The sequence below is a fragment of the Actinomadura flavalba DSM 45200 genome (genome assembly GCF_000374305.1).
Taxonomy (GTDB): Bacteria; Actinomycetota; Actinomycetes; order Streptosporangiales; family Streptosporangiaceae; genus Spirillospora; species Spirillospora flavalba.
On the sequence record NZ_KB894104.1, the window covers coordinates 1 to 57671 of the forward strand.

Sequence of the window (57671 nt, forward strand, 5' to 3'; positions counted from 1 at the left end):
TCGGGGGTACGGCCCGGAACAATCCGGACCGCTATAAAGGCACTGGCTTTTAACACGCTGTTGAGTTCTCAAGAAACGGACACCCACCGCGCTCCACCCGCTCACGCGAGCCTCGCTCCGGGGCAACCCTTCAACCTTACCCGGCCTCACCCCCGTGTCAAACCGATCCAACCGGACCGACTTCGACAACGGAGCCTCGACCAGCTCCCGCACAACAGCACGACAACCGATCTGAAGACCGACCATCACACGTAGCAGGAGGTTCGCCCTCCGGGCCGGCCACCTCGCGGTGTCCTGCATCCCGTCGCGGGCTGTTCACCCAAGAGTACCCGGTCCGAAGAGGACTTCGTTCCGTTTCTCTCACGTGGTCCCTTGGGGCCGTCCACCTCGCGGCATCCCGCATCCCCTCGGGTGAGATGAACATTAGGTTCACCGTGCGGAGTCGTCAAATCGGGGTACCGGTCGGGCGATCACCGAGCGCGTCGGTGCTGGTCATGCCCTGATCATCAGCGAAATGACCTATTCGCCGGGGCACTCCGCGCATGGCGGGCCGACATGGTGTGCTTGCCTTCGGGTGAGGGAGAACACGCTGACGCGAACGCGAGCGAGAGGGTGAACATGCCGACCACACCGCCGCATCGGCTCGTCTGGGTGCTGGACTGCGCCGACCCCGAACGTCTCGCCGCGTTCTGGGCCCCGCTGCTCGGATTCGAGGCACTTCCGCACAGTGCGCCCTATTCGGGCCTGGCCGACCCCGAGGACGGGAGCACGCGCATGCTCCTCCAGCGCGTGCCCGAGCCGAAGTCCGGCAAGAACCGCATGCATCTCGATCTCCGCGTTCCCGATATGGCGGCGGAGGTGGACCGGGCGATCGGACTCGGAGCACGGGTGCTGCGCGGGCCGTTCGACGACGAGGGGTGGGCCACGACCATCCTCGCCGACCCGGAGGGCAACGAGTTCTGCGTCATCGTGCCACCGCGAGACGACGCCTGACCGGGTACGGCGGGCGTATAGATCCGACCCCTTCCAATCCGCCGAAGACGGCCAACGCCACGGGACTGCGTTGGGGCGCGGAGCTGGCCCGGCAAGACGGCCCCGAAGCCGCACCGCCCCTGGGGAACGAGGTCGTTCGCGACGAGCCGACCGACCGGCGGCGGGTTGGTCCTGCGCCGAAGACGAGACAAGCACAAGGGCCGCGCTCCGAGGTAGGTGCGCGCACGGGCGTCCCCGCTCCCTTACGTCCTGCGGGCCTCCCGGGGTGAGCGGCATACGCCCAGTTGGCGTGCGGGGGCCTGGTGCTACTGCCCGTGGACGGCCCCGACGCCGAACCGGGCGCGGGGCCGTGCTGCGGGTCGCGAGCTGACGACGAGTAGGGGTCGCGGTCCCTCATTCTCCGGTCAGCGTTCCGGTCTTCCGGTGCGGGCGCGGTGAATGACCTCCTCGTCGGTGAGGGGGCCGCCGGGGTGGTGCGTCAGGCAGAGGGGGGCGCGGGCCAGTGTCGGCGGGAGGGCTTCGGTGGAGACGTAGAACTCGCCCACGTCCAGGCGCGCGACGCGGTCGGCGTTGCCGCCGCGCATGCGGGCCAGTTCCTTGACGACGCCGATGTGGTTGGGGCTGTTGAGCTTGCCGAAGAACTGGGTCGTCGCGTTGCCCGCGATCTGGTTGTGCAGGCCCTTCGGGGCCTGCGTCGCGAAGACGAGTCCAAGGCCGTACTTGCGGGCCTGGGAGGCGAGCATCAGCGTGCTGGCCGTCGCCGCCGTGCGCCCGATGGCCGGGACGAGGGTCTGCGCCTCGTCCATCACGTACAGCGCTCGCAGGGGGCGGTCGCGGGCGGGGTTGCGTTTGATCTCCGCGAACAGCGCCATCTGGAGGCGGTTGACGAATCCGCGCACGTCGTTGAGGCCGGCGAGGCTGATGATCGACACGCGGGCGCGTTTGCCGTCGGCGGGGGTGAGGAGGGCCGCCGGGTCGGCGGACTCCCCGCTGCCGCCGAACAGCGGATCGTTGATCATCGCGGCGGTGAGGGCCTGGCCCATGTCGGCGGCGAGCCGGTCGGCGCCGTCGATGCGGCTGGCGTCCGGCGGCAGGTCGGCCAGCAGGCCGATATAGGCGGAGAGGTCGCCGCCGCCGCGGTGGGCGAAGTGGCGCAGGGCCTCGCGCAGGACGGCCTGGCCGAGCGGGAGGCGCCGGACCGAGCCGAGGATCGCGGCGCGGGGCGTCAGCGCCTCGACGGCGATGTCGAGGGCGGAGTTGAACTCGTCGGGGTCGTCGCGGACGGCGACGAGGTCGGGCAGGGGCTGGAAGCTGAGCGGGCGTCCGCCCGCGCGGCCGGGGGTCCAGACGACGACGTCGGTGTGGCGGAAGTAGGCGTCGGCGCGGGCGGCGTCGTCGTCGGACCAGCCGCCGGGTGGCGCGGGCCAGGGGTCACCGAGGCGGGCGAGGTCGTTGTTGGGGTCGAGGACGATCGCGGAGACGCCGCGCAGCGCGCATTCCTCGACCAGCCGCCGGATGAGGACCGTCTTACCGGAGCCGGACCCGGCGAAGACGACGGTGTGCCGCGTGAGCAGCGCGGGGTCGATCTCGACGGGCTTCCCCGTGCGCAGGCCGACGCCGACGCGAATGCGGTCGTCCGGCGCGGGAAGCCCGGTCACGCCACCGGCTGGACGAGCCGCACCGAACTGCTTCGGCGGCCCGACCCCACCGGACGGCGCGGCCCGCCCAACGGCCACCCCGGAGAATCCACCCAAAGAGGCCCCGCCTTTCGCGCCCGGACCAACTTCCGGAGGCGCCCCACTCCCAGCGAACGCACCACCCACAGACACGTCCCGCGCGACAGCGTCTGCCTCGCCCTCCGGGAATACGCCTCCCACGAACCTCCCCGCGCCACCACCCGCAGACCCGCCGATGGGCACACCACCCGCAGCCGCGCCCGCATCGCCCGGCGACCCGCCGCCCATGTGCGCGCGACCCGCGAAGCCCTCCGCTTCCCCAGCCGTGCCCGCGGCGGCCGAAGGCCCGTCGCCCATGAAGCCTTCCGCCCCACCACCCGCCGCCGCGCCAGGCTCGCCCGCCGCGGCCGGAGACCCGCCGGACGTGGGCGCACCACCCGCAGCCGCATCCGCCGCGCCCGCGCCGCCCGAAGACCCTCCGCCCGCAAGCTCGCCGCCAGCGGGGCCTTGCACACTGCCCGCAGCCGCGCCGGCCACACTCCCGGCGACAGGCGCGCCGCCCGTGGGCGCGCCGCCCGTGGAGCCTTCCGCGCTGCCCGCAGCCACACCGCCCGCAGACCCGCCCGACGTGGGCGCGTCACCCGCAGCCGCATCGGCCACGCTCGCGCCGCCTGTGGGCGCGCCGCCCGTGAAGCCTTGCGCGCTGCCCATAGCCGCATCGCTCGCGCCCCCGGCGACCGCAGGCACGCCGCCCGTGGCCGCGCCACCTGCGAAGCGTTCCGGGCTGCCCGCAGCCACACCGCTCGCACCCTCGGCGCTCGCGGGGTTGCCGTCCGTGGGCGCGCCACCGGCGAAGCCTTGCGCGCTGCCCGCAGCCGCACCGCCCGCAGACTCGCCGGACGTGGGCGCACCAGCCGTGCCGCCGTTCGCAGCCGTGCCGGGCGTGCCCGCGTCGCCCGGAGACCCGCCGCCCGTGGGCGCGTCGGCGGCGAAGCCCTGTGTGTTGCCCGCAGCCGCGCCGTCCGGCGGCCCGCCGCCCGTGGGCGTGCCAGCCGTGCCTCCGTTCGCAGTCGCGTCGGGCGTGCCCGCGTCGCTTGGTGGCTCGTCGCCTGTGGGCGTGCCGCCTGCGAGGTCTTGTGTGCTGGCCGTAGCCGCACCGGTCGTATCCCCGGCGGGCGCAGGTGTGCTGCTTGCGATGCTTTGCGCGTTGCCGGTCGCAGCCGTGCCGGTCGCGTTCGCGTTGTTCGGAGGCTCGGTGTCGGAGGTCGCGGTGTCTGGGGTGTTGTCCGTTGCGCTGCGGGCGAGGGCACCGGTTGGGTGCGGATCGCCCGCAGTGTGCGGAGGTGCGCCGTTCGCGTTCGCTTTGTTCGGAGGCCCGGCGTATGTGGGCGCGTTGCCTGGGGGTGTTTTCGTTGTGTCGGTTGGGAGGGCGTCGGTGAGGGTTGTGGAGAGGAGTTCGGTGCGGCTTGCTGGGCGGCGGGTGCGGAGCCAGTCGTCCAGGTCGGTGGGGCGTTCGGCGAGCAGGACGGCGAGGGCGGCGAAGGTGCGCAGGTCGTCGGCGGTGACGGCGAGGGAGCGGCCCCCGCTGTCGTACAGGTACCGGACCAGGTCGCGGGTCTTCTCGCCGCTGGACCACTCGATGTTGCGCAGCACGACGAGGGTGCGGTCCGGAATGTCGGTTCCCACCCCGGCGGCGACGCAGGCGGTCCTCAGCCGGGCGTGGGCGGCGCGGTGGTGGGTGGCGCCGATGGCGCGGAACGTCCAGTGCCGCTGGGCGTCGGTGACGGGGTCCAGCAGGAGGCGGAGACGGGCGTGCAGGTCGGGGCGGCGGCCCGGCGGCGGGTCGATGGAGAACGCGCGTCCGGCCTCGCCCGCCTCGCGGATCCAGGCGGCGAGCCCGGCGGCCAGCAGCGGCGGGACGGCCTCGTCCTCGGTGTCGGCGGTGAGGGCGGCGGCGGTCTCGGCGCCGCGCCGCAGGCCGGCGAAGCGGGCGTCGAGGGCGGCCAGGGCGGACGCGGAGACGGGCGCCGGGCGCGGCGCGGGCGTGGGCGCGGGCGTGGGCGCGGTCTCGTCGGTGTCCCCGAACCGGTCGAGGAGGCGGATCTCGTCGGCGCTGCGGCAGCGGCCGACGTGGTCGTAGACCTGCTTGAGCAGTGCCCGGGGCGTGTAGCCGGTCACGGTGGCGAACGCGTCCGGGTGGACGGGCCAGGTCGGATGCGGCGGCGTGAAGCCGGTGCCGTCGAGGGACGCGGCGACGCGCCGTTCGACCAGGGCGCGGGCCGTCGCGGCGTCACCGACGGTGCCGAGCCGGAGCGCGGTGCGGAACCGGTCCTTGACGGTGTTCACGGCGCGGTTCTCGACCAGGCGCCAGGACGAGCCCAGGCACGCCACGACGCACAGCGTGCGCCGGGTGGAGTGCCGCAGCGCCATGAGGCCGCCCGCGACCTCCTCGATGACGTCGTCCTGCGGGTCCTCGGGCGTCCCGGCGTCGCCCGTGGTCTTGGCCGAGTGGGCGAGCAGCGAGTCGATCTGGTCGACGGCGATGACGCTGGGGCCGGTGAGGGCGAGGATCGCGGACAGGTCGCGGACGACGTCCTGCGGGGTGCGGGCGCGGCGGTTGAGCCCGTAGGCGGCGCGGTCGCCCTCGGCCGTCTCCTCGGCGGAGGTGAGGTAGGCGTGCCCGATCTGGGAGGCGCGCAGGTCGGGCGCCATGTAGAGGACGAGGGCGCGCAGCGTGTCGGCGAAGTCCAGGACGAGGCGCCGGTCGAGCGGCAGCAGGCCGCCGACGAGGGCGTCGAGGTCGGCGGCGGTGCAGCGCGCGACGCCGGTGACGGCGGCGGTGGCCGGTTCGTTCAGTTTCGCGAGGTCGGAGAGGCGGCGCAGCAGCGTGACGGCCTGCGGGTCGCCGGTCGTCTCGGTGGTGCGGCCGAGGTCGGCCACCATGGCGCGCGCGGTCGGCTCCCAGAAGCCGCCGCCGGCGCTGAAGTCGACGAGGAAGAAGTAGCCGCCGTCCCGTTCGACGCGGTGGCGGACCCAGCCGAGCAGGTGGGTCTTGCCGCTGCCGCCCTCGCCCTGGACGACGACGCCGAGCGGTCCGGCGTCGCGGGACGCGGCGGCGTCGGCGATGCCGTCGAGGATGAGGTTCTCGGCGGACCGGTGCAGTCCTTCGACGTGGAAGGGCGGGGGCCGCCAGGCGTGCTCGGCGGTCGCGGCCCAGTCGAGGCCGGAGGCGATGTGGCGCAGGGCGCGCCGTTCGGCGTCGTTCACCGGGCCTCGATCGCGAGCAGGTGTTTGCTGGTGCCGCCGAGGCGGACGGCGGCGTCGCGGTCGGCGGCGGTGAGGGTCTTCTGGTCGGCCTCGGGGGCGATGAAGACGTCGGGGAGGCGTTCCATGCGGCGCAGTTCGGCGTCGACGTCGTCGCGGTGGGCGTCACCGAGCAGGGGCCGGACGGCGGTGAGCAGCACCCAGGCGCCGGGGGCGTCGGCGGCCTTGGCGTAGGCGTCGCGGATTTGCGTCTCCAGGTCGGCGGGCTCGGGGGCGGCGGGCGGGACGACGAAGTCGGCCAGGCCGAGGTCGGCGCGGTCGAGGTGGTCGGCGATCATCGGCAGGATCGCGTACAGGGCGCGCCCGAGCGATCCGGCGCGGGGCGGCGGCGCGGCGCGCAGCTCCCCGACGCACCAGCCCCAGCCCTTCTCGGTCAGCTCGTGCCTGAAGGAGCGGCCGACCTTGGTGCACTCGATGAGGCCGAGGTCCTCGGCCTTGCGGCGGGGGGCGCCGTCCAGCGTCAGCCCGGCCGCGTCGCGCAGCTCGGCGTTGGACGCGGTGCCGCCCAGGCGCATCAGGACCAGGAGCGCCGCTCTTTCCGGTGCTCCGAGTGCGATGTGTGCCACGGTCTGTCTCCTCGCTGGGGTTTTCAGATGATGCGGAAGTCGCCGGGAGCGGTGATCAGTTCGAGGCGGCCGTCGACGGTCGCAAGCGTTCCGCGCGCGTGCACGGTCCGGGCGGTGCGGTGCGCGGCGATGGCCAGGTCGTATCCGGCGGCGTCGGCGAGGCGGACCCACAGCGCGCGGCGGGGCGGCCCGTGCGGCATCGTCACCTCGCCGTGCACGCGGACGCGGTAGCGGTCGTGGGCGCCGTCGTCGTGCAGGATGCCGATCGCGCCGGTCACCCGGGCGGCGCCCGCGAAGCGGAGCCGCCGCAGCCGGTGCGACGCGCGGCGCAGCAGGGCGCCGGTGCCCGCGTCGAACGCGACGGCGCGGGCGGGGACCGCCGCCGGACGGCCGCGCGCCCAGCGGAAGCCGATCTCGAACGGCAGGCCGTCGCCGGGTCCGGCGAAGCGGGCCAGCGCCGCGCACAGGTCCGCGGACACGCCCGCCGGGACGGCCCGGTCGAACGCGGCGGCGTCCCGGGTCCGCGCGGCGTCGTGGACGTGCAGGAGGGCGTCGTGCAGACGGAGCAGGACGGTGCGGGCGATCGGCTCGGCGTCGCCGGTGAGCGGGAGGCGGAGGGCGAGCGTGCCCCCGGCCGCGGGGGCCAGCCGGACCTGGTCGAGCAGGTCGCGGACGGCGCGGGGCGCGGCACCGTCGTAGGCGGCGCGCGGGCCGGTGACGGTGGCGCGGGCGGCGGCGCCGAGGACGTCGCGGGCGCCTTCGAGCGCGGTCAGCGCGGCGCCGAGGGCGGGCTGCCCGGCGGCGTCGCCCGCCGTCCGGTACCAGTGCAGGTCGGCCATCGGGGAGGCGATGTCGGCGGCGATCGCGTCGCGCGTCCGTCCTTCGACGGCGGTGAGGACGCCGAGGATCTCACGGACGCGGCGGGGTCCGTCGCCCATGCCGTCGCGGGCGGGGACGAGGACCTCGGCGTCGGCGGCGTGCGTCCAGGTGGCGGCGCCGCGCCACTCCCCCGGCGCGCGGACCCAGCCGGACGCGGCGAGGTAGCTGGTGATGTCGGCGACCGACGGCTCGGCCGTCATGCCACCGGCACGGCCGGTGCGGCGGCGGGGTGCGGCTGGGGCACCTGGTGGGTGACGAGCCGGGCCAGGGTGCGGGCGGTGAGCACGTTGCCGAGCGGCACGCGGACGCGGCGGCGCGCGCGGCCGGGCGCGGCGACGGGCCGCTCGTCCTCGAACGGGAGGAAGTAGGCGAGCTGGCGCAGCAGCATGCCGTCGGTCTCGAAGCGGGTGTAGTCGTGCGGATCGGACGGGACGATCACGACGAACAGGTACCGGGGGACGGTGAAGGGCCCGTCGGCGAGCTTGTTGAACTGGACCTCGGTCAGGCCGTCGAACAGCAGCTCACCGGCCGCGACGCGCGGTGCCGAGCACGACTTGACCTGCGCCTCCAGCGCCGGGGACGAGACGCGCCCGGCGCGGCCCGGATAGCGGAAGCCGAGGTCGATCCCGTCGTGGTCGAGGTCGTCGCGGTAGACGAGCAGCCCGGCGGCCGAGGCGAGCACGCGGACGTAGTCCTCGGCGAACTTGCCCTGGTGATTGCGTGAATCGAGCACTCATCCGCTCCCGGCTCCGGCGTTGCGCTGCGGCGTAGCCTACGGCGCGGGCCACCGGCCGTGAGCGGCCGGAACCGGAAGGACCGGAAGCGGGGATGCGGGCGTCGACGGCGTCCTGAACGTGCTAAAGGCGACGGATGTCCGGTGTTCAGGTGAGGCGGGTCAGGCGTTCGGCGGTGGCGTCGTCGTCGGGGGTCATCACCGTCATGCGGTGGCCGGTCTCGGTGACGCTCGTCGAGACGAACGTGAGGTTCAGGACGCCGGCGAGGGGGCTGTGCAGGCGCTTGGCCTCGTGGTGCTGGGGCAGGACGTCGTGGCGGCTCCACAGCTCGGCGAACTCCGCGGAACGCTCGCGCAGCTCCCCGACCGTGTGCGCGGCCGCGTCGCCAACGGCGGCGCGCAACTGCGCCACCATGCGCGGCGCCACGATCTCGGCGTCGAGGTAGCGGCCGCGCCAGTCGGGGTCGGTGAAGAAACGCACCGCGCAGTTGCGTTCGCCGGGCGGGATCTCGTCCAGGTCGGTGAACAGGAACCGGTAGGCGCGGTTGTAGGCGACGACATCGAACAGCGGGGTCCGCAGGCAGGCGGGATAGGGGTCGAGCTTGTCCAGCACGGGCTGGAACGCCGCCGCCAGCGCGGGGTCGCACGCGACGGGCCGCGCCCGGGGCGGCGGCGCACCGGCCAGGCGGTGCAGGTGCCGCCGCTCGGCGTCGTCCAGGCGCAGGGCCTGCGCGACGGCGGCGAGGACCTGCACGCTGACGTTGATGTTCCGGCCCTGTTCGAGCCAGGTGTACCAGGTGACGCCGACACCGGCGAGCACGGCGACCTCTTCGCGGCGCAGGCCCGGGGTGCGGCGGCGTCCGGCGGAGGGGAGGCCGACCTGCTCCGGGGTGAGCCGCTCGCGGCGGGTGCGCAGGAAGCCGCCCAGTTCGCGCCGGGTCGCGGATCGCCTGGTCGTCATGGGTTCCATCGTGCAGTACGCGCGGACCGGTAGCCAGGTTCGTCCGGTACCAGGATGAGGGGGCTCCTGGCAGCGCGGGACGCGTCTTTCCACGATGGGCCCGTGACTACGACATCGCTCGCACCGAGCACGTCGGCCCCGCCGACGCTGGGAACGGCCGGGCTGCTCACCGCGCTCTCGGCCCTGCTGCTGTCCGTGGTGAGCTTCGCCGCCGCCGGGATCGCCGTGCCCGCCATCGGGGCGTCGCTGCACGCCTCGGCGGCCGAGCAGTCGCTGGTGGTCTCCGTGTACGCGCTGGGCTTCGCCGTGCCCATGGTCGTCGGCGGACGCCTCGGCGACCTGCACGGACGACGCCGCCTCTTCCTCTCCGGAATGGCGGGGTTCACGCTGTTCTCGCTGGTGGCGGCACTCGCCCCGGACATCGGGACGCTGATCGCCGCGCGCGCCCTGACCGGCGTCTCCGCCGCCGCGATGGTGCCGCAGGTGCTCGCGACGATCACCGCGTCGACGCGGGGACGCGAGCGGGCCCGCGCCGTCGCCCTGTTCGGCGCGACGGCCGGCGGGGCCACGGCGATCGGGCAGGTCGTCGGCGGGGTCCTGCTGTCGGTCCCGCTCGTGGACGCCCCCTGGCGGCTGGTCTTCGCGATGAGCGTGGGCATGGGCGTCCTGGCGTTCCTCGCCGCCCTGCGGTGGATGCCGGCCACGCACGCGCCCGGCCACCGCTCCCTCGACCTGCTCGGCACGGCGCTGCTGGGGGCGGCGCTGCTCGCCCTGCTGGTCCCGCTGTCCCAGGGCGCCGCGCTGGGGTGGCCCGCGTGGTGCTGGGCGCTGCTGGTCGCGTCCCCGGTGCTGCTCGCGGTCTTCTGGCTCGGGCAGCTCCGGCTGCACCGGGGCGAGCGCGTCCCGCTGGTGCCGCCGCCGCTGTTCCGGCTGCGGTCGTACCGGATCGGCCTGATCATGGCGCTGCTGCTCCAGTCGGCGTTCGGCGCGTTCACGTTCGTGTACGCGCTCGCCGCGCAGACGGGCCTGGGCTGGTCGCCGCTGCACGCGGCGCTGGTGCTGCTGCCGTTCGCGCTGTGCTTCCTCGCCGTGTCGATCGCGTCGGGACGGCTGGCGCCCCGGTTCGGCTTCCGGCGGCTGCTGACGATCGGCGGCGCGGTGCAGGCGGCGATGCTGGCGGCGACGGCGGCGTCCCTGCTCGCGCGGGACGACGGGGTGAACTCGTGGACGCTCGCCGCCCTGCTGGTCGGCGTAGGCGTCGGGCAGGCCCTGATGTTCGGCCCGCTGGTCGGCGCGTTGATCGCGGACGTCCCCGCGGCCTCGGCGGGCGCGGCGTCGGGCGTCCTCCAGACGACCCAGCAGGCCGCGATGGGCCTGGGCGTAGCGGTGGCGGGCGGCCTGCTCGGCGCGGCCACGACCCCGGCGGGCCCCGCCCCCACGACGGCCCTGGCGATCTGCATGATCGTCCAGGCCGCGTTCGCGGTGACCTTCGCCCTCTGCGCCCTCGCCCTCCCCCGCCGCTGAGACGGCCGGGGACGCCGTCTAGGTATTGATGGCGATGAGCAGGGAGACGAGCAGCGCGATCAGGACGGTGTTGTAGACGAACGCGACGAGCGCGTGGGCGGTGAGCGCCCTGCGCAGCTCGCGTTTTGTCACGGTCACGTCGGCGCCGTTGAAGGCGGTGCTGACCTGGACCGCGAGGTAGCAGTAGTCGCTGAACCGGGGCAGGTCGTGCTCGTCGGTTCCCGGGAACGTGAAGCCGCGCACCCGGGCGTCCTCGCGGGCGTAATGCACCGCGAAGACGACGACGATGAGGAGCCAGGACGTCACCACCACCACGATCGCCAGGATCATCACGGTGACGTTGTCGCGCAGCGCCGGGACGACCGCCGCGGCGACCACGGCGCCGATGGCCACCGCGCAGAAGGACACGGCGCCGAAGGGGCCACCGCTCGCGGCGACCCGCTCGGCCGCCCGGCGGCGGCGCCGGCGGGCCTTGTCCTCGGTGAGCCACGTCCGGAGGGTGGCTCCGTCGGCGGGCCGCAGCACCCACACCGTGAGAGCGATGTAGGCGATCGAGTAGACGGCCCACGCGCCGAAATACCTGGTGGCGACGGAGGTCAAGGAGTCGACCTGCCCGGGGCTGACGGCATTCACGACGACGCCGTGGCCGACGCCGAAGACGGCGGTGATCGCCATCGCCAGCCCGTACCGGGCACCGTCGCCGGCCAGCCGCGGCCGACGCGGGGCGCGCTCGGCACCAGTGCGCACCTGGCCCTCCAGCCCCCGGGGTCAACATGAACGAGACCCCTGTCCGCGCCTTCTGCGGACAGGGGTCTGCTGTTCGAGTGGAGCTATGGGGATTCGAACCCCAGACCTCCTCCATGCCATGGAGGCGCGCTACCAACTGCGCCATAGCCCCTTGCTGTTCACCTCGGGAGGTGGACGTCTAGAAGCTTAGTGCACCGTGGAGGATGGTCGGTACTTCGTCAGGTCAGGTGGACGAGCATCTTCCCGGTGTTGGCGCCGCGCAGGAGGCCGAGGAAGGCGTCGGCGGCGTTGTCGATGCCGTCCACGACGGTCTCGTCGGTGCGGAGCGTGCCGTCGCGGAGCCAGCCCGCGGCGCGGGTGACGTAGTCCTTCATGAGGCGGGAGTGGTCGCCGACGATGAAGCCGCGCAGCGTCAGGCGCTTGCCGACCGCGAGGAACAGGTTGTCGGGGCCGGGCGCGGGTTCGGTGTCGTTGTAGCGGGAGATCGCCCCGCACAGCGCGACGCGGCCGTGGGTGTTGAGGGCGCCGAGGGCGGCTTGCAGGTGGTCGCCGCCGACGTTGTCGAAGTAGACGTCGATGCCGTCGGGCGCGGCCCGCGCGAGCTGCCCGGGAAGGTCGCCCTCGCGGTAGTCGATGGCGGCGTCGAAGCCGTAGTCGGACGTCAGTTTGCGGCCCTTGTCCGGCCCGCCCGCCGAGCCGACGACGCGGGACGCGCCCAGGTGCCGGGCGATCTGCCCGGCGACGCTGCCGACGGCGCCCGCCGCGCCCGACACGAACACCACGTCGCCCACCTGGACCGGCGCCACCTCGACCAGCCCGGCGTACGCGGTGAGGCCGGTCATGCCGAGGACGCCCAGGTAGCTCTGCGGCGGCGCGGCGTCGGCGTCCACCGCGCGCGCCGACCGGGCGGACACCACGGCGTACTCGCGCCAGCCGAGCCCGTGCACGACGGTCGCGCCGACGGGCACGTCCGCGCTGGCCGACGCGACGACGGTGCCGACGGCGCCGCCGTCCATCGGCTCGTTCAGCGCGTACGGCGGCACGTAGGACTTGACGTCGTTCATCCGGCCGCGCATGTACGGGTCGACGGAGATCCAATCGTTGCGGACGAGGATCTCGCCCTCGTCCGGCTCGCGGACCTCGGTCTCGACCAGCGCGAAGTCCGACGCCTTCGGCTCGCCGTGCGGCCTGGTCACCAGGTGCCATTCCCGTGCCCGTGTCATGTGCCCCTCCAAGATCGTCGTTACCCGGCGGCCCTCGCCGCGTTACGCTGCGGTGATGAGCGACGCGCTGCGCGCACGTCTGGTGGACGGCATCCGCGCCGCGGGCGGGGTGACCTCCGCGCGGGTGGAGGCCGCGCTGCGCAGGGTGCCCCGGCATCTGTTCCTGCCCGGTGCGGCGCTGCCTGACGCCTACGCCGACGAGCCGTTCGTCACGCGGCGTGACGCGGCGGGACGGGCGCTCAGCTCGGCGTCGCAGCCGACGATCGTGGCGATGATGCTGGAGCAGCTCGCCGTCGAGCCCGGCGACCGCGTGCTGGAGATCGGCGCGGGCACCGGCTACAACGCGGCGCTGCTGCGGGAGCTGACGGGTCCGGCGGGCACGGTGACGACGATCGACATCGACCCGGACGTGACGGCGGAGGCCCGGTCGCATCTGGCCGCGTCGGGGCACCGGGCGCGGATCGTGACGGGCGACGGCGGCGCGGGCGTGCCGTCCGGCGCCCCCTATGACCGGATCATCGTGACGGCGGGCGCGTGGGACCTGCCGCCCGCCTGGTGGGACCAGCTCGCCCCGCACGGCCGTCTCGTGGTGCCGTTCCGCTGGCGGGGCATGACGCGCTCACTGGCCCTCGACCGGGCCGCGCCGGACGTCCTGGCCGCCCGTTCCGCCCGGGTCTGCGGCTTCATCCCGATGCGGGGCGCGGACGGCGAGGTGGTGCGGGAACCGGCGCCGGGCGTGCGGGTCGTCCACGACGCCGACCAGCCCGCCGGTGACCTGGCGGGCGTCCTGGACGCGCCCGCCGACGAGACGTGGACGGGCCTGCGCGTCCCCGACTGGGACGCGGTGCTCACCGGCGGCTGGCTGCGCCTCTGCGCGTCCCGCCCGGACGCCTGCCGCATCACCGCCGACGCGACGGCGACGAAGGCGTCCCCGGCGATCCCGCCGATGACGCCCGCGCTGGCCGACGCCGCCGGGCTCGCCTACGTCGTCGCGCGCCGCACCGGCGACGGCACGGCCGAACTCGGCGTGCGCGGCCACCGCGCCCCGCACCTGGTGGCCGCCCTCACCGAGACGCTGCGCGACCCTCGTCCGGCCCCGTCCCTCACGATCCTGCGCAACGCGGAGGGCGCCACGCCTCCGGCGGGCGCGGGGCACATCGTCAAACACCACACGATCCTGCGCCTCGCGGGCTGAGCGCGCGGACGCCACCGCGCCGGGCCGTCACTCGTCCGCGAGGGCGGCGGCGCGGGCGGCGCGGCAGGCGGCGTCGGCGTCGGCCGCGGCGGTGAGGGCGCGGGTCAGCAGGGCGGCGGTGGCGGCGAGCCCGGCGAGCCGTTCGGGGCCGAGCGTGTCCAGGACGAGCGTCCGCACCGCCTCCTCGCGGACGTGCCGCGCCCGCCGGGCGGCCTCCCGGCCCGGTTCGGTGAGCGCGATGTCCCAGCCGCGCCCGTCCTCCGGGCACGACTCGCGGACGAGCAGGCCGCGCTTGGCCATCCGGGCGACCTGGTGGGAGAGGCGGCTCTTCTCCCACTGCAACGCCCACCGGAGCCGCAGCGCCCGCATGCGCCCGTCCGGCTCGTCCAGCAGCGCGTCCAGGACGACGTGGTCGGCCTCCGAGAGGCCCGTGCGCGCGGCGAGGTCGCGCGCCAGGTGCGCGGCCAGGTGGGCGTGGGCCGTCGTGTGCGCGTGCCACGCGGCCATCTCCGCCGCGCGGGTGGTCGGGTCGGACACGGTCATGGCACGCAGCTTACGTCCCGGTCGATGGTCTAAGGTTGACACATCCACCTTCCCCCCGGAGGAACGCGATGCGGCCTGACGCGACTGTCCCGGCGTCACTGGCGCCCACGGCCGTCCACCCCGGCGACCCCGCCTACCGGAACGTCCGCTCCACCTACGTCTGGCCCGGTGAGCCGGGTCTCGTGCTGCGCCCGCGGACGCCGGAGCAGGTGGCCGAGGCTGTCACGTTCGCCGCCGCGCGCGGCGGCCCGTTCAGCGTGCGCAGCGGCGGCCACGGCATCAACGGCCGCTCCACCAACGACGGCGGCACCGTCGTCGACCTCGGCGCCCTCGACACCGTCGAGGTCCTGGACCGCGACCGCCGCCTGGTCCGGCTGGGCGCCGGGGCCCGCTGGGGCGACGTCGCGGCCACACTCACCCCGCTCGGACTCGCCATCAGCTCCGGCGACCACGGCGGCGTGGGCGTCGGCGGCCTGGCGACCTCCGGCGGCCACGGCTTCCTGGCCCGCTCCTACGGCCTCACCGTCGACCGCGTCGTCGGCGCCGACGTCGTCCTGGCCGACGGCACCCTCGTGCGCGCCGACGCCGGGCACCACCCCGACCTCTTCTGGGCCGTGCGCGGGGCGGGCGGCGCGATGGGCGTCGTGACGTCCTTCGACATCGAGGCGGCAGAGGTCGGCAACGTCGTGATCGCCGTCCTGGTGCACCACGTCACCGACACGCCGCGCTTCCTGGCCGAGTGGGGCGCCCTGGTGGAGGGCGCCCCGCGCGCGCTGACACCCTGGCTCATCCTGACGCCCGGCAGGCCCACGGCCGCCCAGAGCATCCTGGTCTGGGCGGGCGACGGCACCGACGCCGCCGTCGAGGCGATCCAGCCGTTCGCGGACCTGACGCCGCTCCGGGGACAACAGGCCCAGCTCGCCCCGTATCCGGCGCTGCTCATCCCGCACGGCGGCCCCCACACGTCGTCGGCCCCCATGCGCAGCCACTCGGCCCTGCTCGACCACCTCGACGGACCGGCCCCCGCCGGCCTCGCCGCGATGCTCGACGACGGCGACGTCGGCATCATCGCGGTCCGGTCGGTCGGCGGCGCGGTCAACGACCTCGCCGCCGACGCGACCGCCTACGCGCACCGCACGCAGAACTTCTCGGTGGCGGCGATCGTCCGCGAGCAGCGCCGCGAACGCGCCGCCGCCCGCTGGACGGCGCTCGGCGCCACGGCCCTGTACGCCGCCTTCGAGAGCCACCCGGACGACGCCGCGCTCACCCGCGCCTTCCCACCGGCGACTCTGGCCCGCCTCCGGTCCGTGAAGGCGGCCTACGATCCCGGCGGGCTCTTCCGCACCACCTTCCCCCTCTAGGTCCCCTCGGCCGTCACGAGACCGGGGCGCCCCAGCCGTTGGGGCAGGACGACGGCGTCGGGCCGAAGGCGTACCGCAGGAAGTCCTTCAGGTCCTCGCGCCAGTAGGACCAGGTGTGGGTTCCGCCGCCCCGGCAGTACCGGTGCGCCGAGCCCTGCTGCCGGAGCCTGGTGTGGAGCTTGTTGTTCTGTCCCAGCGCCAGCGATTCGAGCACGTCGAGGCCGCCGGTGCCCGTGTAGAGCGCGAACGTCGGCCGCTCGGCGGCGTAGACGCCGGTGAGGTCCCAGGGGTTGCGCTGCCGCCACGTGCCGTAGGGGCCGAAGACGTCCACGATGTCGCGGGCGAGGTGGCCGTCCTGACCCGCGCGGGCCCGCTGCGCCTCGGTGATCGCGGAGCCGGTGAGCAGGGTGAGGTTGTTGGCGATGACGGTCTGCTGCACGAGCATGTCGTCCACGATGTCGGTGATGCCGGAGAACGCGGCGACGGCCGAGAACAGGCCGGGGTGGCGCCCGGCGTAGCTGAGCGCGCCGAACCCGCCCATGGAGTACCCCGCGATGGAGCGTCCGCCCCGGTTGGCGACGGTGCGGAAGTTGGCGTCGATCCACGGCAGGAGCTGCTGGATGTGGAACGTCTCCCACTGCGGGCGGCGCCCGGCCGCGTCGCCGGTCGCCCAGTCGGTGTAGAAGCCGGACTTGCCGCCGTCGGGCATGACCACGATGCCGTTGAAGGGGGTCGCGGCGACGGTCTCGGCGATCCGTCCCGACACGGCGGGCGCCGGGGCGGCCCAGGGCTTGGCGTCGTCGAGCGGATCGTTGGCGCCGTGCAGGAGGTAGAGCGACGGGTAGCGGGACGCGTTGCCGGACCTGTTGTAGCCCGCCGGAAGGTGGATGCGGACGTGCACCGGCTGGAAGATCGCGGCGGTGCCGACGACGGCGTCCAGCATGCGCGGGTCGCCGTCGACCTGTTGCAGGCTGTGCAGGGTGATGCCGTGGGAGTTCGGCCGGGGCAGGACGTGCGGCGCGGCGGCGTTCGCGACGGCGGGGGGCGCCGTCAGGAGGCCGAGCGCCAGTGCGCCGGCGGCGGACAGCGCGGCGGGCAGGCGGAGACGACGAAGGACGCGCACGAGACTCCTATTTCGGGGGACGGTCAGGCGGGGCAGGTGGTGGCGAGGGGGCCGCCGCGCAGCGCGGAGACGATGAGCTGCTGCATGGCGCGGTCCACCGGCTCGTCGGCGTGCTGGACGACGCGTCCCGCGCAGTACGCCTGGACGCTCGCGTTGGCGGCGCCGGGCAGCGGCTCCTTCTCGCCGGTGCCCTGCTCGCTGTACAGGTGGTAGGCGGGCAGTCCCGGCGGGACGGCCGGGGCCGCGTTGAGCTGGTTGAGGAACGCCGAGCCGGGCACGAGGTCACGGCACCCCTGGTAGACGTAGCAGGCCCAGCCGAGCGCGTCGCCCTTCTCGGCGGTGCCGACGCTGACGTAGGTGCCGGTCTGCGCGAGCCCGCCGAGGAACTTGATGTAATGGCGTTGCGCGAGCCCGCCCATGGAGTGCCCGACGACGTCGACGCGCGCCGCCCCGGTCGCGGCGCGGATCGCGGCGACCCGGTCGGCCACGACCTGCGCCGACTGCGCGATCCCGGCCGTCCCGGCCGGATTACCGGCGAGCTGTGTGGAGTACGCCGGATGGCCCTGGCTCGACAGGTAGGCCACCAGGTCGTCGAGTTTGGCCTGGTCGGCCTGGTAGCCCCCGACGACGAGGACCGGATTCCCGGCGACGGCGTGGGCCGCCCCCGCGGGGACCACGCCGAGCAGGGCACCGAGCGACACGACCGTCAGGACCCACCGGCGCGCGATGGAAGGTACAGGGAGCATGGGAGACGCCCTTCGATGAATTCCGAACGTCCCTCGACCCTAAGCGCTCAATTTCACTTTCCCCGCATCCGGCGCCGGATTTAGCAGAAAAACAGCAACGGTCCATCGAATGAATGAGACCGGCTAATATCCACTTTAGCGAGACTTATTGAACAGGCGGGGCCGCGACCTGAGAGGCCGCCCGGACCATCCAGAAAGGCGTCCATGGAACTGCGCCACGTCGAGGCGTTCCTCACCCTGGCCGAAGAACTGCATTTCCGCCGCACGGCCACCCGGATGCACGTCAGCCAGGGCCGGGTCAGCCAGCTCATCCGCGAACTGGAACACGAGATCGGCGCCCCCCTCTTCGAGCGGACGAGCAGGAGCGTCCGCCTCACCCCGCTCGGCGACCGCTTCCGGCGCCGCGCCGCCCCCGGCTACCGAACCCTCGGCGAGGCCCTGCGGACCACGCGGCAGGAGGCCCGGGAGGTGGGCGGCGAACTGAAGATCGGCTATCTCCCCGGCATGGGCGGCTCCATGACCCGCACGATCACGGCCTTCGAGAACCTGCACCCCGGCTGCGAGGTCAGGGCCACCGCCCTGAGCCTCCCCGAGGCCCTGCTCCCCTACGAGTCCCTGACGACCGGTGCCTGCGACGTAGCCCTCACCTGGTCCCCCGACGCCGACCCGGCCCAGGTGAGGGCCTGCGGCCTCACCCTGGGCCCACCCCTGGCAAAGATCCCAAGAGCGGTCATCGCCCCGGCCACCCACCCCCTGAGCGCCCGGACATCGGTCTCAATGAACGACCTGACCCACTACGAACTGCTCAACCTCAGCAACACAGTCCCCCAGCAGATCCGTGACCTATGGACCCCGAGCAGAACCCCGTCGGGGCTCCCCCTCCGCTACACCACCGAAGACGTCACCACGATGACGGGCAGACAGGACCTCACCGCAGAAGACCTGATGATCCTCATAGCAAGAGGCCGCGGCCTCTACATCACCGTGACCGTCCTCCTGGACCGCTTCCCCTTCCCCGGCCTGACCCTGACCCCCATCAGAGACACACCCCCAAAACAAATAACCCCGATCTGGCTAACAAAAACCGAAACCCCAGCCATCCAAGCCCTGGCAACCCTCAACGAGAAAACAAGCCAACCCACATAAAAGAAGACCAACCCACGAAAGATGAACCGAGGAGACGAAGACCCCGGCCACGCACGACGGGGCAAGGAGACGAAGACCCCGGCCACGCACGATGGGGGCGTGGGGGCGGGGAGCCCCCACCTCGGGGGTTCCAGGGGGTCGTCCCCCTGGGTCAACATGAGCGAGACCCTCTAGTCCGCGCTTTTTGCGGACAAGAGGGTCCCTATTCGAGTGGAGCTATGGGGATTCGAACCCCAGACCTCCTCCATGCCATGGAGGCGCGCTACCAACTGCGCCATAGCCCCGCCGCTGCGTGGACGTGCATCCCGCAGCGTTCGGTCAGTCTAGCGGAGTTCGGGGGTGGGCTCGAACGGGTTAGGCGCCGTTCTCGGTGCGGTCGTCGCCGAGGACGGGTTCGGGGAGGGTGCCGGCGTTGTGCTCGACGAGGCGCCAGCCGCCGTCGCGCATCTCGGCGAGGACGGACCAGCAGCAGTTGGACAGGCCGCCGAAGCGTTCCCAGATGTTCTCGGGGATGCCGAGGAGGTGGGACATGCCGAGCCGGAGGGCGGCGCCGTGGGACGCGACGACGAGGAGGCCGGTGGGCGGCAGGTCGTCGACGGCTCGGTCGAGGGCGGCGCCGACGCGTTTGGCGACCTGGGCGCTGGTCTCGCCGCCGGGCGGCTGCCAGATGGCGTGCTCGGCGGGGTAGCGGGCGCGGATCTCGGGGCCGGTGAGCCCTTCCCATGCGCCGCCGTCGCGTTCGATGAGGTCGGCGTCGTGGGTGACGGTGAGGCCGGTGCGGGCGGCGAGGGCGTCGGCGGTGTCGGCGGCGCGCTGGAGCGGGGAGGCCAGGATCGCGGTGGGGCGCAGCGCGGCGAGCAGCGACGCGGCGCGTTCGGCCTGTTCGACGCCGACCTCGTCCAGCGGGATGTCGGTCTTGCCCTGGAAGCGGTTCTCGACGTTCCAGGCGGTGCGGCCGTGCCGCCACAGGACGAGGCGGCGCTTGCCGGGTTCGCGGGCGGGCCGCTCGTTGACCGCGTCACTCACCGGAGCTCCCCACGGGCGCGTTGTGGATGTTGACGTGCTCGGGCAGCTCGATGAGCGGGCAGTCCTTCCAGAGCCGTTCGAGCGCGTAGTAGACGCGGTCGTCCTGGTGCTGGACGTGCACGATGATGTCGGCGTAGTCGAGCAGGACCCAGCGTCCCTCGCGTTCGCCCTCGCGGCGGACGGGTTTGGCGTCGGCCTCTTCGCGGAGCCGCTTCTCGATCTCGTCGACGATGCCGCGGACCTGGCGGTCGTTGGAGGCGGAGCAGAGGACGAACGCGTCGGTGATGACGAGCTGGTCGCTCACGTCGTAGGCAAGGATGTCGTCGGCCAGCTTGTCGCCCGCCGCCTCGGCGGCGATCTGGACGAGCTGCGCCGCCCTGTCGGATGCGGTCACGGTGCTCTCGCGGTCCTCCCGGTCGGGGTCGTGTCCCGGGTCAAGCTTCTCACGGACACCCGCCGCCCGACCGGTTCGCCGGAGATGAGGTGCGCCGCCGGGAAGCCGCTCCGGGCGCTGTACCCCTCCAGGGTAGGCGGCGGGCGGCGGTGCGGCGTCAGGCGCTGTAGAGGGCGCGTTTGCCGATGTACTGCACGATGCCGTCGGGGACGAGATACCAGATGGGCTCGTCGGCGCGGACGCGGTCGCGGCACTCGGTGGACGAGATCGCCAGCGCGGGAACTTCCATGAGGCTGACGCGGCCGCTGGGCAGGCCGGGGTCGGCGAGGCGGTGGCCGGGCCGGGTGACGCCGACGAAGTGGGCGAGCCCGAACAGTTCGTCGGTGTCGTGCCAGCCGAGCATCTTCTCCAGCGCGTCGGCGCCGGTGATGAAGAACAGGTCGGTGCCGGGGCCGTGGAGTTCGCGCATGTCGCGCAGGGTGTCGCGGGTGTAGGTGGGGCCGGGCCGGTCGATGTCGATGCGGCTGACGGAGAAGCGCGGGTTGGACGCGGTGGCGATGACGGCCATGAGGTAGCGGTCCTCGGCGGAGGTGGTCCGCCGGTCCTTGTGGGACGAGACCCCGGTCGGCACGAACACGACCTCGTCGAGGTCGAAGACGTGCGCGACCTCGCTGGCCGCGACCAGGTGCCCGTGGTGGATGGGGTCGAACGTCCCGCCCATGATCCCGAGCCGCCGCTTTTGCGTCATGCCGACGAGAATAGTCAGCGCGCCGATCATCGGGGTCACCCGGGCTCCGGCCGGAACCTCCGGGCGTCCGCGTTCGTCACAACTAACATGTCTGATATGACGACGAACACTCCGGATCGAGCGCGCACCCGCTTTCCCGGGATCAGTTCCCGGGCCTACGAACACCCCGCGGACCGCTCGGCGCTGGTCGCGCTGCGCTCGCTGTCCGGCTTCGACGTCGTCCTGCGGCGGCTCTCCGGGCTGTTCAACGAGCGGGCGTTCCGCCTGATGTTCCTGGGCGGGTCGGTGCGGGCGGGCGAGAGCCAGTTCCGCAACCTGCACGACATGGTGCGCGACGCGTCCTACATCCTGGACATGCCGGACGTCCCCGAGCTGTACGTGAAGCAGAGCCCGGTCGCGAACGCGATGGCGATCGGGTCGGACAAGCCGTTCATCGTGGTCACGACGGGTCTGCTCGACCTGCACGACGACGAGGAGCTGCGGTTCATCATCGGGCACGAGGTGGGGCACATCCTGTCCGGCCACGTCGTCTACCAGACGATGATGCAGATCCTGGTGCAGCTCGGGTCGCGGCTGGCGTGGCTGCCGCTGGGCAACATCGGCATCGCGGCGATCATCATGGGCTTGCAGGAGTGGTTCCGCAAGGCCGAGCTCTCCTCGGACCGCGCGGGCCTGCTGGCCGGTCAGGACCTCGCGGCGGCCAAGCGCGTCATGATGAAGATGGCGGGCGGCACGCGGCTGTCGGAGATGAACGCCGAGGCGTTCCACGCGCAGGCCCGCGAGTACGACGCGGCGGGCGACGTCCGCGACGGCCTGCTGAAGTTCATGAACCTGCTGGGCCAGTCGCACCCGTTCGCGGTGATCCGGTTCGCCGAGATCGACAAGTGGGCGGCGAGCGGCGAGTACGCCCGCATCATGGCCGGGGACTACCCGCGCCGCGACGACGACTCGCGCGCGAAGGTCACCGACGAGGTCCGCAACGCGGCCCGCTCCTACAAGGACTCGTGGGAGCGCAGCGCCGACCCGTTCATCGGCAAGGTCCGCGACGTGGCCGACGCGGCGGCGGGCGCGGCGGGCGGCCTGTTCGACCGCTTCAACCGCCGGGGCGGCGACGGCGGCACGACGACGCGTCCGTCCGACAACTAGCACCGCACGACGAGAGGGCCGCCCCGGCGCCGGGGCGGCCCTCTCGTGCTCGTGCCGGGGTCAGAACGGCGCGGGCAGGATCAGCTCGACGTTGCGGTCCTCAAGTGTGCCGGGACGGTCCTCGCTGCGGTCCTGCCAGTCGTTGGCGGACAGTTCGCGGGACAGGGACGCCAGGTGGACGGGGTCTCCGAGACGTCCGCCGAAGGCGTCGGGGGCGGCGGAGTCCAGGACGGTCGCGAAGATCGAGAGGGTGCCGTCGGTGTTGTCGGCGATCTCGACGATGCGGCTCTGCTGCGGGAAGTCGATGTGGGCGGCGGTGTTGACCTCCCAGAACCCGCCCGGCCCGCCCTCCCGGCGGTGCGGGATGACCTCGTTGCGGTGGGTGTGGCCGTTGACCCACAGGACGACGTTCGGGAAGCGCAGCAGCAGCGCCTTGATCTCGTCGCCGAGGACGCGGTTCCCGCCGAGCGGGTTGCCGAGCGACCCGATGGGGTGGTGGCTGAACAGGACGAACAGCCGGTCCCGGACGTCGTGCCCGGCCGCCCCGCCGTTCGCGTCGAGGTAGCGGCGGCTGCCGGCCTTCAGTTCGGCCTCCAGCCACGCGAGCTGCCTCTTGTCCAGCGAGCCGTCGGAGTACCCGGCGGGGTTGACGGTGTCGAGGACGAGGCCGCGCATGACGCCCCGGTCGAACGCGTAGTAGGCGGTGCCGTCGCGCAGGTTGGCCTGGGTGAAGCCGTGGCCGCGCAGTTTCGCCGTCGTGGTGAAGTGCTCGCGGACGACCTCGGCGCGCGACAGGGTGCGGCGCCGCAGGTCCGGGGTGACCTGCCGGAACAGCCCGGCCGACCCGTTCTGTTCGCGGGCGAGCCGCACCAGCGCGCCGGGGTCCTTGCCGGTCAGGAGGTTCGCGACCTCCTTGGCCTGCCGGTCGCTGCCCGGTGCGCCGATCTTGATGCCGCCGGTGGCGAGGCCGCTGACGAGGGGGTTCGGCGGGATGAGGCCCTGCACGAGGCCGTCGTGGTTGCCGAACACGGCCAGCCACGGCGACTCCAGACCCGTCGCGGCGAAGGGCTTGCGGGCGGCGTCCAGAAGACCCTTGACGACGGGGAACCCGTGCTCGGTGAGCGCGACGTCGCGCTTGCCGCCGGGCGGCGGGCCGTCGGGGTGCCAGTAGCGGTCGTCGTAGACGGTGTGGTCCTGGACGCCCTCGAACCGGCGCGGGTCGCCGGAGTCGGGGGTGACGCGCTCGCCGTCGAGCAGGTCGATCACCCAGCGGACCTCGTTGTACTGGGCGTTGTCGGTGGTGTCGCCGGTGTTGATGGTGAAGGCGAGCGGCAGCCCGGTCGCGGGCCCGGCCCCGACGCGGTTCATGGCGCGGACCATGGCGTCGCCGACGTGGGTGCTCAGCGTCTCCTGCGGGCGCCACGCGCTGGAGAACGGCAGGAACGCGAGCACGTCGGTGAACCGGTCGGCCCACTCCAGCCGGGCGGGCGACTGGGCGTCGAGGACGTGCACGTCCGTCAGGTGCCCGAACGCGACCACGCCGCGGCGGCGCGCGGCGCGGGCGGGCGCGGCGACGCCGCCGAGGTCGTTCCGGACGATGTGGGGTTCGCCGGGCCCGCCGGTGATCAGGCGGTAGCCGCCCGCGCCGGGCGTGCCGAGGCGCAGCGTGCGGTCGAGGGTGGTCCCGGCGACGGGACCCTGGAGCGGGGGCGGCGCCGCCGTCGCGGGCCGCGTCGGCAGGAGGAGGCCGGTGGAGACGACCCCGGCGCCGAGCGCGGCTCCGCGCAGCACGCCGCGGCGGCTGATCTCTGCTGTCACAACGGTGAATCAGATCACAGCCACCTACGTGACAACAAGAGCCGGAATGTCACTTATTTGAGGTGTCCCTCTCCGGTCACCACGTATTTGGTGGACGTCAACTCCGGGAGGCCCATCGGGCCGCGCGCGTGGAGCTTCTGGGTCGAGATGCCGATCTCGGCGCCGAAGCCGAACTCCTCGCCGTCGGTGAAGCGCGTCGAGGCGTTGACCATGACGGCGGCGGAGTCGACCAGGGCGACGAACCGCTTGGCGGCGGGCTGCGACGTCGTCACGATCGCCTCGGTGTGCCCGGACCCGTACTCGCGGATGTGCGCCACGGCCTCGTCCAGCGAGCCGACGACGCGGGCGGCGATGTCCAGCGACAGGTACTCGGCGGCCCAGTCGTCGGCGGTCGCCGGAACGACGTCGTCGGCGGCGGCCGCGACGCGCTCGTCGCCGTGCACGGTGACGCCCTCGGCGCGCAGCGCGTCCAGCACGCGCGGCAGGAACGCGTCGGCCGCGTCGGCGTGCACGAGCAGCGTCTCGGCCGCGTTGCACACCGACGGACGCTGCGTCTTGGCGTTCACGACGATGTCGACGGCCATGTCCAGGTCGGCGGCGGCGTCCACGTAGACGGCGCAGTTCCCGACGCCGGTCTCGATGACCGGGACGGTCGACTCCTCCACCACCGAGGTGATCAGCGACGCGCCGCCGCGCGGGATCAGCACGTCCACCAGGCCGCGCGCCCGCATCAGGTGCCGGACCGACGCACGGCTCGTGCCGGGCACGAGCTGGATCGCGTCCGGCGGGACCGGCGTGCCGAGCAGCGCGCCCTGCATGACGCCGACGAGCACCGTGTTGGAGTCGATCGCCGACGACGAGCCGCGCAGCAGCGCCACGTTGCCGCTCTTGAGGCACAGCGCGGCGGCGTCCACGGTGACGTTGGGGCGGCCCTCGTAGATGATGCCGACGACGCCGAGCGGCACCCGGATCTGCCGCAGGTCCAGGCCGTTGGGCAGCACGTTGCCGCGCACCGTCTCCCCCACCGGGTCGGGCAGCGCGGCGACCTTGCGGACGGCGTCGGCGATGGCCGCGATCCGCTCCGGCGTCAGGCTCAGCCGGTCGATCATGTACTCGGACGTGCCGGCCTCGCGGGCGCGGGCGACGTCGCCCTCGTTGGCCTTGACGATCTCGGGCGTCGCGGCGACCAGCGCGTCCGCGATCGCGTGCAGCGCGGCGTCCTTCACCGCGCGCGGCTGCGGCGCCAGCCCCGCCGCCGCCGCCCGGCCCCGCCGGGCCACCCGGAGGAAGTCGTCGCGCTCCTGCTCGTCCGTCATGACAGCTCCTATGTGAGGATCACCAGTTGGTCGCGGTGGATGATCTCGCGTTCGTACTCGGGGCCGAGTTCGCGGGCCAGCCAGCGGGTCGAGCGGCCCATGAGGTCGGGGATCTCGGCGGCGTCGTAGTTGACGAGGCCGCGCGCGACGACGCGTCCGTCCGCGCCGCACAGGTCGACGGGGTCGCCCGCGGCGAAGTCGCCCTGGACGCCCGTCACCCCGGCGGGCAGCAGCGACTTGCCGCGCTGCACGACCGCCTCGACGGCGCCCGCGTCGAGCAGGACGCGGCCGTGGCCGGTGGTGGCGTGCGCCAGCCACAGGTGGCGGCCGGACCGCAGCCGCGCCGTCTGCGGGTGGAACAGCGTGCCGACGGGCTCGCCCGCGAGGGCGCGGGCGGCGGACGCGGCGTCGGTCAGCACGACCGGCAGGCCCGCGATGCGCGCCGCCTCGACCTTGGTGACCATGCCGCCGGTGCCGACCCGCCCGGACCGGCCCAGCTCGATCCCGGCCAGGTCGGCGGGGGTGCGGACCTCGTCCACGCGCCGGGCGCCCGGCTTGCGGGGATCGCCGGTGTAGAGGGCGTCCACGTCGGACAGCAGGACGACGGCGTCGGCGCGGGTCAGGTGCGCGACGAGCGCGGCCAGCCGGTCGTTGTCACCGAAGCGGATCTCGTCGGTGGCGACCGTGTCGTTCTCGTTGACGATCGGAACGACGCCGAGCGCGAGGAGCTGCGCCAGCGTGCGCTGCGCGTTGCGGTGGTGCGACCGGCGCATCATGTCGTCGGCCGTCAGCAGCACCTGCCCGACCGTCAGCCCGTACCGGGCGAACGACGCGGTGTACCGGGCGAACAGCAGGCCCTGCCCGACGCTCGCGGCGGCCTGCTGCGTGGCCAGGTCGGACGGGCGCCGGGCCAGCCCGAGCGGGCCGAGCCCCGCCGCGATGGCGCCGGACGAGACGAAGACGATCTCCGTCCCGGCGGCGCGGCGCGCGGCGAGCACGTCGACGAGCGCGTCGATGCGGTCCCCGTCGATGGTGCCCTGCGGGGTCGTCAGCGACGACGAGCCCGCCTTCACCACCAGGCGCCGCGCCTTCTCGATCTCGGTACGGGTCTCGCTCACGAGGATTCCTCTAGGGGGAGGTGCGGACGCGGGTCAGCGGTGCCGGTCCAGCCGGCGGTCGGTGCCGCGCGGTCCGGTGCCGCCCTCGGCGTCGTCCTCGCCGTCGGGCTGCCAGTCGAAGACGACGGCGTCGTCGGGGGTGCCGATGAGGACGGTGGCGCCCGCGCTGGCGCCCGCCTTGGCCAGGGCGTCCTCGACGCCGATCCGGGCGAGCCGGTCGGCGAGGAACCCGACGGCCTCCTCGTTGGCGAAGTCGGTCTGGCGCAGCCAGCGGACCGGCTTGACGCCGGTGATGAGGTAGGTGTTCTCCCCCATCGTCTTGATCTCGAAGTCGGCGTCGCCGCCGACCGGCGCCGGGCGCAGCACGATGCGGGTGGGCTCGGCGGGCGGCAGCGACGCGCGGTACTCGGTGACCATCTCGGCCATCGCGAACGACAGCTCGCGCAGGCCCTCGTGGCTGGCGGCCGACACCTCGAACACCTTCAGCCCGCGCTGCTCGAACTCGCCGCGGACCATGTCGGCCAGCTCGCGTCCGTCCGGGACGTCCACCTTGTTCAGGACGACGATGCGGGGCCGGTCCGACAGGGGCCGGTCACCGAGGACGCGGTCGTAGGCGCGCAGCTCCTTCTCGATGACCTCGAAGTCGCTGACGGGGTCGCGGCCGGGCTCCATCGTCGCGCAGTCCAGGACGTGCGCGAGCGTGGAGGACCGCTCGATGTGCCGCAGGAACTCCAGGCCGAGGCCGCGGCCCTCGCTGGCGCCCTCGATGAGGCCGGGGACGTCCGCGACGGTGAACGTGGTGTCGCCCGCGCTGACGACGCCGAGGTTGGGGACCAGCGTCGTGAACGGGTAGGCGGCGATCTTCGGCTTGGCGGCCGACAGCGCCGCGATCAGCGACGACTTGCCCGCGCTGGGGAACCCGACGAGTGCCACGTCGGCGACGCTCTTCAGCTCCAGCACGACGTCGAGTTCGAGGCCGGGCTCACCGAGCAGCGCGAAACCGGGCGCCTTGCGCTTGGCCGAGGCCAGCGCGGCGTTCCCGAGCCCGCCCTTGCCGCCCTCCGCGACGACGTAGCGGGTGCCCTCACCGACGAGGTCGGCCAGGACCTCGCCGTGGGCGTCCTTGACGACGGTGCCGTCCGGCACGGGCAGCACGACGTCGGCGCCGTCGGCGCCGGTGCGGTGCCCGCCCTGGCCGGGCTTGCCGTTGCCGCCGCGCCGGTGCGGGCGCCGGTGGTACTCCAGCAGGCTCGCCGCGTTGGAGTCGACCTCCAGGACGACGTTCCCGCCGCGCCCGCCGTTGGCGCCGTCCGGCCCGCCGAGCGGCTTGAACTTCTCCCGGTGGACCGAGGCGCACCCGTTGCCGCCGTTGCCCGCCGCGACGTGCAGCACCACGCGGTCCACGAACTGCGCGCCCGATCCGGCTCCTGCGGCCACGATCCCGTCCTCTCGATTGACTGCCCCGCCGAAACAGAGCAAAGGGGGCGGACCAGGTGGTCCGCCCCCTTGTACAAGTACTGCTACGGCGGAATTACTCCGCCGGCGGGATGATGCTCACGGCGTTGCGGCCGCGGTAGCGGCCGAACTGCACGGTGCCCGCGATCAGCGCGAACAGGGTGTCGTCACCGCCGCGGCCGACGCCGGGGCCGGGGTGGTGGTGCGTGCCGCGCTGGCGGATGAGGATCTCGCCGGCGTTGACGCGCTGGCCGCCGAACCGCTTGACGCCGAGACGCTGGGCATTGGAGTCGCGGCCGTTACGGCTGGACGATGCGCCCTTCTTGTGTGCCATGGTCCGCTCCCCTTACTTCTTGCCGGACTTGATACCGGTGATCTTGACCTCGGTGTACGGCTGGCGGTGACCCATCCGCCGCTTGTACCCGGTCTTGTTCCGGTAGTGCATGATGTTGATCTTCGGGCCCTTGACGGCACCGATGATCTCGGCGGTGATCTCGAACTTCGCGAGATCGGCGGCCTTGCTGACGACGTTGTCGCCGTCGACGACCAGCAGCGCCTGGAGCTTCAGCGTGTCACCGGCCTCGCCGGTGAGCCGGTCGACGGTGAGGACGTCGCCCTCGGCCACCTTCTCCTGCCTGCCGCCTGCGCGGACAATCGCGTACACCGCGAAACCTCTCGTGTTGCGCGCGCTTCCGGAACGAACCGGCCCCGCACGTGGTTGACCCAGCCCTCGGCCGAGGGCCTACCCCCGGCACGCGGCCGAGGGCGGCACGCCGGCGGGAGACCCGCCGGCGCTCTCTGCTGTGGACCCCGCCTGACGGCGGGCACTGCACGCCCGGCCCGGGGACCGGGGGCACGTCTGCACGGCGCGTCACGACACGCCGACACCGAAGAATACCGGATGCCCCGGCCCGAACGCGAACCGCGCCCGGGCCGGGCACCGGGGCTACTCGACCGCGACCTGGTCGGCCGTCGCCGCCTGCTCGGTCTCCGCCGCGTCCGCGCCCGCCTTCGGCTTGGCCGGACGGCGCGACCGGCGGCGGCGCGGCGCGGGCTCCTCGGCGGTGTCCGCGCCGGAGCCGTTCAGGTCGGCCGGAACCGGCTCGTCGGCCGTGAGCGTGCCGGGCGCCGTGCCGCTGCTCTCCGCGACGGCCTCCTCGGCGTCCACGACCGCCTGCTGCGGGGCCGCCTCGTCGGAGTCGGGGTCGGGGCCGTCGCCGTTGCGCCCCGCCCTGCCCTGCCGGGAGACCTTCTCCTCCACGGCCTTCTCCACGTCGCCCTTGCGCTTGCGCTTGCGGCCGTTGCCCTCCTTGGCGGCGGGCTTCTCGGCGGATTCGACCGGGGTGAGCTGCACGTGGACGCCGCGGCCGTTGCAGCAGTCGCACGTCTCGGAGAACGCCTCCAGCAGGCCCTGCCCGACGCGCTTGCGCGTCATCTGCACGAGCCCGAGCGAGGTCACCTCGGCCACCTGGTGCTTGGTGCGGTCCCGCGACAGGCACTCCACCAGGCGGCGCAGCACCAGGTCGCGGTTGCTCTCCAACACCATGTCGATGAAGTCGACGACGATGATGCCGCCGATGTCGCGCAGCCGGAGCTGGCGGACGATCTCCTCGGCCGCCTCCAGGTTGTTGCGGGTGACCGTCTCCTCCAGGTTCCCGCCCTGCCCGGTGAACTTGCCGGTGTTGACGTCGATGACCGTCATCGCCTCGGTGCGGTCGATGACCAGCGAACCGCCCGACGGCAGCCACACCTTGCGCTCCAGCGCCTTGGCGATCTGCTCCTCGACGCGGAACGCCGCGAACGCGTCGGTGTCGCCGTCCCAGCGCTCGACCCGGTCCTCCAGGTGCGGCGCCACGTAGTGCACGTAGTCGGCGACGGTGTCCCACGCCTCGTCGCCCGAGACGACGAGCTTGGTGAAGTCCTCGTTGAAGATGTCGCGGATGACGCGGACGGTCAGGTCGGGCTCACCGTGCAGCAGCGACGGCGCGGACGCCGTCTTGACCTGCTTGCGGATGTTCTCCCACTGCGCCGACAGCCGCGTCACGTCGCGCGTCAGCTCCTCCTCGGTGGCGCCCTCGGCGGCCGTCCGCACGATCACCCCGGCGTTCTCCGGCATGATCTTCTTGAGGATCTGCTTGAGGCGGCTGCGCTCCTTGTCGGGCAGTTTGCGGCTGATGCCCGTCATCGAGCCGTCCGGCACGTACACCAGGTAGCGGCCCGGCAGCGAGATCTGGCTCGTCAGGCGCGCGCCCTTGTGGCCCAGCGGGTCCTTGGTGACCTGCACCAGCACCGACTGGCCCGACTTCAGCGCGACCTCGATCCGGCGCGGCTGGCCGACCAGGCCGGACGCGTCCCAGTTGACCTCGCCCGCGTACAGCACGGCGTTGCGGCCCTTGCCGATGTCGACGAACGCCGCCTCCATCGACGGCAGCACGTTCTGCACCTTGCCCAGGTACACGTTGCCGACGTACGACTGGTGCGTCGCGCGGTTGACGTAGTGCTCGACGAGGACGCCGTCCTCCAGCACCGCGATCTGCGTGCGCTCGCCCTGCTGGCGGACGACCATCTGCCGCTCGACCGACTCGCGGCGCGCCAGGAACTCGGCCTCGGTGATCACCGGCGGGCGGCGGCGGCCCTGCTCGCGGCCCTCGCGGCGGCGCTGCTTCTTGGCCTCCAGCCGGGTCGAGCCCCGGACGGACTGCACCTCGTCCTCGACGGCGCGGGCGTCGCGGACGTGCGTGACGGTGTTCGGCGGGTCGTCCTGGACGGTGCCGTCCTCGCCGCCGGAGCGGCGACGGCGGCGGCGCCGCCGACGGCTGCCGGTGCCCTCGTCGTCGGCGTCGTCGTCGGCCGCGCGGTCGGCCTTGTCCTTGGCGGACTCCTTCGCGGGCTCCTTGGCCTCCTTGGCCTTCGGCTGCTTGGATTTGGCGTCCTTGCCGGACTCCTTCTTGGCCTCGGCGGGCTCCTTCTTGGCCTGCCGGGAGCCCTGCTCGGCGTCGTCCTCGTCGCCGTAGTCGTCGGTGTCGCCGTCGCGGGCGGCGCGGCCCCGGCCGCGGCCGCCGCGGCGGCGGCGACGGCGGGCGGGACGGTCACCGGACTCGTCGTCGGTGTCGTCGTCGGCGGCGTCGTCGGTCTCCTCCGGCTCGGCGGCCGGTGCGGGGGCCGGACGCTCGCGGCGCGGCGGCGCGGCGGTGGGCTGCGGCGGCTGGAACACGACCATCGGCGGCTGGAACGTCGCGGCGGGGACGGCGGCGTCGTCCTCGCCGGGGGTGTCGGCGGCGGGCGCCTCCGGCTCGGCGGGCGCGGCGGTCTTGCGGCGCGAGCGGCTGCGCTTGGCGGGCGCCTCGGCGGGCTCGGCCGGCTCGGCGGCGGCCTCGGGCGCGGCGGACGTCTCGGCGGGCTCGGGCGGCGGACCGGCCGGACGCTTGCGGCTGCGGGCGCGCGGCGTCGACGTCACGACGGGCGGCGGCGCGGCGGCCTCGCCCGCGCTCTCGGCGGCGGCCTCCTCGGCGCCGTCGGACCCGGCGGCGGGCGCGGCCTTGCGCGACCGCGTCGCACGGGTGCGGGCGGGCTTGGCGGCGCGGGCGGCGTCCTCGTCCGGGGCGGGCGCCCCGGCGGCGTCGTCGACGTCCGGCGGCGGGCCCGCCGGGCGGCTCGCGCGGCGGCGCGGCGTGCGCACGACCGCGCCCCCGCCCGGTGCGGCGGCCGTCGCGGTGGCGTCCTCAGACGACTCGGTGGCCGATTCGGCCTCGTTCTCCAGCATGCGGGTGTCTCCCGTCAGGTTCCCGGGCGCGACCTCGCCGTCCGCCTTCTCGGGCGGAACGGTGCGGTGCGCCGCGCGGGAACTCCTCAGTTCTCGGTGCCGGTGCGCCCGGGCCATGGCCCGGGCACGCCGACGAAGTCGTCGGGGGCGCGCCCGCCCTGCCCTGCGCTCCGGTTCCGTGACGGCACGGGACCGGCGCTACGAGCGGGCGCTGATGACGGCATCCGCGCTCGGGACCACGTCGGACCGCTCCGCGCCGGCAACGTCGCCGGCGGCGTGGGCGGTCTCCCGCTCGGGCGAGGCCCGATCGGGTCCGAGTGGATCCGTGAGGCCACCGGTGGCCGCGTCCAGAGGCCCCTGCGCCAGCCTGGTCACCAGAGGCGGTGACGGCGGCGCGAGGTCGGCGACCTGGCGCAGTCCGGTGAGGATGTCGTCGGGTCGTACGGCAGGAGTGGTATGCCGGACAACCATGCGAAGTATCGCACAAGGGGCATCCGCCGCCTCCGAGGCACGCCGGTCCAGCTCGAAGGAGGACACGGCGGACCGGGCGTCGAAGCGGCGACGGCCCTTCTTGGTGAGGCGTTCGACCTCGACGGTGCCGGCGGCGAGGAACGCGGCCACGGCCGCGGCGGCGTCATCGTGCGCGACGCCGTCGAGCCGGACGCGCCACTCCGACGCCTCCAGCCGCTCCGCCAGGGCACTCGGCTTGCCCGACCCCGGCGGCACGACCACGACATCGCAGATGTCGAGACCGTCCGGCAGGGCCGCGTCGAGCTGGGCCTGGACCCGCGCAGGGTCGCGGATCTCGGTGAGCCCGAGTTCGAGGTACTCCGCCTCGCTGGCCACCCCTGTCGCCGCCGCGCCCGTGTACGAGATCTTCGGGTGCGGTGAGAAGCCCGCGCTGAACGCGACCGGAATCCCGGCGCGCCGCACGGCGCGTTCCACGGCCCGGGAGATGTCGCGGTGGCTCGTGAACCGCAGCCTGCCCCGCTTGGCATAGCGGACGCGCAGACGGTGGATCACGGGGGCCGGTGCCGGGCCCTCCGGCATGGGTGCCAGGGCTGTAGTCCTTCCTACTCGTCGCGTGCTGACAAGAAACGTCTCCGAACAGAATACGGCTCTCCGGCGGAGGCTCGACCGTCGCGGCGCGCCACGGCCTCCCCGCCGGATGCCCTATCCCCTACCCCGTCAGGCGCAGGAGTCCCCTCGAATCGCGAACGTCTCTCACACCACGTTGAGCGGAAGCAGCTTGCGGCCGGTCGGGCCGATCTGGATCTCGGTGCCCATCGTCGGGCAGACGCCGCAGTCGTAGCAGGGCGTCCAGCGGCAGTCCTCGACCTCGGTCTCGTCGACGGCGTCCTGCCAGTCCTGCCAGAGCCACTCGCGGTCGAGGCCCGCGTCGAGGTGGTCCCAGGGGAGCACCTCGACCTCCTCGCGCTCGCGGACGGTGAACCAGTCCAGGTCGACGGGCTCGTCGGCCAGGGCCTCGTCGGCGCAGGCCAGCCAGCGCTGGTACGAGAAGTGCTCGGTCCAGCCGTCGAACCGGCCGCCGTCCTCCCAGACGGCGCGGACGACCCGGCCGACGCGGCGGTCGCCGCGCGACAGCAGGCCCTCGATCACCGACGGCTGCCCGTCGTGGTAGCGCAGGCCGATGGCGCGGCCGTACTCCTTGTCGCCGCGCAGCTCGTCCTTGAGGGCCTTGAGGCGGCGGTCGACGGTCTCGTGGTCGCACTGGGCGGCCCACTGGAACGGCGTGTGCGGCTTGGGCACGAACCCGCCGATGGACACCGTGCAGCGGATGTCGCGGCGGCCGGTGGCGTCGCGGCCCGCCTTGATGACGCGGCGCGCCATGTCGGCGATGGCGAGGACGTCCTCGTCCTCCTCGGTGGGCAGGCCGCACATGAAGTACAGCTTGACCTGCCGCCAGCCGTTCTCGTAGGCGGTGGTGACGGTGCGGATCAGGTCGTCCTCGGAGACCATCTTGTTGATGACCTTGCGCATCCGCTCCGAGCCGCCCTCGGGCGCGAACGTCAGGCCCGAGCGGCGCCCGCCCCGGGAGAACTCGTTGGCGAGCGTGATGTTGAAGGCGTCGACGCGGGTGGACGGCAGCGACAGCGAGGTGTTGGTGCCCTCGTAGCGGTCCGCGAGGCCCTTGGCGACGTCACCGATCTCGCTGTGGTCGGCGCTGGAGAGGCTGAGCAGGCCGACCTCCTGGAAGCCGGACTGCTTCAGGCCCTCCTCGACCATGTTCCCGATCGTGGTGATCGACCGCTCCCGCACCGGGCGGGTGATCATGCCCGCCTGGCAGAACCGGCAGCCGCGCGTGCAGCCCCGGAAGATCTCCACGCTGAACCGCTCGTGGACGGTCTCGGCCAGCGGCACCAGCGGCTTCTTCGGGTACGGCCACTTGTCGAGGTCCATGACGGTGTGCTTGTCGACGCGCCACGGGATGCCGGGACGGTTCGGCGCGACGCGCTGGATGCGGCCGTCGGGCAGGTAGCTCACGTCGAAGAACTTCGGCACGTAGACGCCGCCGGAGCGGGCGAGGCGTTCGAGCAGTTCGTCGCGTCCGCCGGGGCGGCCCTCGCCCTTCCACTCCCGGATCACCTCGGTGATCGCCAGCGCGATCTCCTCGCCGTCACCGAGGACGGCGGCGTCGAGGAAGTCCGCGATCGGCTCGGGGTTGAACGCGGCGTGCCCGCCCGCCAGGACGATCGGGTGGTCGTCGGTGCGGTCGGCGGCCTCCAGCGGGACGCCCGCGAGGTCGAGCGCCGTGAGCATGTTGGTGTAGCCGAGTTCGGTGGAGAACGAGATGCCGAACACGTCGAACGCGGCGACGGGCCGGTGCCCGTCCACGGTGAACTGCGGGATGCCGTGCTCGCGCATCACCGCCTCCATGTCGGGCCACACCGAGTAGGTGCGTTCGGCGAGGGTGCCGGCGCGCTCGTTGAGGATCTCGTAGAGGATCTGGACGCCCTGGTTGGGCAGCCCGACCTCGTAGGCGTCCGGATACATCAGCGCCCAGCGGACCTGCGCCTCGTCCCAGTCCTTGACCTGCGAGTTCAGTTCACCGCCGACGTACTGAATCGGCTTCTGCACGCGCGGGAGCAACGGCTCCAGCCGCGGGAAGATCGACTCGATGGGCATGCGGTGTCCTCCAGGGAGTCAGACAGGTCGATCGTCCAGACTACCGGCGGGGCGGCGTGCACCGCCGGTACCGCGCGCTAGTCGAAGGGGCGCCTGCGGAGGTGGACGGCCTGGAGCAGGCCGAGCGCGATCATGTTCGCGAACGTGGCCGACCCCCCGTAGGAGACGAACGGCAGCGGCAGTCCCGTGATGGGCATGATGCCGAGGGTCATGCCGATGTTCTCGAACGTCTGGAACGCGAGCCAGCACACGACCCCGGTGGCGACCAGGGTGCCGAAGAGGTCGGCGGCCTGGGAGGCGATGCGCAGGCCGCGCCAGAGGATGACGCCGAGCAGCGCCACGATGAGGACCCCGCCGATGAACCCGAGTTCCTCCCCGGCGACGGTGAAGATGAAGTCGGTCTGCTGCTCGGGGACGAAGTGGCCGCCGGTCTGCTCGCCGCTGAACAGGCCCTTGCCGGTGACGCCGCCCGACCCGACGGCGATCCGGGCCTGCTGGGCGTTGTAGCCGGCGCCGCGCGGGTCGGCGGACGGGTCGAGGAACGCGGTGAAGCGGGCGATCTGGTACGGCTTGAGCAGCCCGAAGAACCAGACGGCGACGGCGAGCAGCACGCCGCCGCCGACGAGCCCGGCCAGCCAGCGCTTCTGCACGCCGGAGACGGTGAGCATCCCGAGCACGACCGCGATGAACACCAGCGTGGTGCCGAGGTCGGGCTGCAACATGATCATCGCGGCGGGGACGCCCGCGAGGGCGAGCGCGAGCAGCACGTCCCGCGTGGCGGGGCCGTCCTCGCCGTCGCGCGGCTCCCCGAGCAGCATCGCCAGCAGCACGACGAGCCCGACCTTGGCGAACTCCGACGGCTGGATCTGGAAGCCGCCGCCGAGGACGATCCACGAGTGCGAGCCGTTGACGGTCGAGCCGAGCGGCGTCAGCACGACGAGCAGGCCGACGCAGGCCAGCACGTACATGATCGGGACGTAGGCGCGCAGCAGCCGGTAGTCCAGGAAGCTGACCAGCGCGCCGAGCCCGAAGCCGATGACCAGGTTGAAGATGTGCCGTTTGAGGAACCCCTCGGGGTCGCGGCCCTGCTCGGTGAGGATCTGGAAGGTGGCCGAACGCACCAGCAGCGCGCCCAGCACCGACAGCACCAGCACCGCGATGATCAGCGTCCAGTCGAGGCGGCGCAGCACGGCGAGCCTGCGGCGCCACGCCGCGGTCTCGCCGTAGCCGTCGAGCGACATCCCGTGCGCGGTCACGGCGCCCCCTGCGGGGTGAGGCGCGGCAGTTCCTCGGGCAGCCGGCCGTTCTTGAGCAGCGCCTTCCTGCCGCCGAGCCCGTACATGGCCTCGTAGATCTCGCGGACGGCGGGGGCGGCGGACGAGCCGCCGGTGCCGCCCTGGGAGATCATGACGGTGACGGCGAAGCGCGGCTTCTTCGCCGGGGCGAACGACGCGAACCACGAGGTGTCGCCCTTGCCGTACACCTCGGCGGTGCCCGTCTTGCCCGCGACGGCGACCTTGCCGGAGTCGAACCCGTTGAACACCCCGGCGGCCGTGCCCTCCTTGGTCACGCCCGCCAGCGCGCTGCGCATGTAGGCGAGCACCTTGCCGTCCACCGGGAGTTTCGGCGGCGGCGGCGCGTCGATCGTCCGTATGACGCCGCCGTCCGGGCGGACGATCGCCTGCGCGACGCGCGGCACCACCAGCGACCCGCCGTTGGCCAGCGCCGCGTAGGCGCGGGTGAGCTGGAGCGGCGTGACGAGCATGTCGCCCTGCCCGATGGACAGGTTGGCCGCGTCACCGGCCCGCCAGTTGAACCCCTCGGCGCAGTTCTCCGCCGCGATGGCCTTGAGATAGGCGGCCCGGGTGGGATCGGTGCGGGCCAGCTCCGGGAACCCGGTCTTGGCGGCCTTGCAGTCGGTCGCGCGGGTCGCCTCCCAGTACTGGCGCTTCCACGCACGGTCGGGGATGCGGCCGGACGCCTCGCTGGGCAGGTCGATGCCGGTGCGGGCGCCGAACCCCCAGTCGCGCGCCATCCTGACCATGGGGTCCTTGGGGTTCTTCTTCGGTTTGGTGGCGCCGTCGCGCAGCCACTGCTCGTAGGCGAACTTGTAGAAGATCGTGTCGCAGGAGACGACGAGCGCCCGGTGCAGGTTCATGCTGCCGTGCGCCTGGCCCTCGAAGTTGCGGAACGCGCGGCTGCCGACGTTGAACGAGCCCGGGCACGGATAGGTGCCGTTGAGCGGGTAGCCGTCGCGGATCGCCGCCGCCACCGAGGAGATCTTGAACGTGGACGCGGGCGCGAACTGCCCCTGGGTGACGCGGGAGGTCAGCGGTTCGCCCTTCTTCTTACCGAGCAGCGCGTCGTACTCGTCCTGGGAGATGCCGCCGGTCCAGATGGCGGGGTTGTAGGTCGGGTAGCTGGCCATCGCGGCGACGCGGCCGGTGCGGACGTCCATCACGACGGCCGCCGCCGAGTCGGCCTTCTCGCCCCGGGCGCGGGCCGCCTTGACGGCCTTCTCCAGCGCGTTCTCGGCGGCGCCCTGGACGCCCGCGTCGAGGCTGGTCACCACGTGGCCGCCGGCGACGGCGGGCTGCTCGCGGGCGGTGCCGGTGACGCGGCCCTGGCTGTCGACCAGGACGCGCCGGAACCCCGGCGCGCCGCGCAGGTCGCCGTCGTAGGCGGCCTCCAGCCCGTCGCGGCCGATGAGGTCGACGGCGCTGTACCCGGTGACCTTGAGGCCCTTGCGCTTGTCCAGTTCCTCCTGGGTGATGGGCTGGAGGTAGCCGAGGGCCTGCGCGGCGCTGGCCCCCTCCGGCTCGGGATACTCGCGGACGGCCTGGACCTGCGCGGTGACGCCGGGGAAGTCCTCCTGGCGCTCCATGATCTGAATGGCGCGCTTGGGGTCGACGCGGTCGTCCACGGGGATCGGCTGGTAGGGCGAACCGGGCCAGCACGGGCGCTTCACCGTCGGCCCGCACAGCCGGACGCGCTTCTCCAGCTCGTCCCGGCTGGTGCCGAGCGTCGCCGCCAGCCGGGCGAGCACGGCGGCGCCGCGGTCCTTCTGGCGGGACAGCGACGTGCGGTCGACGGAGACGACGAGCGCGGTGCGGTTGCGCACCAGCGGGCGGCCCGACGAGTCGAGGATGGAGCCGCGCACGGCCGGGACGACGATGTCGCGCGTCCGGTTCTGGGCGGCGACCTGCCGGTAGTGCTCGCCGTCGAGGACCTGCATCGTCCACATGCGTCCGGTCAGCACGAGCAGCAGCGCGCCCACGACCACGTACAGGACGACGAGCCGGAAGTGGGTGCGCGCGTTCACCGGCCCGGCCCCCGGCCGGACATGGCGCGGAACCGGGCGGGCGAGGCGACGGAGAGGTCGCCGCGCGAGGGGCCCCGGTCGCCGCGCTCGTAGCGGCGCGACACCCGTAGGACGGCCCAGACGATGAACGGACTGACGATCACGTCGTAGAGGACCTGGAGCGGCACCATGCGGGACACGATCGTCCAGCTCGCGCGCGGATCGCCGAGGAGCATGCCGGTCAGCGCGTACAGGACGGTGCCCGCCAGGGCGCCCGCCGCGACCGCGAAGAACGGCACGAGCGACTGCCGGTCCATCTCGGCCGAGGCGATGCCGCACACGTAGCCGATCACGCAGTACACCAGCGCGTACCGGCCGATGGTGTGGTCGGCGGGCGGGATGATGTCGGCGGCCAGGCCCGCGCAGAACCCGGCGACGGCGCCCGTCATCGACCCGTAGACCAGCGCCAGCGCGACGACGGTCAGCAGCACGAGGTCGGGCGTGACGCCGCCCGGCAGCGGCAGCCGGTTGGCGACCGACACCTGGAGCACCAGCGCGACGAGCAGGATGAGCGCGGCGCTGAGGTGCCGCCCCGCCGGAGACGGCTCGGGAGCGTTCAGCACGGGATCAGCCCTCCGGGTTCGACGGACGGGTGCCGGGCGACGGGCTGCGCGTCGGGCGCGGCGACGCCTTCGGGGACGGCGGCGGCTTGGGCAGCAGCGCCTCGCGCGGGTCGGACTTGGGCGGCGCCACGACGACGGCGACGACGTCGAGGCCGCTGAACTTCACGAACGGCCGGATGTAGGCGGTGCGGGTGAGCCCGCCGACGGACTGGTCGATGCTCTGCACGGACCCGATCGGCACGCCCGGCACGTACGGGCTCTCGCCCTGCGAGCCGAGCGTGACGAGCCGCTGCCCGACGCGCATCGGGGCGGTGGCGTCGAGGAGCTGGAGGCGCAGCGGCGTCGTTCCGCCGTTGCCGAGCCCGCGCCGGCCCCGGCCCTGGACGACGCCGATCTCCTTGGAGTCCTCCAGGCGGGCGCCGACCGTGGACGTGACGTCGGTGGCCAGCAGCACGGTCGCGGTCGCGGGGCCGACCCGGACGATCCGCCCGACGAGCCCCTCGGCGCTCATGACCGTCATGTCGCGGCGGACGCCGCTGCGGCTGCCGACGTCGAGCGTGACGGTGTCCTCGAAGCCCTGCCCGGACGAGATCACCTGCGCGGCGACGATCTTGTAGCCGCCGATGCCGGCGGTGCCCAGCAGCCGCTGGAGCTGCCCGGCGCGCGAGGCGTCCAGGCGCTGCGCGCGGACCTGCTCGCGCAGCCGCTGGTTCTCGCGCTCCAGCCGCTCGGCGCGGCGGCGCTGGTCGGGCGCGTCGGTGATGGCGTCGAAGGTGTTGCCGACGGGCCGCACGACCGACGCCGAGGCGCGCTCGACCGGCCCGAAGACGGCGGCGCCGACGCCGCGCAGGCCGCGCAGCGGCGAGTCGTCCCCGCCCCGGTAGTCCACCGTGATCATCACGAGGGCCACCGCGAGCAGCGCGCCGAGCACCGTCCGGTTGCGCCGGGTGTCCTTCACCGACCGACCTTTCGTTCGCGTCCCACCCGGCCGGACGTCCGGCCGGTCCTCAGTGCCGCGGTTCGGGGACGAGCACCTGGCGCAGGGACTCGAAGTCCTCCACGCACTTGCCCGTGCCGAGCACGACGGAGTCGAGGGGGTTGTCGACGAGGTGGATCGGCATGCCGGTCTCCTCGCGGAGCCGCTCGTCGAGGTTCTTGAGCAGCGCGCCGCCGCCGGTGAGGGCGATGCCCCGGTCCATGATGTCGCCGGACAGTTCCGGGGGGCATTTGTCGAGCGTGGTCTTCACGGCGTCGACGATGGAGTTGACGGGTTCCTCGATGGCGCGGCGGACCTCCTCGGCGGAGATCACGACGGTCTTGGGCAGGCCGCTGACCAGGTCGCGGCCGCGGATCTCGGCGTGCGGTTCCTCGTCGCCGCCGGGGAACGCCGAGCCGATGGCCATCTTGATCTCCTCGGCGGTGCGCTCCCCGAGCATCAGGGAGTACTCCTTCTTGGAGAACGAGATGACGGCCTGGTCGAGTTCGTCGCCGCCGACGCGGACGGACTGGCTGGTGACGATGCCGCCGAGCGAGATGATCGCGACCTCGGTGGTGCCGCCGCCGATGTCGACGACCATGTTGCCGGTGGGCTCGTAGACGGGGAGCCCGGCGCCGATCGCGGCGGCCATGGGCTCCTCGATGATGTAGACGCGCCGGGCGCCGGCCTGGTAGCCGGCCTCCTTGACGGCGCGCTGCTCGACGCCGGTGATGCCGCTCGGCACGGCGACGACGATGCGCGGCTTGGCGAAGTGCCGCCGCTTGTGCACTTTCTGGATGAAGTACCGCAGCATCCGCTCGGTGACCTCGAAGTCGGCGATGACGCCGTCCTTGAGGGGGCGGACGGCCACGATGTTGCCCGGGGTGCGGCCGATCATCCGCTTCGCCTCGATGCCGACCGCGACGATTTTGCCGGTATTGGTGTTGATCGCGACGACAGAGGGTTCGTTGAGGACGATGCCGCGCCCGCGCACATAGACGAGAGTGTTGGCGGTTCCCAGATCGACCGCCATGTCACGGCCGAGGAACGACAGCTTGTTACCCATGAAGAAAGGGAGCCCTTCATGCTCGGCGGGCGGGTGGAGCGGCGTTCACCATCGTAACGTGCCCGCGGGGGGCGAGGCAGCCCGGGACACGTCGCGTGTTTCCCGGAAATGCTGGACCGACCTGGGGTTTAGCGAGAAAGACGACGCGGGCCGGAGATCTCCGGCCCGCGTGTCCCGGCGCGACGCTCAGCCCAGTTCGGGGAAGAACAGCTTGATCTCGCGCTCGGCGGAGTACGTGGAGTCGGAGCCGTGCACGATGTTCTCACCGATCTCCAGCGCGAAGTCGCCGCGGATCGTGCCGGGCGTGGCGCTGACCGGGTCGGTGGCGCCGGCGAGCGCGCGGAACGCCTCGATCGCGCGCGGGCCCTCGACGACGAGGGCGACGAGCGGGCCGCCGGTGATGAACTCGACCAGCTCGCCGAAGAACGGCTTGCTGGCGTGCTCCTCGTAGTGGGCCTCGGCGGTCTCGCGCGGGAGCCGCTTGAGTTCGAGCGCGGCGAGCCGCAGGCCCTTGCGCTCGATCCGCGCGATGACCTCGCCGACGACGCCGCGGCGGACGCCGTCGGGCTTGACCAGGACAAGAGTGCGCTCGGACACGGGTTCTCCTCGGAAGCGAAGTGGGAATTTCGGCGCGGCGTGCGGCGCACCTTCGGCCGCGAAGTTTACCGGTCCCCGGGAACGTCGCCGCCCGGCTGCGCGGCCCAGCGGGAGGCGACGGCGAGCAGCGCCGCGCCCGCCGCCGCGCCGAGCAGCCAGGTGCGGTATCCGGCGGTGAGCGCGGCGAGCTGCGCGGCCGGTGCGGCGGCGCGCAGGGCGCCGAGCTGGAACGCCTGGACCAGGAGCTGACCGGTGAGGACGGCGGGGAAGCACAGCGCGAGGCCGAACAGCGCGGCGCCGGGCGTCGCGTCCCGCAGCGCGGCGGCCAGCGCGGCGCCGACGCCGAACGCGAGCGGCAGCAGCGGCAGCACGGCGGGCGCGGGCGTCGTGGCGGCGAGCAGCAGCGCGGCGGCGGCTAGGCCGTGGCCCGCCAGGACGGCGACGCGCGGGCGGGCGAGCAGCGCGCCCGCCGCCGCGCCCGCGAAGGCGGCGGCTCCGGCGGCGGCGAACGCGGCGGCGGCCGGGCCGGTGCCGTGCTCGGCGAGCAGCCCCGCGGCGGGGGCGGCGACGGGATAGGTGAGCAGGCCGGTCGAGACCAGGACGATCGCGCAGCCGTGCGGGCTGCCGGTGATCGCGTCGCGTCCGCCCGCGAAGGCGAGCCCGGCGAGGGCGAGCAGCGTCAGCACGGCGAGGGTGAGGCGGCCGCCGGGCGACCAGCCGTAGCCGGTGAGCAGCGCGAGGAACGCGAACCCGGTGGTGGGCACCAGCGGCAGGACGAGCTGGCCGCGTTCCGCGCGGCGGCGCGCGGCGGGCGGCAGGACGGGGCGTCCGGCGCCGAGCAGCAGCGGTACGGCGGCCAGGGCGGCGAGCACGGGCCAGGGGTGCGGGGCGAGCGCGTCCTGCCAGGGCCCGGACGCGCCGGTGGACGGGACGGCGGCCAGGGCGAGGGGCATCGCGGTGAGCAGGGCGGCGACGAGGGTGCCCGCCCAGACGGCGCCGAGCAGGGTCCGGGCGCGCGGCGTCGCGGCGGCGGTGATCAGGGCGAGCACGGCGGACAGGACGAGCCCCGCCCCCGCGCCCTGCGCGGCGCGGAGCGCGGCCGTGACCGGGACCGAGGCGGCCAGCGGCGCGGCGGCCACGCCCGCCGCCAGCAGCGCGAGCCCGCCGGTGAGCACCCGTCCGGCGGGCCAGGTGCGGGCGGCCAGCGCGCCGAGCGGGACGGCCAGCAGCAGCGCGGGCAGGGTGAGGCCGGTGGCGCGCAGCAGCGCGTGGCCGTCGGCGGAGAGGCCGAGGTCGGCGGCGGCGCGCGGCAGGACGCCCGCCACGGTGTCGGGCAGGGTCAGGACGGCGGCCGGGACGCCCGCGACGGTGACGAGCAGCAGCCCGAGCACCGCCCGCACGGATCGGACGGCGGGCACCGGGACCGCGGCGTCGGCGGGGACGAGCGCCGGGGGGCGGCGGGCGTGGGACGTCACGGCTTCTCCTCGGAGCCGCTCCCCCACCGGGCGACAATTCCGAATTTTTCATATTGTCGGAATTGACCTATGGTGCGGAAGCGGCGGATGCGGCGCTGTCCCGGAGAATTTAGCGCGCCTGCGCGCTTTCCGCCTTACGCCCGAGCCAAAGCGCCGTACCCCACAAAGCACCGAAAAGGACGCCAAGGAAGAACATGGTCGGCACGAGGAATCCGGTGCCGATGATCGCCACCTGGAGCGCCGTCCCGAGATGCACCGCCCAGGACCGCCGCAGCATCCCCGCCACCAGCAGCGCCAGCACCGCCAGCCCGCCGCACACCCCGGCGGCGCGCCCCGGCGACACGTCGTTCACCTGGATCGCCACCGGGACCGCCAGCCCGATGATGATCGCCTCGGCCGTCAGCACCGCCGCCAGCAGCGACCGCGCACCCCGGCCCCCGGACGTCCGGTCCCGCTTCTCCACCGTGCTCGTCTCCGTGTTCGCTGCGGTCATGACGCGTCCTGGGCGCGCAGGAGGATGCGGGCGTCGCCCGCGGTGACGACCGAACCGGTGATCAGGACACCGGCGCCGCGATACTCGCCGGTCTCCTCCGCCAGGCCGATGGCGCGGTCGATGGCGTCGTCCAGCCGGTCGGCGGCGTGGACGCGGTCGGGACCGAAGATGCCCTCGGCCAGCTCGGCCAGTTCCTCCGGCGCCATGGAGCGCGGGGACGAGTTGCGGGTCACGACCAGCTCGGTGACGACCGGTTCGAGCTGGTCGAGGACGCCCGCGACGTCCTTGTCGGCCGCGCCCGCGAAGACCGCGACCAGGCGGGTGAAGCCGAACGACTCGGTGAGCGTCTGCACCGTCACCGCCATGCCCGCCGGGTTGTGCGAGCTGTCGACCAGGACGGTCGGGCCGCTGCGGACGACCTCCAGCCGGCCGGGCGTCGCCGTCTTGGCGAGCGCGCTGCGCACCAGCGCCGGGTCGAGCTGGCCGTCGTCGCCGCCGGTGTAGGTCTCCCCAGGCGCGACGCGGGTGGCGGCGTCCAGGCCCGCCTCGCCCGCCGTCGGGCCGCCCGACGCGAACGCCTCGACCGCTGCGAGCGCCGTCGCGGCGTTGGACGCCTGGTGGTCCCCGAACAGCGGCAGGAAGATCTCGTCGTAGGTGCCGTGCAGGCCCCGGACGCCGATGGCCTGGCCGCCCACCGCGACGTCGCGGTGCAGCACCCCGTACTCGATGCCCTCGCGCGCCACCACCGCGCCGACGTCGGCCGCGCGGCGCAGCAGCACCTCGGCCGCCTCCACCGGCTGCTGCGCGACCACCGCGATCGCCCCCGGCTTGATGACGCCCGCCTTCTCCTCCGCGATCTCCTCCACGGTGTCGCCGAGGACGCCGGTGTGGTCGAGCGAGATCGGCGTGACGACGGCCACCGCGCCGTCCGCGATGTTCGTGGCGTCGTAGGTGCCGCCCAGGCCGACCTCGATGACCGCCACGTCCACCGGCGCGTCCGCGAACGCCGCGAACGCCATCGCGGTCAGCACCTCGAAGTACGACAGCCGCACGCCGTGCTTGTCGTCGATGAGCCCGAGGTACGGCTCGACGTCCGCGTACGCGGCGGCGAACGCCTCCTCGCTCAGCGGCTCCCCGTCGATCGCGATGCGCTCGCGCGGCGACACCAGGTGCGGGCTCGTGTACAACCCGACCCGCAGGCCCCGCTCGATCAGCAGCGCGGCGATGAGCCGCGCCGTGCTCGTCTTGCCGTTCGTGCCCGCGACGTGGATCACCGGATAGGCGCGCTGCGGCGACCCCAGCACGTCGGCCAGGTCGGCCACCCGGTCCAGCGCGGGGTCGATGTCCCACTCGACGCCACGGGCGTCGATCGCCGCGACGGCGGAGGCATAGTCGGAATTCGCGGAAGCAGCCACCTCGAAACTCTATTACCTGGCCGCGCCTTCGGCACGGCGGGGTCAGTGCCCTTCTCGGCCCTGACCCGCGGGGTTCGCGTGTATACGTACGGGTTGGGGCCGTCGGGGTTCGGGTCGGGGTGCAGGGGCTAGTGGCGTTCCAGGCTCTGGCGGAGGGCCTTGGTGGTCGCGGCCAGGTTCTCGGTGGGGTTCTCGGCCGCTACGAAGCCGTACGTGGTGGGGGTCGCCCAGGCGCAGTACGGGCGGGACTCGGTGAGGACGGCCAACGTGCCGCACACGGTCTCGTCGCCTGCCGGGGCCTGGCCCAGGAGGGTGGACGGGCGCGCGTTGCGCAGGAAGCCGGACGGGTCTCCGATCGGGGCGTTGCCCGCCAGGACCAGCACCTCGCCCTTCGGGCCGGTGTAGACGGCTTTCACCGTGTGGGCGCCGGTGATGCCGCCGTTGTGCGCGGCGGCGGCCAGGAACGGGTAGGTCGCGGCGCTCATCGGGTCCTGCGCGGAGCGGGTCAGGCCGCCCGCCGTGGGGGCGGCGGCGACGCGGCGGGTCGTCTCCTCGCCGTTCGCGGTCACCGCGACGGCGCCCACGGTCAGGACCAGGGCCGTGCCCGCCGCCATGACCGAGCCGTAGACCAGGCGGCGGCGGACGGACGGCTCGGCGGCCGCGGGCTCGGCGGGCCGCGCCGCCGGGACCGGCTCGGCGGGGCGTTCGGGCAGCGGCTCGGCGTCCGGCTCGTCCAGGCCGAGTTCTTCGAGCGTCGGGATGTCGAGCACGGGCAGCGACCCGGACGTCACGGCCGAGGGGACGTCGGCCCACCACGGCCGGGCGGCGCCGAACAGTCCCTCGGAGCCCGGCTCGGTGCCGGTGAGGACGTCCGCGTCGGGGGAAGAGGACGAGTCGGCCATTGCACTCCCGAGAGCATCATTCGCATTAAAGCCCGCAGACAGCCGAAATCGTAGCCCGCCGGGGCAGGGCTCCGCCCCTTCTTCGCCGACGGAGATCGCGCGTCCGGGCGCTCAACGCAGGTAGAGGCCGTACTCCAGGAGTTCGGGCAGCAGGCTCGGCGCCAGGTCCGCGACGGTCGCCAGTTCCTCCGCCGAGCTGAACGGGCCGATCTGCTCGCGCAGCGCCACGACCGCCTCGGCGGCCCCGGCCTCCAGCCCGAACCGGGTCAGCTCCCCCGCCGGGACGAGGTTGACGTCGATGAGCCCGCCGTCGTCGTAGGGACGCCGGTAGGGCGGCACGTCGGTGCGGCCGATGAGCAGTTCCCGCGCCATCAGCGGGTTGGTGTGCGCGAGCGCCCGCGCCTCGCGGCGGCGGTGCGCCCGCGCGGCGACGTGCTGGACGGCCGCGTGGTTGCGCTGCTCGGCGGTCGGCGGCGGCACCGGCGGCGGGACCGGCAGCACCGGCGGGATCGGCGGCGGCACCGGGTCGCGCGACGCCATGACGATCGCGTGCACGATCCACACCGGTATCCACAGGCCGCACGTCACCACCGACAGGACGCCGTGCATGACGTGGATGCCCGCGTCCGCCGAGCCCGGCGGCGCGTGGTGCACGTTGATGGTCACCGGCGGAGGCGGCGGCGGGACCGGCGCCTCGCGCGGCGGCACCGTCCCGCCGTGCGGATCGGCGCCGGGCGTCGGACGCGACCGCGCGTCGGGCGGGCCGGTCACCGGCGGCGGAACCGGAGGCGCGGGCGGAGGCGGCGGGAAGGCCCCGGTCGCCGGGGGCCGGGCCATCGACCCGGGCCGGCGTGGCTGCTTGTCGAACATCGCGCTCCCCTGCGGTCGGCCGTCCGCCCAGCCGCCGGACGCGCCGGACCGGCGACCTCATCAGTCTAAGGCGCGTCCCGCGGATCACGTCGGCCACGCGACACCGGAGCACACCCCACAGGGATGAGACGCCGCCCTACCCGCCCCGGGTTCACGCCCGGGGCGGACCGATCGGGATCACCCGGCGGGCAGCGCCGCGAGCTGCGCCTCCAGCCGCGCGATGTCGGCCTCCGCCCGCGCGAGCCGGTCGCGGTTCTTGGCCACGACGTCCTCGGGCGCCTTGGCCATGAACGCCTCGTTGCCGAGCTTGCGCCGGGTCTGCTCGACGTCCTTGCGGGCGGCGGCCAGGTCCTTGTCGAGCCGCTTGCGCTCGGCCGCGACGTCGATCGCGCCCGCCGTGTCGAGCCGGACGACCGCGCCCTCGACCGGCAGCGACGCCGTCTCGGTGAAGCCGTCGCCGGGGACGGTGAGCCGCAGCAGCGTGCGGATGCCCTCCTCGTGCGCGGCCAGCGGCGCGCCGTTCCAGTCGATGCGGGCGACGACGCGCTGCCCCGGCTTGAGGCCCTGGTCGGAGCGGAACCGGCGCACCTCGGTGACGAGCCGCTGCACCGCGCCGATCTCGGCCTCGGCGGCGGCGTCGCGGCGGGCCGCGTCGGCCTGCGGCCACGGCGCCGTGACGATCGTCTTCTCCCCCGTCAGCGTCGTCCACAGCTCCTCGGTGACGAACGGGATCACCGGGTGCAGCAGCCGCAGCAGCGTGTCGAGCACCTCGCCGAGGACGCGGCGCGTCGGCTCGGCGCGCTCGTCCGCGAGCTGCACCTTGGCCAGCTCGACGTACCAGTCGCAGACCTCGTCCCACGCGAAGTGGTAGAGCGTCTCGCACGCCTTGGCGAACTCGTAGGTCTCCAGGTGGGCGTCGACCTCGGCGGCGACCGTGTGCAGCCGCGACAGAATCCACGCGTCGACCGTGCTGACGGTCTCCGGCATGGCGCCGCGCACGTGCGCGCCGTTCAGCAGCGCGAACCGCGTCGCGTTGAACAGCTTGTTGCAGAAGTTGCGCGAGCCCTGCGCCCAGTCCTCCGCGACGGGCACGTCACCGCCGGGGTTGGCGCCGCGCAGCAGCGTGAACCGGGTCGCGTCGGCGCCGTACCGCTCGATCCAGTCGAGCGGGTCGACGACGTTGCCGAACGACTTGGACATCTTCTTGCCGTTCTGGTCGCGGACCATCCCGTGCAGGACGATCGTGCGGAACGGCGGGCGCCCGTCCATCGCGTACAGGCCGAACATCATCATCCGGGCGACCCAGAAGAACAGGATGTCGTAGCCGGTGACCAGCGTGGACGTCGGGTAGAAGCGGTCGAGGTCGCGGCTGTCGCCGGGCCAGCCGAGCGTGGAGAACGGCCACAGCGCCGAGGAGAACCACGTGTCGAGGACGTCGGTGTCCTGGGTCCATCCGGCGGGCGGCTCCTCGTCGGGGCCGGGGCACGCGGTCTCGCCGTCCGGCCCGTACCAGACGGGGATGCGGTGGCCCCACCAGAGCTGGCGGCTGATGCACCAGTCGTGCATGTCGTCGACCCACGCGAAGTAGCGGGCGCCCATCTCCGGCGGGTGGATCGCGACCGAGCCGTCGCGGACGGCGTCGCCCGCCGCCTCGGCCAGCGGCGCGACCTTGACGAACCACTGGAGCGACACGCGCGGCTCGACGACGGTGGAGCAGCGCGAGCAGTGCCCGACCGAGTGCTCGTAGGGCCGGATCTCCTTGAGGATGCGGCCCTCCTCGCGGAGCGCCGCGACGACGGCCGGGCGCGCCTCGAACCGGTCGAGCCCGGCGAACGGGCCCGGCGCGGTGACGACGCCGCGCTCGTCCATGATGGCGAGCGACGGCAGGTCGTGGCGGCGGCCGATCTCGAAGTCGTTGGGGTCGTGCGCGGGGGTGACCTTGACGGCACCGGTGCCGAACGCTGGGTCGACGTGCTCGTCGGCGACGACGGGGATGCGGCGGCCCGTCAGCGGCAGCTCGATCTCGCGGCCGACCAGGTGCGCGTAGCGCTCGTCGTCCGGGTGGACGGCGACGGCGGTGTCACCGAGCATCGTCTCGGCGCGGGTGGTGGCCACGACGATCGCGTCGTCGCCGTCGCCGTAGCGGATCGAGACGAGTTCGCCGTCGCGGTCGGAGTGCTCGACCTCGATGTCGGACAGGGCCGTCAGGCAGCGCGGGCACCAGTTGATGATGCGCTCGGCGCGGTAGATGAGGCCGTCGTCGAAGAGGCGCTTGAAGATGGTGCGGACGGCGCGGGCGCGGGCGTCGTCCATGGTGAACGCCTCGCGCGTCCAGTCGACGCTGTCGCCGAGGCGGCGCATCTGGCCGAGGATGCGCCCGCCGGACTCGCCCTTCCACTTCCAGACGCGGTCGACGAACGCCTCGCGGCCGAGGTCGTGCCGGGACAGACCCTCCTTGGCCAGCTCGCGCTCGACGACGTTCTGCGTGGCGATGCCCGCGTGGTCCATGCCGGGAACCCAGGCCACCTCGTAGCCCTGCATGCGGCGGCGGCGGACGAGCGTGTCCTGGATGGAGTGGTCGAGCGCGTGGCCCATGTGCAGCGAGCCGGTGACGTTCGGCGGCGGGATCACGATCGAGTACGCCGGACGCTCCGGGTCGCGCGCCGGATCGGCCGTGAACAGCCCCTCGGATACCCAGCGCTCGTACAGCCTGCCCTCGACGTTCGCCGGTTGGTACTGGGTGGGCAGGTCGACGTCGGCGGCGACGGGGCCGCGCTCATGGCTGGGGTGTGTCACGCCACCGCATTCTACGGCCCCGCGCGCCCCGCCACGGCCAGTCCCGGTTTCCCGCCCTCGCCGGGACACAGGTCACCTGACACCGGGTCACCTCGTCCGAGAGGATGATCGACCACCGCGCCGTGGGCGCGCTGAGGGCGAGTGGGGAGGCGTCGGGTGGTTCGGCCGGTCATGTGGCGCGCCGGGGCGTTCGCGGGGGCGTTCGCGGCCGGGGCCGTCGTGGCGCGGTTCGCCGGGGCGCCGCGCACGGTGCGGCTCACCGCCGAGTTGCAGCGGTCGCGGGAACGGCTCGTCGCGACCCGCGAGGAGGAGCGCCGCCGGCTGCGCCGGGGCCTGCACGACGACCTCGGCCCGACCCTGGCCAGCCTGGCGCTGTCGCTGGACGCCGCCCGCCTCACCCTCACCCGCGATCCCGAGCGCATGGCGCCCGCGCTGGCCGAGCTGCGCGACCGGCTGACCGTCGCGGTCGGCGGCATCCGCGAGCTGGCCTCGGGGCTGCGCCCGCCCGCGCTGGACGACCTCGGCCTCGTCGCGGCCGTGCGGGCGCTCGCCGAGGGCTGCGCGGCCCGCGTCGAGATCCGCTTCGACGGATCGGCGGACGGGCTGCCCGCCGCCGTGGAGGTCGCCGCCTACCGCATCGTGGAGGAGGCGGTGGCGAACGTCCGCAAGCACGCGCAGGCGCCGACGCTGCTGGTGCTGTTCACGCGCGGCGCCGACCTGCACCTGGTCGTCGCCGACTCCGGTGCCGGGCTGCCCGAGCCGGTGCGGCCGGGCTGGCAGCCGCCGCCCGGCGGCGGCATCGCCGCGATGAAGGAGTGGGCCGCCGAACTCGGCGGCTACTGCGCGCTCAACTCCCGAGCGGGCGGCGGCACCGTCGTCGCCGCCCGGCTGCCGCTGCCGGCCGCCGGATACCATCGGGCTCCCCCCGGAAGAGGTGGCCGACCATGACCAGCGAGGCGATCCGCGTCCTCATCACCGACGATCACCCCGTGTTCCGTCAGGGACTGAAGGGGCTGCTCCAGGCCCTCGGCGGCATCGAGGTGGTGGCGGAGGCCGAGTGCGGCCCGGCGGCCGTGCAGCTCGCCGCCGAGTTGCAGCCGGACGTCGTCGTGATGGACCTGCACATGCCGGGCGGCAACGGCATCGAGGCCACCCGCACGATCACCCGCACGAGCCCCCGCATCGGCGTCCTCGTGCTGACGATGTTCCGCGACGACGACTCGGTGTTCGCCGCGATGCGCGCGGGCGCGCGCGGCTACCTGCTCAAGGAGTCGGGCGCCGAGGAGATCGGCCGCGCCGTCCGGGCGGTCGCGGCCGGTGAGGCGATCTACGGGCCGGACATCGCGCGCCGCGTCCTGACGTACTTCACCGACATGCCCGACCCGAAGCAGGCGGCGTTCCCGCAGCTCACCGAGCGGGAGCGGGAGGTGCTGGAGCTGATCGCGCAGGGTCGCGGCAACGCCGAGATCGCCGCGACGCTGTTCCTCAGCCAGAAGACGGTCCGCAACCACGTGTCGAACATCTTCATGAAGCTGCACGTCGCCGACCGCGCCCAGGCGATCGTGCTGGCCCGCGAAGCCGGGCTCGGCGAGTCCACCCGCGCCTAGGCCGCCCGGAGACGAAGATCAGCCGAGCGTGAACGTCCTGGTCGGGACGCGGTGCCGCCTGGCAGGGTGGGCCGCATGGAAGACTTGCGTGACGCAGAACGCCGGCTTCAGGCCGCGCAGCTCGCCGGAGACGTCGAGGCACTGGACCGGTTGCTGGACGATCGGCTGATCTTCACCTTCGGGGCGGCCGTTCAGACCAAGGCGGACGACCTTGAGGTGCACCGCACCCGCACACAGGTGGTCACGAAGCTGGTCGAGGAGGACCTGACCGTGCTCGCCGACGGCACCACCGGCGTGACCTGGTTCCTCGGCACCGTCGAGGGCACCGTCTCCGGGGCGCCCTTCAAGGCCAGGATGCGCTACACCCGCACGTGGCTGCACGACGAGGAGCACGGCTGGCGCATCATCGCCGTGCACGCCGGGACGGCCGACTGACCTGACCGACACGTTGTAGAACGGACCCCCGCACGACCATCGTCCCCGCCATCGCGGCGGGGGCGATTCGCGTTTCCCGGTCCGTACTCGCGGCGGGGAACACGGCGAGCGCCGCTCCCCCGCGAGGGGAACGACGCTCGGCGGCGCTGCGGACGGCTAGGCGGACTTCTCGCGCGGCTCGCGCTTGGTGCGCTCGCGCGGGACCAGCGTCGGGTTCACGTGCTCCAGGACCGCCTCGCGGGTGATGACGACGCGGGCGACGTCCTCGCGGGAGGGCACCTCGTACATGACCGACATCAGCACCTCCTCCATGATCGCGCGGAGGCCGCGGGCACCGGTGCCGCGCAGGATGGACTGGTCGGCGATCGCCTCCAGGGCGTCGTCGGTGAACTCCAGGTCCACCCCGTCCATCTCGAACAGCCGGTGGTACTGGCGGACCAGCGCGTTCTTCGGCTCGGTGAGGATGTTGATCAGCGCTTCGCGGTCGAGGTTGTGCACGCTGGTGATGATCGGGAGACGGCCGATGAACTCGGGGATCATGCCGAACTTCAGCAGGTCCTCCGGCATGACGTCGCCCAGCATCGCCGCCGACTCGCCGAACTCGGTCTTGGAGCGGATCACCGCGCCGAAGCCCATGCCCTGCTTGCCGACCCGCGACTCGACGATCTTCTCCAGGCCCGCGAAGGCGCCACCGCAGATGAACAGCACGTTGGTGGTGTCGATCTGGATGAACTCCTGGTGGGGATGCTTGCGGCCGCCCTGCGGCGGCACGCTCGCCGTGGTGCCCTCAAGGATCTTCAGCAGCGCCTGCTGCACGCCCTCGCCGGACACGTCCCGGGTGATCGACGGGTTCTCGCTCTTGCGGGCGACCTTGTCGACCTCGTCGATGTAGATGATCCCCGTCTCGGCCTTCTTGACGTCGTAGTCGGCCGCCTGGATCAGCTTGAGCAGGATGTTCTCGACGTCCTCGCCGACGTAGCCGGCCTCCGTCAGCGCCGTGGCGTCGGCGATGGCGAACGGGACGTTGAGCAGCTTGGCGAGCGTCTGCGCGAGCAGCGTCTTGCCGGAACCGGTCGGGCCGAGCAGCAGGATGTTGGACTTGCTCAGCTCGACCGCGTCGTCGCGGGCGGACCCCGACTCACCGGACTGGACGCGCTTGTAGTGGTTGTAGACGGCGACCGACAGGGCCTTCTTCGCCGTCTCCTGCCCGATGACGTAGCCGTCGAGGAACTCGTAGATCTCGCGCGGCTTGGGCAGGGAGTCCCACTTGAGGTCGGAGGTCTCGGAGAGCTCCTCCTCGATGATCTCGTTGCAGAGATCGATGCACTCGTCGCAGATGTACACGCCCGGACCCGCGATGAGCTTCTTGACCTGCTTCTGGCTCTTCCCGCAGAACGAGCACTTCAGCAGGTCACCACCGTCGCCGATGCGAGCCACCCGGCTGTCTCCTTTACGTGGGGCCGCCACCTGGAAAGTGCGGCGCGGCGCGGATTGAGTCCCGGAGTGCTTCGACGTTACCGCCTCCGGCGGACTGGGTAAGCCCCTCGCCCGGAAGTATGACGACCGGGCGGGGGTCTCCCGCGTCCGTGCGAAGCCGTCGGCGAGGTCGTCCTACGACGACACTACCTCCGCCTGACGCTTCCTGCTTGAGAAGACGTCGTCGATGAGGCCGTACTCCTTGGCCTCCGCCGCCGTCAGGATCTTGTCGCGCTCGATGTCGTGGCGGACGTCCTCGATGCTCTTGCCGCTGTGCCGGGCGAGGATCTCCTCCAGCAGGTCGCGGATGCGCATGATCTCGCGGGCCTGGATCTCGATGTCGCTCGACTGGCCGTAGGTGCCCTCGGTCGCCGGCTGGTGGATCAGGATGCGCGAGTTCGGCAGCGCCGCCCGCTTGCCCGCCGTGCCCGCCGCCAGCAGCACCGCCGCCGCCGACGCGGCCTGGCCGATGCACACCGTCTGCACGTCCGGCTTGACGAACTGCATCGTGTCGTAGATCGCCGTCATCGCGGTGAACGAGCCGCCCGGCGAGTTGATGTAGATGCTGATGTCACGGTCGGGGTCGATCGACTCCAGCGTGATGAGCTGCGCCATCACGTCGTTGGCCGAGGCGTCGTCGATCTGCACGCCGAGGAAGATGATGCGTTCCTCGAACAGCTTGTTGTACGGGTTCATCTCCTTGACCCCGTACGTGGTGCGCTCGACGAACGACGGAATGATGTAGCGGTTGTCGACGGGCATCACGCCGCCCGCCTGGATCTGGGGACGGATCAGATCGCTCACTTGGTGCCTCCGGGTTCTGCGTCAGGGTTCGTCAGGAGACGGTGCCCTCGGAGGGCACCTGGGTGGCGCTCAGCACCACGTGGTCCACGAACCCGTAGTCCTTGGCCTCGTCGGCGGTGAACCAGCGGTCCCGGTCGGAGTCCTTCTCGATCTGGTCGAGCGGCTGACCGGTGTGCTCGGCGATCTTCTCGGCGAGCGTCTTCTTCACGTACAGCATCTGCTCGGCCTGGATCTTGATGTCCGAGGCGGTGCCGCCGATGCCGCCGGACGGCTGGTGCATCATGATGCGCGCGTGCGGCAGCGCGTAGCGCTTGCCCGTGGTGCCCGCGCACAGCAGGAACTGCCCCATCGAGGCCGCGAGGCCCATGCCGACCGTCACGATGTCGTTCGGGACGTACTGCATGATGTCGTAGATCGCCATGCCGGCCGTGACCGAGCCGCCGGGCGAGTTGATGTAGAGCGTGATGTCGCGGCGCCCGTCCTCGGCGCTCAGCAGCAGCAGCTCGGCGCAGATGCGGTTGGCGATGTCGTCGTCGACCTGCTGGCCGAGGAAGACGATGCGCTCGCGCAGCAGGCGCTGGAAGAGCTGGTCGCCCAAGGGCAGCAGAGGAGCCTCGGCCCCCCGCGCGTGGACCGTCGACTCGTCGAAAGTCGGAGGCATGCTCACCGGGTGTTCCTCCGGTCCTTTGATCGGTTCGGATGCTTGGACATTAACGCGCCGCACGCCCGGGTTAAGCCGCGAGACCCCCCTTTTCGCCAGGGGCGTACCTCGGCGCGAAGGGGGTTGAAAACCCGTCCCATCGGATAACGGCCGCCCCACCGCACCCGCTTCGCCCGCCTGCGCGGCCTTTGTCACGTTCGTCGCGGCGGACGCGCGAAGGGCCGCGCTCGGGCGCGGGGGCCGGGGTGGCCGCCCGCGCGGGTGCGCGGCCCTTCGGGAACGCCGGTGCGCCGGGGGCGCGGCGGCGTCGCTACTTCTTGTCGGCCTTCTTCTCGGCCTCGGCGTCGGCCTGCTCGGCGGCCTTGGCGTCCGCCTCGTCGGCGGCGGCGGCGTCAGCGGCGTCGTCGGCGATGGCCTGGGCCTCGGCGGCCGTCTCGGCCTCCGCGTCGGCCTCGGACTCCACCTCGACGGTCTCGCCGTTCAGCTCACGCTGGAGCGCGGCGGCGTCGATCTCGTTGCCGGCCTCGTCCTTGATCGTGACGTGCTCGACGATGAGGTTGAGCGCCTTGTTGCGCAGCACCTCGGCGACGATCGCGGGGAGCTGGTTGTTCTGCGTCAGGTACTCGGCGAGCTGCTGCGGCGCCACGCCCATCTGCATCGCCTGCGTGACGACGTACTCCGACAGCTCCTCGTTCTCGACGCTCAGCTCCTCCTGGACGGCGAGCTGGTCGAGCACGAAGCCGCCCTTGACCGCGAGGCGCGCGGCGTTGGCGACGTCGTTGTCGAACTCCTCCTCGTCCTTGCCCTCACCGGCGAGGAAGTCGGCCTTGGAGCCGCCCGACATCGCGAGCTGCTGTTCGAGCTGCTGGTTGCGGCGGGTGATCTCCTCGTCCACGACCTTGTCGGGGAGCGGGATGTCGACCTTCTCCAGCAGGGCCTCCAGCGCCTTGTCGCGCGCGTCGGAGAGCTGCTGGAGCCTGACCTGGCGGCCGAGCCGGGTGCGCACGTCGTCGCGCAGCGCCTCGACGGTGTCGAACTCCGAGGCCATCTGGGCGAACTCGTCGTCGGCCTCGGGGAGGTCCTTGACCTTGACGCTCTGCACGGTGACGGTGATCTCGGCGTCCTCGCCGGCGCGCTCGCCGCCCGCCAGCGGGGCGGTGAAGGTCTTGCTCTCGCCGGCGGACAGGCCGGTGAGCGCGTCGTCCAGGCCCTCGACGGACGACTTGGAGCCGACCTCGTAGGAGTAGCCGGTGGTGGAGGCGTCGTCGATCGGGGCGCCGTCGATGGCGGCGGCCAGGTCGATCGTGGCGAAGTCGCCCTCGGCGGCGGCGCGCTCGACGGTGGTGAGCGAGGCGAACCGCTCGCGCAGGTTGCCGAGGGTCTCCTCGATCTGCTCGTCGGTGACCTCGGAGGTCTCCACGACGACTTCGAGGCCGTCGTAGTCCGGCACGTCGAACTTGGGCCGGATGTCCACCTCGGCGGTGAACGCGAACTGGTTGCCGTCGTCGAGCTCGGTGACCTCGACGTCCGGCTGCCCGAGCACGAAGATCTCGGTCTCCTCGACGGCGCGCCCGTACAGCTCGGGCAGCGCGTCGTTGACCGCCTCCTGCAGGACCGCGCCGCGGCCGACGTACTTGTCGATCAGCGGGGCGGGGACCTTGCCGGGCCGGAAGCCCTTGATCCGCACCTGCTGCGAGATCTCCTTGTACGCCTTGTCGAGGTTCGGCTTGAGCTCGTCGAACGGAACCTCGACGGTGAGCTTGACCCGCGTGGGGGTCAGCTCCTCGACATCGGTCTTCACTGGGGTAGGTCTCCTTGATCGGGAGCCGTCCGGCCACGGCGCTGCTCGGCGCGGGCCTCACCGGCGTTTCGTTCATGGGCGCGGGCACGCCGACAGAACGGCTCCGAACCCGTGCCCGTCAAGTCTAGAGGGTCGCGGCAAGGACTGCCGACATGGCGACCGGGGGCCGGACGTGACGGGGGTGTGACGGCCGGATGACGGCTCCATGACGCCCCCGACCTGGGCATGTGACATGGAGCACCCGGACCCTTCATACTCTTCCGGGATGAACGGGATAGCTGCGGCCTTCGGCGCAACCGCTCTGTATTACCTCGGCTTCGCCGTCTTCAAGATCGCGGCCGACCGGATGGAGCCACTGCGCGGAAACCGGATCGTCCACATGGCCTGGACGATCCTGTCGAACTGGGTCTTCCTCGTCGCCCTGGCCATGGTGCTGATGGGGCTCAGCCTCCAGATCGTCGCGCTCACCACGCTGTCGCTCGGCGTCGCCGTGCCCATCTTCATGTCGGGCGTCGTACCGCTGCTGCTCATCGCGATGATCTTCTTCGGCGACCGGCTCACCGCCCGCGAATGGCTCAGCCTGCTGCTCATCGGCGCCGCGATCCTGCTGCTGGTGGCCTCCACCGGCAACGCGCCCGCGCCCGAGGGCGCCGACGTGCCGCTGTGGAAGCTCGCCGTCGTCGTGCTGCCGGCCGTGCTCGTGCCGCTCGCGCTCATGGTCTTCGGCGACCACCGCCCGGACGGACGGCACGCGCGGCCCGTCACCGGCATCGCCTACGGGCTCATCTCCGGGTTCCCCGTCGGCACCTCCGAGCTGGCCATCAAGGGCTGGAGCGACGCGGACGCGCCCGGCCTCGCGATCCTCACCACGCCCTTCCCGTACGTGACCGTGCTGGCGGCGGCGCTCGGCTTCGGCATCCTGGTGACCGCGTTCCAGCGGTGCCGGGTGAGCGTGGTCGCGGCCGTCATGACGGTCAGCGCCAAGTCTTACCTGCTGCTCATGGGCACGTTCATGTACGCCGAGCCCTGGCCCACCGACCAGCGCAACGCGGCCCTGCGGGTGCTGGCGCTCGTCCTCGGGCTCGCGGCGGTGCTCCAGTTCCCCCGGCACCGGCCCGCGACCGAACTCGACCTGCCGCACGCGCCCGAGCCGCCGCTGTCGCGCGACCCGTTCGGCGAACCGCCGCTGAGCCGGCCGACGACGGGCGTCTCCCGGCTGGAGTACGGGCTGGCGTCCGCGCCGACGCCGTTCGACGTGCCGCCCGCCGAACCGGACCGGCGGTATCCCCGGCAGCCGCCGGGCGGGTACCCGTCCGGGCAGTACCCCTCGGAGCAGTACCCGTCGCAGCAGCACCCCTCCGGGCAGTACCCGTCCGGGTCGGCGGACCCGCTGAACCCCGGGCCGCTCGGCCGCGACCCGCTCGGGCGCGGCCCCTACGGCCCCGGCGACGAGGCCGGGCGGCCCGAGCACGAGCACGAGCGCCGCGACCGGCCCTGAGCCTCGGACCGTCGAAGGGCCCGCACTCCGTCTGGAGTGCGGGCCCTTCGTCCGTGCCGGGCGCCGTCAGCGGCGCTTGCGGTCGTCCTGCTTGGGGAGGCCGTCGCCGAGCCCGGCGCGGCGCAGCGCGTCGGCCATCGCTCCGGCGCCGCCGCCCTGCCCGCCGCCCTGCCCGCCGCCCTGGCCGCCGCGCGCACCGCCCTG

General features: G+C 73.2%; 49 protein-coding genes and 2 tRNA genes (1 of these 51 running past the window's edge). 10 read left to right on the top strand and 41 right to left on the bottom strand.

What is annotated here, in order from left to right; translation table 11 throughout:
* Positions 1-618: 618 nt before the first annotated feature.
* Positions 619-993 carry a VOC family protein gene (locus C229_RS0127165; RefSeq protein ID WP_026314201.1) on the top strand — a complete coding sequence of 125 codons (375 nt, stop codon included), beginning with the start codon at positions 619-621 and terminating at the stop codon, positions 991-993.
* A 404-nt stretch (positions 994-1397) separates the two neighbouring features.
* Here C229_RS0127165 and C229_RS35630 read toward each other — a convergent pair whose 3' ends face one another.
* The 5 genes from C229_RS35630 to C229_RS0127190 all read right to left on the bottom strand — a co-directional run bounded on the left by C229_RS35630 (position 1398) and on the right by C229_RS0127190 (position 9132).
* Positions 1398-5936 carry a helicase HerA domain-containing protein gene (locus C229_RS35630; RefSeq protein ID WP_018658283.1) on the bottom strand — a complete coding sequence of 1513 codons (4539 nt, stop codon included), beginning with the start codon at positions 5934-5936 and terminating at the stop codon, positions 1398-1400.
* Entirely contained in the window at positions 5933-6559 is a 627-nt protein-coding gene (locus tag C229_RS0127175; protein WP_026314202.1) for a hypothetical protein, read from the bottom strand. Before C229_RS0127175 ends, C229_RS35630 begins: the two co-directional genes overlap by 4 nt.
* Positions 6560-6582: 23 nt before the next feature.
* Positions 6583-7638: a hypothetical protein gene (locus C229_RS0127180; RefSeq protein ID WP_018658285.1), complete on the bottom strand. Its 1056-nt coding sequence runs from the start codon at positions 7636-7638 to the stop codon at positions 6583-6585.
* The gene (locus C229_RS0127185) at positions 7635-8171 is read right to left on the bottom strand and encodes a DUF4365 domain-containing protein (RefSeq protein WP_018658286.1); all 537 of its coding nucleotides are present in this window, start codon (positions 8169-8171) and stop codon (positions 7635-7637) included. Before C229_RS0127185 ends, C229_RS0127180 begins: the two co-directional genes overlap by 4 nt.
* Positions 8172-8319: 148 nt before the next feature.
* A complete protein-coding gene (locus tag C229_RS0127190; RefSeq protein WP_033424850.1) occupies positions 8320-9132 on the bottom strand; it encodes a helix-turn-helix transcriptional regulator in 813 nt (270 codons plus the stop codon).
* Between the two features lie 102 nt (positions 9133-9234).
* On the opposite strand from C229_RS0127190, the gene C229_RS0127195 reads away from it, so the two are divergent.
* Entirely contained in the window at positions 9235-10656 is a 1422-nt protein-coding gene (locus tag C229_RS0127195; protein WP_018658288.1) for an MFS transporter, read from the top strand.
* 18 nt (positions 10657-10674) lie between these two features.
* Here C229_RS0127195 and C229_RS33235 read toward each other — a convergent pair whose 3' ends face one another.
* The 3 genes from C229_RS33235 to C229_RS0127210 form a co-directional block, all read right to left on the bottom strand.
* Positions 10675-11403, bottom strand: coding sequence for a DUF1345 domain-containing protein (locus tag C229_RS33235; protein WP_018658289.1), 729 nt, complete (start codon positions 11401-11403; stop codon positions 10675-10677).
* Between the two features lie 78 nt (positions 11404-11481).
* A tRNA-Ala gene (locus tag C229_RS0127205) sits at positions 11482-11554 on the bottom strand.
* Positions 11555-11621: 67 nt separating this feature from the next.
* Positions 11622-12626 (bottom strand): NADP-dependent oxidoreductase, encoded by a 1005-nt coding sequence (locus C229_RS0127210; RefSeq protein ID WP_026314203.1) that lies wholly within the window; start codon positions 12624-12626, stop codon positions 11622-11624.
* A 55-nt stretch (positions 12627-12681) separates the two neighbouring features.
* On the opposite strand from C229_RS0127210, the gene fxlM reads away from it, so the two are divergent.
* The gene (gene fxlM, locus C229_RS0127215; protein ID WP_018658291.1) at positions 12682-13821 is read left to right on the top strand and encodes a methyltransferase, FxLD system; all 1140 of its coding nucleotides are present in this window, start codon (positions 12682-12684) and stop codon (positions 13819-13821) included.
* A gap of 27 nt (positions 13822-13848) precedes the next feature.
* Here fxlM and C229_RS0127220 read toward each other — a convergent pair whose 3' ends face one another.
* Positions 13849-14364 (bottom strand): MarR family winged helix-turn-helix transcriptional regulator, encoded by a 516-nt coding sequence (locus C229_RS0127220; RefSeq protein ID WP_018658292.1) that lies wholly within the window; start codon positions 14362-14364, stop codon positions 13849-13851.
* A 68-nt stretch (positions 14365-14432) separates the two neighbouring features.
* Between C229_RS0127220 and C229_RS32005 the strand changes: the two genes are divergently transcribed.
* Entirely contained in the window at positions 14433-15725 is a 1293-nt protein-coding gene (locus tag C229_RS32005) for an FAD-binding oxidoreductase (RefSeq protein WP_018658293.1), read from the top strand.
* 13 nt (positions 15726-15738) lie between these two features.
* On the opposite strand, the gene C229_RS33240 is transcribed toward C229_RS32005, so the two are convergent.
* Positions 15739-16848, bottom strand: coding sequence for an alpha/beta hydrolase (locus C229_RS33240; protein ID WP_018658294.1), 1110 nt, complete (start codon positions 16846-16848; stop codon positions 15739-15741).
* A gap of 23 nt (positions 16849-16871) precedes the next feature.
* Positions 16872-17594: an esterase/lipase family protein gene (locus C229_RS0127235; RefSeq protein ID WP_155885082.1), complete on the bottom strand. Its 723-nt coding sequence runs from the start codon at positions 17592-17594 to the stop codon at positions 16872-16874.
* Between the two features lie 204 nt (positions 17595-17798).
* Between C229_RS0127235 and C229_RS33245 the strand changes: the two genes are divergently transcribed.
* Positions 17799-18740: a LysR family transcriptional regulator gene (locus tag C229_RS33245; protein ID WP_018658296.1), complete on the top strand. Its 942-nt coding sequence runs from the start codon at positions 17799-17801 to the stop codon at positions 18738-18740.
* Between the two features lie 211 nt (positions 18741-18951).
* On the opposite strand, the gene C229_RS0127245 is transcribed toward C229_RS33245, so the two are convergent.
* The 4 genes from C229_RS0127245 to nadD all read right to left on the bottom strand — a co-directional run bounded on the left by C229_RS0127245 (position 18952) and on the right by nadD (position 20908).
* Positions 18952-19024, bottom strand: a tRNA-Ala gene (locus C229_RS0127245).
* 70 nt (positions 19025-19094) lie between these two features.
* The gene (locus tag C229_RS0127250; RefSeq protein ID WP_018658297.1) at positions 19095-19766 is read right to left on the bottom strand and encodes a histidine phosphatase family protein; all 672 of its coding nucleotides are present in this window, start codon (positions 19764-19766) and stop codon (positions 19095-19097) included.
* Positions 19759-20160: a ribosome silencing factor gene (rsfS, locus tag C229_RS0127255; protein WP_018658298.1), complete on the bottom strand. Its 402-nt coding sequence runs from the start codon at positions 20158-20160 to the stop codon at positions 19759-19761. The genes C229_RS0127250 and rsfS overlap by 8 nt, the downstream gene beginning before the upstream one ends.
* A 157-nt stretch (positions 20161-20317) precedes the next feature.
* Positions 20318-20908 carry a nicotinate-nucleotide adenylyltransferase gene (nadD, locus tag C229_RS0127260; RefSeq protein WP_155885083.1) on the bottom strand — a complete coding sequence of 197 codons (591 nt, stop codon included), beginning with the start codon at positions 20906-20908 and terminating at the stop codon, positions 20318-20320.
* Positions 20909-21004: 96 nt separating this feature from the next.
* Between nadD and C229_RS0127265 the strand changes: the two genes are divergently transcribed.
* Positions 21005-22054 (top strand): M48 family metallopeptidase, encoded by a 1050-nt coding sequence (locus C229_RS0127265; protein ID WP_018658300.1) that lies wholly within the window; start codon positions 21005-21007, stop codon positions 22052-22054.
* Positions 22055-22114: 60 nt separating this feature from the next.
* Here the strand turns inward: C229_RS0127265 and C229_RS0127270 are convergent, their stop codons facing one another.
* From C229_RS0127270 to C229_RS0127370, 21 genes are all read right to left on the bottom strand, one after another.
* The gene (locus C229_RS0127270) at positions 22115-23872 is read right to left on the bottom strand and encodes a TIGR03767 family metallophosphoesterase (protein ID WP_033424851.1); all 1758 of its coding nucleotides are present in this window, start codon (positions 23870-23872) and stop codon (positions 22115-22117) included.
* Positions 23873-23925: 53 nt separating this feature from the next.
* On the bottom strand, positions 23926-25188 hold the full coding sequence (locus tag C229_RS0127275) for a glutamate-5-semialdehyde dehydrogenase (protein ID WP_018658302.1): 1263 nt from the start codon (positions 25186-25188) through the stop codon (positions 23926-23928).
* An 8-nt stretch (positions 25189-25196) separates the two neighbouring features.
* Positions 25197-26306, bottom strand: coding sequence for a glutamate 5-kinase (gene proB, locus C229_RS0127280; RefSeq protein WP_018658303.1), 1110 nt, complete (start codon positions 26304-26306; stop codon positions 25197-25199).
* A 33-nt stretch (positions 26307-26339) separates the two neighbouring features.
* Positions 26340-27743, bottom strand: a complete 1404-nt coding sequence (obgE, locus tag C229_RS0127285; RefSeq protein ID WP_033424852.1) for a GTPase ObgE — start codon at positions 27741-27743, stop codon at positions 26340-26342.
* 94 nt (positions 27744-27837) lie between these two features.
* Positions 27838-28095, bottom strand: coding sequence for a 50S ribosomal protein L27 (gene rpmA, locus C229_RS0127290; protein WP_018658305.1), 258 nt, complete (start codon positions 28093-28095; stop codon positions 27838-27840).
* Between the two features lie 12 nt (positions 28096-28107).
* Positions 28108-28425, bottom strand: a complete 318-nt coding sequence (gene rplU, locus C229_RS0127295) for a 50S ribosomal protein L21 (protein ID WP_026314205.1) — start codon at positions 28423-28425, stop codon at positions 28108-28110.
* A 282-nt stretch (positions 28426-28707) separates the two neighbouring features.
* Positions 28708-31524, bottom strand: coding sequence for an Rne/Rng family ribonuclease (locus C229_RS0127300; protein WP_033424862.1), 2817 nt, complete (start codon positions 31522-31524; stop codon positions 28708-28710).
* 198 nt (positions 31525-31722) lie between these two features.
* Positions 31723-32574: a TIGR03936 family radical SAM-associated protein gene (locus tag C229_RS0127305; RefSeq protein WP_018658308.1), complete on the bottom strand. Its 852-nt coding sequence runs from the start codon at positions 32572-32574 to the stop codon at positions 31723-31725.
* A 174-nt stretch (positions 32575-32748) separates the two neighbouring features.
* Entirely contained in the window at positions 32749-34671 is a 1923-nt protein-coding gene (locus C229_RS0127310; RefSeq protein WP_018658309.1) for a TIGR03960 family B12-binding radical SAM protein, read from the bottom strand.
* A gap of 77 nt (positions 34672-34748) precedes the next feature.
* On the bottom strand, positions 34749-35927 hold the full coding sequence (gene rodA, locus C229_RS0127315; RefSeq protein WP_018658310.1) for a rod shape-determining protein RodA: 1179 nt from the start codon (positions 35925-35927) through the stop codon (positions 34749-34751).
* Positions 35924-37993, bottom strand: a complete 2070-nt coding sequence (gene mrdA / locus C229_RS0127320) for a penicillin-binding protein 2 (RefSeq protein WP_018658311.1) — start codon at positions 37991-37993, stop codon at positions 35924-35926. The genes rodA and mrdA overlap by 4 nt, the downstream gene beginning before the upstream one ends.
* Positions 37990-38595 carry a rod shape-determining protein MreD gene (mreD, locus tag C229_RS33250; RefSeq protein WP_018658312.1) on the bottom strand — a complete coding sequence of 202 codons (606 nt, stop codon included), beginning with the start codon at positions 38593-38595 and terminating at the stop codon, positions 37990-37992. Before mreD ends, mrdA begins: the two co-directional genes overlap by 4 nt.
* Positions 38596-38599: 4 nt before the next feature.
* Positions 38600-39553, bottom strand: coding sequence for a rod shape-determining protein MreC (gene mreC, locus C229_RS0127330; protein ID WP_018658313.1), 954 nt, complete (start codon positions 39551-39553; stop codon positions 38600-38602).
* Positions 39554-39602: 49 nt separating this feature from the next.
* Positions 39603-40637: a rod shape-determining protein gene (locus C229_RS0127335; RefSeq protein WP_018658314.1), complete on the bottom strand. Its 1035-nt coding sequence runs from the start codon at positions 40635-40637 to the stop codon at positions 39603-39605.
* Between the two features lie 186 nt (positions 40638-40823).
* On the bottom strand, positions 40824-41234 hold the full coding sequence (gene ndk, locus C229_RS0127340; protein ID WP_018658315.1) for a nucleoside-diphosphate kinase: 411 nt from the start codon (positions 41232-41234) through the stop codon (positions 40824-40826).
* Between the two features lie 65 nt (positions 41235-41299).
* Entirely contained in the window at positions 41300-42709 is a 1410-nt protein-coding gene (locus C229_RS0127345; protein ID WP_018658316.1) for a hypothetical protein, read from the bottom strand.
* Between the two features lie 109 nt (positions 42710-42818).
* Complete coding sequence (locus C229_RS0127350) at positions 42819-43202, bottom strand: DUF4233 domain-containing protein (protein WP_018658317.1); 384 nt, start codon at positions 43200-43202, stop codon at positions 42819-42821.
* Positions 43199-44617, bottom strand: a complete 1419-nt coding sequence (locus C229_RS0127355) for a bifunctional folylpolyglutamate synthase/dihydrofolate synthase (protein ID WP_018658318.1) — start codon at positions 44615-44617, stop codon at positions 43199-43201. Before C229_RS0127355 ends, C229_RS0127350 begins: the two co-directional genes overlap by 4 nt.
* Before the next feature lie 128 nt (positions 44618-44745).
* Positions 44746-45519: a hypothetical protein gene (locus C229_RS0127360; RefSeq protein ID WP_026314207.1), complete on the bottom strand. Its 774-nt coding sequence runs from the start codon at positions 45517-45519 to the stop codon at positions 44746-44748.
* Positions 45520-45630: 111 nt separating this feature from the next.
* Positions 45631-46389: a helix-hairpin-helix domain-containing protein gene (locus C229_RS35920; protein WP_276203318.1), complete on the bottom strand. Its 759-nt coding sequence runs from the start codon at positions 46387-46389 to the stop codon at positions 45631-45633.
* Between the two features lie 177 nt (positions 46390-46566).
* On the bottom strand, positions 46567-49185 hold the full coding sequence (locus tag C229_RS0127370) for a valine--tRNA ligase (RefSeq protein ID WP_018658319.1): 2619 nt from the start codon (positions 49183-49185) through the stop codon (positions 46567-46569).
* Positions 49186-49341: 156 nt separating this feature from the next.
* Here C229_RS0127370 and C229_RS0127375 point away from each other — a divergent pair, with 156 nt between their 5' ends.
* The 3 genes from C229_RS0127375 (at position 49342) to C229_RS0127385 (ending at position 51227) form a co-directional block, all read left to right on the top strand.
* Positions 49342-50133 carry a sensor histidine kinase gene (locus tag C229_RS0127375; RefSeq protein ID WP_240487405.1) on the top strand — a complete coding sequence of 264 codons (792 nt, stop codon included), beginning with the start codon at positions 49342-49344 and terminating at the stop codon, positions 50131-50133.
* Entirely contained in the window at positions 50130-50792 is a 663-nt protein-coding gene (locus C229_RS0127380; protein ID WP_018658321.1) for a response regulator transcription factor, read from the top strand. The genes C229_RS0127375 and C229_RS0127380 overlap by 4 nt, the downstream gene beginning before the upstream one ends.
* Before the next feature lie 75 nt (positions 50793-50867).
* The gene (locus C229_RS0127385) at positions 50868-51227 is read left to right on the top strand and encodes a nuclear transport factor 2 family protein (RefSeq protein WP_018658322.1); all 360 of its coding nucleotides are present in this window, start codon (positions 50868-50870) and stop codon (positions 51225-51227) included.
* A 156-nt stretch (positions 51228-51383) separates the two neighbouring features.
* On the opposite strand, the gene clpX is transcribed toward C229_RS0127385, so the two are convergent.
* From clpX to tig, 4 genes are all read right to left on the bottom strand, one after another.
* Positions 51384-52664: an ATP-dependent Clp protease ATP-binding subunit ClpX gene (clpX, locus tag C229_RS0127390; protein ID WP_018658323.1), complete on the bottom strand. Its 1281-nt coding sequence runs from the start codon at positions 52662-52664 to the stop codon at positions 51384-51386.
* A 174-nt stretch (positions 52665-52838) separates the two neighbouring features.
* Positions 52839-53465 (bottom strand): ATP-dependent Clp protease proteolytic subunit, encoded by a 627-nt coding sequence (locus tag C229_RS0127395; protein WP_169513875.1) that lies wholly within the window; start codon positions 53463-53465, stop codon positions 52839-52841.
* Positions 53466-53538: 73 nt separating this feature from the next.
* The gene (locus C229_RS0127400; protein ID WP_018658325.1) at positions 53539-54168 is read right to left on the bottom strand and encodes an ATP-dependent Clp protease proteolytic subunit; all 630 of its coding nucleotides are present in this window, start codon (positions 54166-54168) and stop codon (positions 53539-53541) included.
* A 310-nt stretch (positions 54169-54478) separates the two neighbouring features.
* A complete protein-coding gene (gene tig, locus C229_RS0127405; RefSeq protein WP_018658326.1) occupies positions 54479-55969 on the bottom strand; it encodes a trigger factor in 1491 nt (496 codons plus the stop codon).
* Positions 55970-56234: 265 nt separating this feature from the next.
* Here tig and C229_RS0127410 point away from each other — a divergent pair, with 265 nt between their 5' ends.
* Positions 56235-57467, top strand: coding sequence for a chromosomal replication initiator protein DnaA (locus C229_RS0127410; RefSeq protein ID WP_018658327.1), 1233 nt, complete (start codon positions 56235-56237; stop codon positions 57465-57467).
* 66 nt (positions 57468-57533) lie between these two features.
* On the opposite strand, the gene C229_RS0127415 is transcribed toward C229_RS0127410, so the two are convergent.
* Positions 57534-57671, bottom strand: the final stretch of a protein-coding gene (locus C229_RS0127415; protein WP_018658328.1) for a Tex family protein. It continues 2334 nt past the right edge of the window; the window shows 138 of its 2472 coding nt (coding positions 2335-2472); its start codon lies off the right edge, out of view — the gene reads right to left on this strand; it ends in the stop codon at positions 57534-57536.

Bases quoted from the DNA above. Each gene is read 5' to 3' on its own strand.
- C229_RS0127380 (WP_018658321.1), top strand. From the start codon at position 50,130: ATGACCAGCGAGGCGATCCGCGTCCTCATCACCGACGATCACCCCGTG.
- C229_RS0127410 (WP_018658327.1), top strand. From the start codon at position 56,235: ATGAACGGGATAGCTGCGGCCTTCGGCGCAACCGCTCTGTATTACCTC.
- C229_RS33245 (WP_018658296.1), top strand. From the start codon at position 17,799: ATGGAACTGCGCCACGTCGAGGCGTTCCTCACCCTGGCCGAAGAACTG.
- C229_RS0127165 (WP_026314201.1), top strand. From the start codon at position 619: ATGCCGACCACACCGCCGCATCGGCTCGTCTGGGTGCTGGACTGCGCC.
- C229_RS0127360 (WP_026314207.1), bottom strand. From the start codon at position 45,519: ATGGCCGACTCGTCCTCTTCCCCCGACGCGGACGTCCTCACCGGCACC.
- C229_RS35920 (WP_276203318.1), bottom strand. From the start codon at position 46,389: ATGTTCGACAAGCAGCCACGCCGGCCCGGGTCGATGGCCCGGCCCCCG.
- C229_RS0127235 (WP_155885082.1), bottom strand. From the start codon at position 17,594: ATGCTCCCTGTACCTTCCATCGCGCGCCGGTGGGTCCTGACGGTCGTG.
- nadD (WP_155885083.1), bottom strand. From the start codon at position 20,908: ATGACGCAAAAGCGGCGGCTCGGGATCATGGGCGGGACGTTCGACCCC.
- C229_RS0127190 (WP_033424850.1), bottom strand. From the start codon at position 9,132: ATGACGACCAGGCGATCCGCGACCCGGCGCGAACTGGGCGGCTTCCTG.
- C229_RS0127350 (WP_018658317.1), bottom strand. From the start codon at position 43,202: ATGACCGCAGCGAACACGGAGACGAGCACGGTGGAGAAGCGGGACCGG.
- C229_RS0127220 (WP_018658292.1), bottom strand. From the start codon at position 14,364: ATGACCGTGTCCGACCCGACCACCCGCGCGGCGGAGATGGCCGCGTGG.
- C229_RS0127310 (WP_018658309.1), bottom strand. From the start codon at position 34,671: ATGCCCATCGAGTCGATCTTCCCGCGGCTGGAGCCGTTGCTCCCGCGC.
- C229_RS0127395 (WP_169513875.1), bottom strand. From the start codon at position 53,465: ATGCCCGTCGACAACCGCTACATCATTCCGTCGTTCGTCGAGCGCACC.
- C229_RS0127180 (WP_018658285.1), bottom strand. From the start codon at position 7,638: ATGACGGCCGAGCCGTCGGTCGCCGACATCACCAGCTACCTCGCCGCG.
- C229_RS0127305 (WP_018658308.1), bottom strand. From the start codon at position 32,574: ATGCCGGAGGGCCCGGCACCGGCCCCCGTGATCCACCGTCTGCGCGTC.
- rpmA (WP_018658305.1), bottom strand. From the start codon at position 28,095: ATGGCACACAAGAAGGGCGCATCGTCCAGCCGTAACGGCCGCGACTCC.
- C229_RS32005 (WP_018658293.1), top strand. From the start codon at position 14,433: ATGCGGCCTGACGCGACTGTCCCGGCGTCACTGGCGCCCACGGCCGTC.
- C229_RS0127275 (WP_018658302.1), bottom strand. From the start codon at position 25,188: ATGACGGACGAGCAGGAGCGCGACGACTTCCTCCGGGTGGCCCGGCGG.
- C229_RS0127265 (WP_018658300.1), top strand. From the start codon at position 21,005: ATGACGACGAACACTCCGGATCGAGCGCGCACCCGCTTTCCCGGGATC.
- C229_RS0127400 (WP_018658325.1), bottom strand. From the start codon at position 54,168: ATGCCTCCGACTTTCGACGAGTCGACGGTCCACGCGCGGGGGGCCGAG.
- C229_RS0127210 (WP_026314203.1), bottom strand. From the start codon at position 12,626: ATGACACGGGCACGGGAATGGCACCTGGTGACCAGGCCGCACGGCGAG.
- C229_RS0127335 (WP_018658314.1), bottom strand. From the start codon at position 40,637: ATGGGTAACAAGCTGTCGTTCCTCGGCCGTGACATGGCGGTCGATCTG.
- fxlM (WP_018658291.1), top strand. From the start codon at position 12,682: ATGAGCGACGCGCTGCGCGCACGTCTGGTGGACGGCATCCGCGCCGCG.
- C229_RS0127300 (WP_033424862.1), bottom strand. From the start codon at position 31,524: ATGCTGGAGAACGAGGCCGAATCGGCCACCGAGTCGTCTGAGGACGCC.
- C229_RS0127385 (WP_018658322.1), top strand. From the start codon at position 50,868: ATGGAAGACTTGCGTGACGCAGAACGCCGGCTTCAGGCCGCGCAGCTC.